Raw genomic sequence first — 55,420 nt, forward strand, 5'->3', positions numbered from 1 at the left:
TCGCGGCGGCGAGCGCGGACGACCGGTCGGTGGCGCTCGGCTGGATGTTCTATCGGCTGCGTGCCGAGGGGGCGGAGAGCGGGCCGACGGAGCGCATCGTGGAGGCGGCGCGGGCCTGGGTCGGCGGCTTCATCCTACGCGGGCAGGCCCTCGGGGTGGTGCGCACCGATCTGCCGGACGGGCTGCTCGTCGACTGCATGATGGGGATCGTCGAGGCGATCGACCGCTGGGTGGTGACGAACTGGAGCGAGATCGGAGAGGCGGCGCGGCGGCGGATGGCGTCGGAGCACGTCGATCTCGTGCGGCGTGTGCTGTCGCCCTGACGGGGTCGCGGAGCCGGTCAGCTGTCCGGGTCGCGCTCCACGAAGTGCTTGAGGCGGCCGAGGGCGTCGGCCCATTGGCGGGAGATGGCGGCGAGGCCGGCGCTGGCGTCGTCGAGGCGTTCGGGGCGGAAGGTGTAGAGCGTCTCGCGGCCGAGACGGCGGCTCGAGACGAGGCCGACGCCTTCGAGCACCTTGAGGTGCTTGGTGACGGCCTGCCGGCTGAGGTCGGAGGCGTCGGCGAGGGCGCTGATCGAGCGGGGCTCGCCGCTCGACAGCGTCGCCACGATACCGAGCCTCGTGCGGTCGCCGAGCGCCGCGAAGACCGGGGCATGATCGCCGAGACGGGCCCTGTCAGCCGCTCGTGACATGGCGGGCGATGTTGCCGAGCTGGATGGGCCAGCCCTTCGTGTTCATCCGGAAGGCCGTCGGGCGGCGCGCCTCGGGGAGGGCGTCGAAGCCGCTCTCGCGCACCGTCAGACGGGTGCCGGTGTCGCGTGGCTCGAGGGTGAATTCGATCAGCGTCTGCGGCTCCTTGGTATAGTCGTGGTCCGGCTCGACGGCGTACGGATGCCAGCTGAACACGAAGCGGCGCGGCGCATCCATCTCCCGCACGGTGATTTCGAGCGGGAGGCCGGCGAAATCGGCAATGGTGAGGCTCCCGTGCACCGTTTCGCCGGGGCGGAAGGGGGTGGCGAAGACGACGCCGAACCATTCGCCGAACTCGCGATGGTCCGTGAGGGCACGCCAGACGCGGGCGACGGGGGCGGCGATGTCGACGCTTTCGACGACGATGTCGGTGGAGCTCTGAGCGGTGTTCATGGCAACCTCTATGCGCAACTGAATGGTTGCATAATGGGGCGCCATGTCGAGAAAGGCAACCAAAAAGTTGCGAGTTGATTCGCACGAGCCTCGGCGCGACGGCGAGCCGAGAACGAAAAAAGCCCGCCGGGATGGCCGGCGGGCTTTCGGAACGGGTCTCGCGGTGGCGTCAGTCGATGACGCCGCGCTCGCGCAGGAGGGTGACGATCCTCTCGGCGTTCTCCTCGGGCTCGCCGACGGTGGTGTCGATGACGATCTCCGCTTCGACCGGTGCCTCGTAGGGCGAATCGACACCGGTGAAGTTCTTGAGCTGACCGGCGTCGGCCTTCTTGTAGAGGCCCTTCGGATCGCGCTGGCGGCAGACCTCGATGGGCGTGTCGATGAACACCTCGAGGAACTCGCCGTCCTCCACCATGTCGCGCGCCATCCGCCGCTCGGAGCGGAACGGCGAGATGAAGGAGACGAGCACGATCATGCCGGCGTCGACGAAGAGCTTCGACGTCTCGGCCACGCGGCGGATGTTCTCGACGCGGTCGGCGTCGGTGAAGCCGAGGTCGCGGTTGAGGCCGTGGCGGACGTTGTCGCCGTCGAGGATGTAGGTGTGACGGCCCTGCGCGTTGAGCTTCTTCTCGACGAGGTTGGCGATCGTCGACTTGCCCGAGCCGGAGAGGCCGGTGAACCACAGCACCGCCGGCTTCTGACCCTTGAGGGCGGCGCGGGTGTTCTTGTCGACGTCGAGCGCCTGCCAGTGGATGTTGGTGGCGCGGCGCAGCGCGAACCACACCATGCCGGCGCCCACCGTCTGGTTGGTGAGGCGGTCGACCAGGATGAAGGCGCCGGTGTCGCGGTTCGCCTCGTAGGGATCGAAGGCGATCTCTTCCGACAGCGAGATGTTGCAGAAGCCGACCTCGTTGAGGCTGAGCTCCTTGGCGGCGAGGTGGTCGAAGGTGTTGACGTCGATCCGGTGCTTGATCTCGGTGACCTGCGCCGTGACGCTGCGGGTGCCGATCTTCAGAAGGTAGGGACGCCCCGGATAGAGGTGCTGCTCGGCCATCCACACGATGTGGGCGGCGAACTGGTCGGCGACCTCCGGCCGGTGCGACGGCGGCACCAGGATGTCGCCGCGCGAGACGTCGATCTCGCGGTCGAGCACGATCGTCACCGCCTCGGAAGCGGCGGCCTCTTCGAGGTCGCCGTCCATGGTCACGATGCGGGCGATTTTGGCCTCGCGCCCGGAGCCGGCCACCACGACGGGATCGCCGGGGCGGACGCGGCCGGTGGCGATGGTGCCGGAGAAGCCGCGGAAGTCGAGATTGGGGCGGTTCACCCACTGCACCGGCATGCGGAAGGGGCGATCCTCGAGGTCGGACTGGACCTCGATGGTCTCGAGGTGCTCGAGCAGCGTCGGCCCGTCATACCAGGGGCTGCGCTCGGAGCGGGCCACCACGTTGTCGCCGTAGCGGGCGGAGATCGGGACGGCCACCATGGTGTCGAAGTCGAAGCCGTGGGCGAAGGACGCGAAGTCCTTCTTGATCGCCTCGTAGCGGTTCTGGTCGAAGTTCACGAGGTCGATCTTGTTGATCGCCAGCACCACGTGGCGGATGCCGAGGAGCGACACCAGGAAGGCGTGCCGCTTGGTCTGCACCTGGATGCCGTTGCGGGCGTCGACGAGGAGCACGGCGAGATCGGCGGTGGAGGCGCCGGTCGCCATGTTGCGCGTGTACTGCTCGTGGCCGGGCGTGTCGGCGACGATGAACTTGCGCTTGTCGGTGGTGAAGAAGCGGTAGGCGACGTCGATGGTGATGCCCTGCTGACGCTCGGCCTCAAGGCCGTCGACGAGGAGGGCGAGATCGATGTCGTCGCCGGTGGTGCCGTGCTTCTTGGAGTCCCGTTCGACGGCGGCGAGCTGATCCTCGAAGATCAGCTTGGTCTCGAACAGGAGGCGGCCGATGAGGGTGGACTTACCATCGTCCACCGAGCCGCAGGTGATGAAGCGCAGGAAGGACTTCTTCTCCTGGCTCTCCAGATATTCGGCGAAGGCTTCGGGCGAAAGGTCGACGGCAACGGTCGACGCCGGGGCAGCGGACTGGGACATCAGAAGTAACCTTCGCGCTTCTTCTTTTCCATCGAGGCGTTCTCGTCCTGATCGATCACGCGACCTTGACGTTCGGACGTGCGGGCGATCAGCATCTCGGCCACGATATCGGGAAGAGTGGCGGCCGACGATTCGATGGCGCCGGTGAGCGGGTAGCACCCGAGGGTCCGGAAGCGGACGAGCTTCTGCTCAGGCTCCTCACCGTCGGCGAGCGGCATCCGATCGTCGTCGACCATGATGAGGGTGCCGTCGCGCTCCACCACCGGCCGCATGGCGGCGTAGTAGAGGGGCACGATCTCGATGTTCTCCATCATGATGTACTGCCAGATGTCGAGCTCGGTCCAGTTCGACAGCGGGAAGACGCGGATCGATTCGCCCTTCGCCACGCGGCAGTTGTAGAGGTGCCAGAGCTCGGGACGCTGGTTCTTCGGATCCCAGCCGTGGTTGGCGGTGCGGAAGGAGAAGACGCGCTCCTTGGCGCGGCTCTTCTCCTCGTCGCGGCGGGCGCCGCCGAAGGCCGCGTCGAAGCCGTACTTCGTCAGCGCCTGCTTGAGCGAATCGGTCTTCATCACCTGGGTGTGGTAGGCCGAGCCGTGGGTGAACGGGCCGACGCCGTCGCGCACGCCTTCCTCGTTGATGTGCACGATGAGATCGAGCCCGAGCTCGCGCGCCTTGCGGTCGCGGAACTCGACCATCTCGCGGAACTTCCAGGTGGTGTCCACGTGCATGAGCGGGAAGGGGGGCTTCGACGGGTAGAACGCCTTCATCGCGAGATGAAGCATCACCGCCGAGTCCTTGCCGATGGAGTAGAGCATCACCGGGTTGCGGAACTCGGCCGCCACCTCGCGGATGATGTGGATAGACTCGTCTTCTAGCCGTTTCAGGTGCGAGCCGCGATCAACGGCCATAACGCTCTCCTCTTGATGATCGCCGGGGCGGGTCGCGGCGGCAGCCTGGTCCGATGACGACGCCGTGCGCCGATGTGGCAAAGTACACAGCCGATTGCAAATTCTGCGCCTGACAACCGGCGAGCGCAATTTTGTCGGGTCGGACGGGGTCGGGATGTGAGACCAGCCGTGGTGGCGGGTTGAACGACATCCGTCTTCCGAAATGATCCTGACGCAAATGAAATCCTTATGTGGCGGGCGTTGCCGCGCGGAAAGGGGCGTCCTTCGCAAACGGGTCGAAGGCGCCGGCTGCGATGAAATAGGGGTTGGCGAAGGTGCCGGACGGGTGGTCCGACTTGCCGTAGGTGAGGGCGGCGCCGTCCTCGGTGAGGACGTGCCCGCCGGCGGCGAGGAGCACGGCGTGGCCAGCGGCCGTGTCCCACTCCATGGTGCGGCCGTGGCGCGGATAGAGGTCGGCGGCGCCTTCGGCCACCTTGCAGAACTTCAGCGACGAGCCCGACGAGAGGAAGCTCGCCACGTTGTAGGCCTCGATGAAGGTCTTCGTCTCGTCGCTGAGGTGCGACTTGGAGGCGATCACCTTGAGCGCGTCGCCGGGGACGGCGGCCTTGATCGGGGTCTTCTCGGTGACCTTGCCGTCGACCACCTTGCCGCGCCAGGCGCCGGTTTCGTCACCGGCGTAGACGGTGTCGATGGCGGGGGCGAGAACGACGCCGGCGATGGGCTTGCCGTTCTTCACGCGGGCGATGTTGACGGTGAACTCGCCACTGCCGGTCATGAATTCCTTGGTGCCGTCGAGCGGGTCGACGAGGTAGAAGTCGTCGGCCACGTCCGGGATCCGGCCGGCGGCGACGGATTCCTCGGCGATGACGGCGGTGACGCCCTGCTCGGCGAGCCGCTTCAGGATGATCGCTTCGGCCGCCTCGTCGGCGACGGTGACGGGGGAGCCGTCATCCTTGGAGCGTGCGGCGGTCCCGTCCGGGCTGTAGTGGGGCAGGATCGCTGCTCCGGCCTCGATCGCGACCTCGACGAGAAAGTCCAGCGAGGGGTGCTTCATCAACACAACGCTCCAACGAATTTACGCGACCGGCCCGCCGACCGGCCTTGAGGGCTCATCGCCACGACCTTGGGTGCGGCAATCTGTGCTTCGCTCTAATCCATGCTGTATTGCAGCGCAACAGAACGCAAGGCCTCGCCGAATATCTCTTTCTCGGATGCGCCGCTGAGCCGAGCCGCGAGCCCCGTCGATCAGCGTGCGGCGCGGCGCGTGCGGAGCGGGCGAATCCAGAAATCGTAGACCGCGAGCGCCACGGAGATGGCGATGACGATGGCGAGATCGGGCTCCATCACGAAGGCGCTGATGATGCCGACGAAGACGATGAAGCCCGCAAGGGCGATGAACGACAGGACCCAATCCAATTTGGTCAAGACAGTCGACCTCCATCAGCCCGTTGGTATGCCGTTCGCTTCGATCAGGCGTGAAAAATACGGCCCGACCGCAGAACTCGGTCGAGTTTCGCGACCCAAGTCCAACATGCTACGGATACAGCGGCTGTCGTGAGAGCGCAAGGTTGGCCGTTCGGCTTGCCGCCCGGCGGTTCGCACGACCAGGGAGAGCGGCACGTGACCGAAGCGACTGATTGCGAAGACGAACTCAAGCAGCTCAAGACCCGTGTCGGGCGGCTGTGGCGGCAGCTCGAGCTGGAGCGGAAGAAGAACTTCGCCCTCACGGAAGCGCTCATCCGACATCTCGATATCGGCGTCTGCCCGGCAAACTCGCCTTATGCGAGCCTTGCTCCCATCGAGCGCGACGCCGGCGACGACGAGTATCCGATCATTGCGTTCGGCGGCATGGCGACGGCGCTCAGCATGCCGTTCGCCGAATTCAAACGTTTCCTCTCGTCGGGCAACCAGACATCCTACTTCGTGAAGGACCTCCATCAGGCCTGGTATCAGTTTGGACTGCTCGGGTTGACCGAGGGCGTCACCGACACCGCCGAATATCTCCGGGCGATGCTGCCGCCGACGGTTCGTGAGGTGTCCTGCGTCGGGACGAGCGCCGGGGGGTTCGGTGCGATTCTGATGGGAGTGCTCATGGGCGCGGCTCGTGTCGTCGCCTTCGGGCCGCAGACCGCACTGACGCCGGCCGTGGTCCGAGCGTTTCGCTCACAAGATACCCGTGCCGAAGATATTAGACAGCACGGCACGCACCTCGATCTGGTGCCGGTGCTCCAGAGGAATACGACCACTGAGATCGTGGTGCATGTCTCGAACGACCACATGCGCGACCGCGTCGCCGCCGACCGCATCGAGGGGCTGCCGGGGGTGAGCGTGCATCGGTACGAGGTCAGCAATCACCGCATCGCGGCATGGCTGAAGGAGCACGGTCGCCTCGGCGAAGCACTCGCGCCGGTGCTGCGGTCGGAACACGGCGCGTCGACCGCAGCGGCGCGGGCGGTGGTCAGCTGAAGAGGCCGCGGCGGACGAGGTTGAGGCCGGCGATCACCAGGACCGCGAGAGTGGCGCGGCGAAACTTGTCCTGGTCGAGCCGGTCGTGCAGCCGGACGCCGATGACGAGGCCGGCGAGCGCCGGGATCAGCAGCAGCACGGACAAGGGGGCGGTGGTCGCGTTGAACGCCCCCGAGTTAGTGTGCGCGATGGTGAGGGCGACGGCGGCGAGGCCGTAGACGATGCCCTGCACCCGGATCTGCTCGGTCTTCGGCGTGTCGAGAGCGGTGAGGTACATCACCGTCGTCGGCCCCCAGACGCCGGACATGCCGCCGAAGAAGCCGGAAAGGGCGGCGAAGAACACCTCCGCGAGGGTGCGGCGCTCTGGCGGAATGTGGATGCGCAGGCCGGCGAGCTGGATGCAGGCGAACGTCACCACCGCCGTGCCGAGCACCAGGAAGAGCACCCAGGAGGGCAGGATCGCCACGAGCTGGGCGCTGAAGGCGAGCACCACCACGACCACCGCCACATAGCGGCGATGGGCCCGCACCGATGCGATCGCCGCATGCCAGCCTTGGCGCAGCGCCTGCAATAGGTTGGTGGCGAGCGTCGGCACGATGAGGGCGCCGAGGGCGACGTCCGGCGGCAGCACCGAGCTGAGGCCGGAGATCATGATCATCGGCATGGCGAACCCGACGAGGCCCTTCACCAGGCCGGCCGTCAGGGTGATCGCGATGATCGCGATCCAGAGGAGGGGCGAGAAATGCGGCATCATGAGGCGGGCGTCGGGTTCAAGCCTCCGCGAGGCGGCGTTGCAGCCAGCGGGCGGTGCGCAGGAGGCGCCCGTCCTCGCCGGGCCGGCCGACGAGCTGGAGGCCGATGGGCAGGCCGGTGGAACCGGTGGCGAGCGGCAGGGTGATCGCCGGCGTGCCGACGAAGGTCCACAGCGCGTTGAAGACGGGGCTGCCGGTCGCCTCGATGCCGGCCGGAGCCTCACCGGGGGCGGCGGGGGTGAGGATCGCGTCGTAGCGGTCGAACACCCGGTCGAGGCCGACGGCGAGCGCCGTCTGCATGTCGCGGGCGGCGAGATAGTCGACCGCCGTGACCGCCGCGCCTTCCGCGATGGCGGCGCGCATGAGCTCCGACACGGCATCGGCGCCGCGCTCCAGGTAGCGCGTGAGGTGGCGGGCGAAGCCGACCTTCATGAGGCGCTGCTGCAGGGCGAAGGCGTCGTCGTAGGGGGCGGGGAGGTCGACGGCGTCGGCCTCGTCGCCGAGCGCCTCGGCGATCTCGTCGATCAGGCCGACGAGGTCGGGCTCGGCGGCGTCCCAGGTGGGGCCGCGCACGATGGCGAGGCGGGGTGCGGCCGGCGGCTCGGAGCGGGCCGCGGCGAGGAGGTCGGCGCGGGCGACCGGGCGGGTGCGCGGGTCGGCGGCGTCGTAGCCGGCGAGGACGGTGCCGACGAGGGCGGCGTCCTCCACCGTGGTGGCGAACACGCCGGCGGTGTCGAGCGGCTCGCAGATCGACAGGACGCCGGCGAGGGACACCATGCCGTAGGTGGGCTTGTAGCCCACCACGCCGCAGAAGGAGGCCGGTCGGATCACCGACCCCGCGGTCTGCGAGCCGATGGCGAGCGGCACCATGCCGTCGCCGACGGCGGCGGCCGAGCCCTGCGAGGAGCCGCCCGGCGTGTGGGCGAGGTTGTGCGGGTTCCGCGTCGGGCCGGGGCGGTAGTAGGCGAACTCGGTGGTGACGGTCTTGCCGATGACGAGGGCGCCGGCGGCCCGCAACCGCGCGACGAGGGTCGCGTCCTGCCGGGGCCGTCGGCCGGCGTCGAGCGGCGAGCCGTTCTCCGTCGGGTAGGTGGCGGTGTCGATGATGTCCTTGACGGCGACGGGCACGCCGTGCAGCGGGCCGATCGGACGGCCCGCCTTGCGGTGACGGTCGAGAGCGTCGGCCTCGGCGCGCACCTGGGCGGGGTCGAGGTGGGCGAAGGCGCGCACCTCGCCGTCGCGGGCGCCGATGCGCTCGAGACAGCTGTCGGCCACCTCGCGGGCGGAGAGAGCGCCCGCCGCCAGGCGCTCCGCGATTTCAACGGCGGAAGGAATGCTCACTTTCCGTAGACCAACCCCGGCAGCCAGAAGACGATGTTCGGGAAGACGTAGAGGATAAACATCGTGATGAAAACCATCGCCAGGAACGGCATGCAGCCCGCGAAGATCTCGGCGAGCCGCACGTGCGGTGGCGCGATGCCCTTCAGATAGTAGGCGCTCATCGCCATCGGCGGGGTGAGGAAGGAGGTTTGCAGGTTGAGCGCCACGAGGATGCCGAAGAACAGCGGATCGATGTCGAACACGCCGAGCAGCGGCAGGAAGATCGGCACGAAGATGATGATGATCTCCGACCACTCCAGCGGCCAGCCCAGCAGGAAGATGATGATCTGGGCGAGGATGAGGAACTGGAGCGGAGTGAGGTCGAGGCCGGTGACGAACTCCGACACGAGCTGCTCGCCGCCGAGATAGGAGAACACCGAGGCGAACGTCCAGGAGCCGACGAAGAGCCAGCAGACCATCGCCGAGGTGCGCACCGAGAGGTAGACGCTCTCGCGCAGCCGGTCCCAGGTGAGGGCGCGGTAGGCGACGGCGAGGACGAGGCCGCCGAGGGCGCCGACCGCCGCCGCCTCCGACGGGGTGGCGAGGCCGAAGAGGATCGCACCGAGAACCGAGAAGATCAGCACGGCGAGCGGCAGGAAGGAGGTGATGATCATCCACACCACCTGGCCGACGCTGACGTCCTGGGTGAGGTCCTTGGGCGGCTTGGGGGCGACCTGCGGGTTGAGGATGGCGCGGCCGACCACGTAGACCACGTAGAGGCCGGCGAGCAGCATGCCCGGCAGCAGTGCCCCGGCGTAGAGGCGGACGATCGAGACGTTGGAGGTCGCCGCGTAGACGATCAGCATGATCGACGGCGGAATGAGGATGCCGAGCGTGCCGCCGGCGCAGATGACGCCCGAGGCGAAGCTGATGCGGTAGCGGGCGTTGAGCATCGCCGGGTAGGCGAGCAGACCCATCAGCGTGACGACGGCGCCGACGATGCCGGTGGCGGTGGCGAACAGGGCGCAGGTGATCAGCGCGGCGACGGCCATCGAGCCCGGGATGCGGCGCGCCGCGATCTGCAGCGTTCCGAAGAGGCGGTCGACGATGTTCGCCCGCTCCACGATGTAGCCCATGAAGAGGAACAGCGGCACCGCGGTCAGAACGTCGTTCGACATCACCCCGTAGGTCTGGTTCACGAGGAGGTCGAAGATGCGGTTGTTGAAGAAGCCCTGGAACCACTCGCGGACGAGGTCGAAGGTGCTCGCGTCGACGTTCTCGAGAAGGCGGTCGTAGAGGCGCCATTGGCGGGCGGCGTCGAAGTAGGCGTAATAGCCGAAGCCCACGGCCATCGCCATCAGCGTGAAGGCGATGGGAAAGCCCAGCATGATGATGATGATGAACGAGCCGAGCATGAAGACGGCCACTTGAGGGTCGGTCACCGGTCGTTCTCCTCGCGCGGGGTGGACGCGGGGACGACGATGTCGGCCGCCTCCGAGCCGTGATGGATGATGTCGAGCGCCTCGCCTTTCATGAGCTGCGTCTCGAGCTCCTCCACGTCGCTCTCGCGCTCCAGCCAGCTGCCGCGGCGGATGCACAGGATGCAGCGGAACACCTGGGCGATCCCCTGGATGAGCAGCAGCACGCCGGCGGCGACGATGAGCACCTTGAACTGGAAGATCGGCACGCCCGCCGGGCTCATCACGCTGACCTCCTGGTAGCGGATCGAGCGCGAGGCGTACTTCCACCCGGCGAAGATGAGGGCGAGGACGCCGGGGAAGAAGAAGATGAAGTAGAGGATCAGCTCCACCGTGGCCTGCACCCGGACCGGCCAGAGGCGGTAGAACACGTCGGCGCGCACGTGCCCGTCGCGCGACAGCGTGTAGGCGCCGGCCATCATGAACAGTGCCCCGTACATCATGTAGGAGATATCGAAGGCCCATGTGGTGGGCGCACGCAGGAAGTAGCGAACGAAGACCTCATAGGCGACGCCGAAGGTCATGAGAATGATGCACCACGCAAAGGCGCGGCCAACCCAAGCGGATACCTTGTCGGCGAAGCGGATATAGGCTTCCATCGCGAGCCTTTCCTAATGATGTCGGGCGTATCGTGCGGCGCGGCGGTAAAAACGCCGGCCACGAGGCCGGCGTTTCAGTTGTCGCGACGAGCATTCGGCGGAATGCCCCCCTCCCAAGCCTCCGAGCGCTTCTTCTGCGGCGCGACCGTGGCCGGTCGCGCGCGGGGCGCCCTAGAAGTTGAGCCTCTCCGGGAAGTAGTGGTCGTAGGCCAGCTTGTAGTCGGCCTGGTTGAGGAGGATGTAGTAGCCCACACGCTCCGACCAGTCCTTCTGGGACTGCACCACCCGGTTGAAATATTCGTCGCCCGTCAGGTCCTCGAGCACCTTGTCCCAGCTGTCGAGCTGCGCGGCCATGATGGGGGCCGGGGTGCGCGAGATCTTGACGCCCGAGTCGTCCCGCAGGGAGACGAGGTCGTTGGAGTAGCGGTCCATGGCGAGGCCGTAGTTGGCCGTGGAGGCGGCCTCCGCGGCATACTCCAGGATCGCCTGCTGTTCGGCGGACAGGCTGTCGAACAGGCTCTTGTTGAAGATGATCTCGAAGAATTCGGCCGCCTGGTGGTAGGAGCCGAGCATGTAGTTCTTCGAGACGTCCTGCGCGCCGAACTGCTTGTCGGCGGTGGGGTTGTTGAACTCGAACGCCTCGATGACGCCGCGCTCCAGCGCCGGCACGATTTCGCCGCCGGGAAGCTGCGTCACCGACATGCCGATGCCGTTCATGATGTCGGTGGCGAGACCCACGGTGCGGTACTTGAGGCCCTTCACGTCGTCGAGCGAGGTGATTTCCTTCTTGAACCAGCCGAGGGGTTGCGTCGGCATGGGCATCGCGAAGAAGCCCACCACGTCGAGGCCGAGAATGTCCTCGATGAGCTCGCGGTAGAGCTCCTTGCCGCCGCCGAAGTGGATCCAGGCGAGCATCTGGGTGGCGTCGGTGCCGAACACGGGGCCGGTGCCGAACAGCGAGGCGGCCTTGTTCTTGCCGTACCAGTAGGCCGTCACGTGGTGGCCGCCGTCGAGCACGCCGTCGGCCACGGCGTCCTGCAGCTGGAAGGCCTGCACGACCGCACCGGCGGGCAGCAGGTCGATCCGCAGCCGTCCGCCGGACATCGCCTCCACGCGATCGGCGTATTGCTGGGCCATCTCCTGGAAGATGTTGGAGGCGGTCCAGGCGGACTGTACCTTGAGCACGGTGGCGTCCTGCGCACGCACGATGGTGGGCGCAGCAAGTGCGGACGCGCCGGCCACAGCGGCGCCGCCCGTTTGAAGGAAGCGGCGTCGGGTCGGGTTGGTCATGGCGTTCCTCCCTATGCGATTCTTGTTGATCGCTGGCGACAGGAGACACGAAGCCGACCGTGAGGGCAAGTCCTGCGTAAGAAAGAAGCGAAGAAAAATCAGGATAGCCCTGATTCTGCAATGTAGTGAAAGGAGTTGTGCCTGCAGCGTAAGCAACTTAATCGGTCCGGGCGACTGTTTTTAGGGGGTTTTTTCGAGTGTCGGCTATGTCCGTACCATTGGTCTGGTCGACGCCGCCGACAATCTCGGGCTTTATGGGAGACCTTCGCGCGGCCCGGACGGGTGGCGCGATCCTCATGCCCGCGAGGCGATGAGGCTGTGCCGACAAGGGAGACCGCCGGATGACTGCTCGAGACCTCGCCTGCTTCGTCGCCGCCCTGCTCGTCGCGGCGGCGGTGACGGTGATGCCGGCGGCCGCCCAGCAGATGCCGACGTGCAGCGTGCGCAACCTGCCGAACCCGCCGCGGGTGATGGTGGACTGCGGCGGCATCCTCCTGGAACGCGAGGCTGCGGCGCAGCTCGGTTTCGTCGTGTCCGAGCGGGGCGGCACGCAGCGCACCGAGATGGTGCTCGAGAGCGGGCGCTTTCTGATCCGCGAGCACCCCGCCGGCGACGCGCAGATCCTCACCCCCCATGCGATCGCGTCGGTGCGCGGCACGCTGTTCGCGGTGGAGGTGGCGGTGGGGTCCACCGCCGTCTTCGTGGTGGAAGGATCGGTGGGCGTTACCCACCGCGGGGGTGGCGGCGGCGTCACGCTGGGGCCGGGCGAGGGCGTCGACGTGGCGCCGGGCGAGCCGCTGGTGGTGCGCACCTGGGGCGCGGCGCGGGCGCGGGCGCTACTCGAACGCTTCGGCCTGTGAGGCTCACCGCGCCGGCGGTCGTCGCGATCGTCGGCGTCGTCGCCGCGCTCGCCCTGACGGCGGTCGCGGGCGCACCGCATCTCCTCGGCCGCCGCAGCCCGTTGGACGGCATCGAGGCGAGCCTCGTCGATCTCCGTCTCCTCCTCTTCGGCGAGACGCCGCACGACACCGCGGTGAGGGTGGTGGCGATCGACGACGCGACGGTGGACGCGGCCGGGCTGGGCTTCCCGCTTCCGCGCGCGCGCCTCGCGCAGATCGTCGAGGCGATCGCCGACGCGGGCGCGCGGACGCTCGCCGTCGACGTGCTCCTCGTCGGCAGGAAGGATGCCGCGGGCGACGCCGCGCTCGCCGGGGCGCTGCAGCGCATCCCGACGGTGATCGGTGCCGCCGCCCGCTTCCCCGCCGATGCGGTGGCGACGACGGTGCCGCGGCCGCAGGAGGTGGTGTGGCCCGACGCGCAGTTCCAGGAGAGCGCGGAGGTGGGGATGGTGAACGTCGTCACCGCGTCGACGGGAACGCCGCGCCACGTGCCCCTCGTGATGCTGAGCGGAACGGGTCTCCTGTCGCACATGGCGCTGCGGGCGGCGGCGTTGTTTGCCGGTGCCGAGCCGCGGCTGAGCGCCGAGAGCGTGGCGATCGGCGAGCGCGTCGTGCCGCTCGACCTCGGCTTTCACGAGCCGCTGCGGATCATGGGGCCCGGCGGGACGGTGCCGCGCGTCTCCGTCGCCGAGCTCCTCGCCGGACGCGCCGGGGACCGGCTGCGTGGGCGCCTCGTGCTGCTCGGCTACACGGCGTCGGGCGTCGGCGACACCTTCGTGACGCCCTATGACGCGGTGACGCCGGGGGTGGAGATCCTCGCCACCGCCACCGCCCAGCTCGTCGACACGCCGGGGCTCGTGCGCAACGTGGCGGTTCGGCGGGTCGATGTCGCCGCGACCGGCGCGATCGCGGTGGCTGGAAGCCTCGCGATCGCGCTGGCGCCGCTGACGGCGGGGCTCGCGATCGCGATGGGCCTGCTCGCGGCGTGGCTCGCCGCGGTGTGCGTGATGTTCGCCGAGGGCGTGTGGCTCAGCCTGGCGTTGCCGACGGCGGTGGCGGTGCCGGTGTTCGCCGTCGTCGCGGCGGCCCGCTATCTGGTGGAGCGGCGACGGGCGGCGCGCGATCGGCAGGGGGTGACGAGGCTCGGCCGCTTCCAGTCGCCCGCCCTTGCCCGGCGGCTCGCCGACGACCCCACCTATCTCGCCCGTCCGGTGACGGCCACGGTCGCCGTGCTGTTCGTCGATCTCAAGGGCTTCACCGGCCACAGCGAGCGGCTGGGGCTCGACGGCACTCAGCGCCTCCTGAAGGACTTCCACGCCAACACCGCGGACGTGGTGCACGCCGGCGGTGGCGTGGTGCTGAACTATATGGGCGACGGGGCGCTCGCCGTGTTCGGCATGCCGGACACCCGGCCCGACGACGCCGACCGCGCGCTTCTCGCCGCCCGGGCGCTGATTGCGGCGGTGCGGGCGACGGCGCCGCCCGACGGGGCGGTGGGCGATCTCGACGCCCGCGTCGGGCTCCACTTCGACGACGTCGTGATGTCGCGTCTCGGCCACGACGAGCACCAGCAGGTGACGGTCACCGGCGACGCGGTGAACGTCGCGAGCCGGCTGATGGACGTCGCCAAGGGGGCGGGCGCCAACATCGCCGCCTCCGCCGCGCTGATGGCGGCGCTGACGCGGCCGGCGCAGCCACCGGCCGAAGCGATGATCACCGCGCCCATCCGCGGACGGGCGGCGACCATCGAGGTGGCGCTGTGGAGCCTGCGATAGGCGCTGCCCGGTACAGCGCGCGGGGATGGAACTCATCGCCGCCTCTCGGACTCCTCGGGTGGTGCCGGCAGCGCGCCGCGACCGTCCATGAGACCCGATGGAGGTGCTTGTGAAACCGTGCATCCGCAACGTCGACGACGTCGATTGGAAGGACTGGGAGGATCCGCTTCACGGTACGCTGAGGGGCGTGCGCTGGGCGGAGGTGATGTCGGCCGGGGGAAGGCTGGCGCTCGGGGCGATGGAGATCGGGCCGGGCGAGGCGCTGCCGTGGCACCATCACGCCGCGGAGGAGATCTATCACGTCATCACCGGCACCGGGCGACTGACGGTCGACGGCGAGGTGCATCAGCTGAAGCCCGGGACGACGGCGTTCATTCCCGCCGACGCGTGGCATCTCACCGAGGCGCATCGCCGCGGACGGCTCAGGGTGCTGTTCTTCTTCCCCGACCGCCCGCTCCGCGAGGTCGACTACCATTTCGACCCGACCGATCGTCTCGCGGCCTGATCATGGTGTCCGGCGACGGGACGACGTCACCGGAGACGACATGGCCGGACAAGCGGTGGCGCGGGGAGGTGCCCCGGTCTATCAAGGCGCTCAAGCCGCGGTGAGGGGGATGGCGATGAACGACGAGCGCACGCAAGCGGCCGCCGGCAGCCACGACGCCCACGGCCATGATCATGACGGCCATGATCATGACGGGCACGATCACGGCGGGCATGGGCACGGCGGGCACGGCCATGCCCACCATCACCACGTCGACCCGGCGGCCGGCGACCTCAAGGTGGGCTTCGCGGTCCTCGTCAATCTCCTGCTCACGGTGGTGCAGGTGGTGGGCGGCGTACTCGCCGGCAGCCTGGCGCTGATCGCCGACGCCCTGCACAATCTCTCCGACGCGCTGTCGCTGGTGATCGCCTACGGGGCGCGCAAGATCGCCCGCCGCGGCTCCGACGAGCGGATGACGTTCGGCTACGGCCGCATCGAGATCGTCGCGGCGCTGATCAACTACACCACGCTGATCGTCGTCGGCCTCTACCTCGTGAGCGAGGCGGTGATGCGCTTCTTCGAGCCCGAGGGGGTGGAGGGCTGGGTGGTCGTCTGGATCGCGGGCGTCGCGCTGGTGATCGATGTCGTCACCGCGCTCCTCACCTTCTCGATGTCGAAGACGAGCATGAACATCCGCGCCGCGTTCCTGCACAATGTCGCCGACGCGCTCGGCTCCGTGGCGGTGATCTTCGCCGGCACGCTGATCATCCTGTTCGGCTGGCACATCGTCGATCCGCTGGTGACGCTGCTGATCTCGGGCTACATTCTGTGGATGTCGTTCAAGGAGATCGGCGGAGTGATCCGGATCCTGATGCTGGGCAGCCCGCCGGGGATCGAGACCGCCGACGTGATCGCCGCGGTGAAGGAGATCGACGGCGTTTCCGATGTCCACCGCGTGCGCTTCTGGCAGATGCAGGAGAACGCCACCGCCTTCGACGCCCACGTGGTGATCGACCGGGGCGAATGGACCCATGCCGACGCCATCAAGGCGGCGATCAAGGCGAAGCTCAAGGCGCGCTTCGGTATTGCCCAGTCGACGCTCGAGCTCGAGTGCATGAACCACGCATGCCTCGAAGCGCCGTCCATCGGCACCGACTTATAGAAAATAATCCTATCAGTTTTCTTCTGGAGATTGTGGCTCTGCCAATTTCTCCCAGGATTCCCGAGGGAAAGAGCGGCGCCGAGCGCTTCTGCGCAATTTAGAATGGTTTGATTTTCGCGATCGTGCCTTCTATCAACCGGGTCGGCGCACTCCACGGCACCGCCGCCGAGCGACGCCCTGTCCGGAGGACGCCGATCGTGACTTTCTCACACAATGCGAGCGCGCAGAGCCGGGTGGCCGCGATCACGGCCTACGGTATTCTCGACACGCCGCGCGAGCGGGCTTTCGACGAGATCGCCGAGCTCGTCGCGGCGATCTGCGAGACGCCGATGGCCGCGGTCAGCCTGATCGACCAGGAGCGGCAGTGGTTCAAGGCGGAAGTGGGGCTCGGGGTTCGCGAGACGCCGCTCAGCCAGTCGATCTGCGTCACCGCTCTCGACAGCGACGATGTGATCGAGATCGAGGACACGCTGGAGGACCCACGCTCCTGCGCCAACACGCTGTGCAGCGGCCCGGCCGCCCTGCGCTTTTATGCCGGCGCGGTGCTGCGCACGCCCTCGGGCGTGCCGTTCGGCACCCTGTGCGTGCTCGACACCAAGCCACGCAAATTGACCGATCTGCAGCGCACCACCATCCGCGTGCTCGCGCGCCAGGTGACCAAGGAGCTCGACTTGCGCCAAGCGCTCAAGCGCCAAGAGGTGATGCAGCACGAGGTGGACCATCGGGTGAAGAACTCGCTGCAATCTGTCGCCTCTTTCATCCGCCTTCAGAGCGGGCGGGCGCAGGAGGAGGCGACGCGCGAGGTGCTCGAGACGGTCGGGCGGCGGATCTCGTCGGTGGCGCTGCTCCATCAGGAACTCTACGCGGCGAGCGTGGGCGAGGAAGTCGCCCTCAACAGCTACATGGAAAAGCTCGGCCGCCTGTTCGCCGCCTCGGCGCCGGAAGGGGTGAGGCTCGAGACACGCTGCGAGACGGCCCTGGTGAGCGCCGAGCAGGCGACCGCCCTCGCCGCCATCTGCAACGAGTTCGTGGCGAACTCGTTCAAGCACGCCTTTCCCGACGGGCGGGAGGGCATCGTGTCGATCATCGGCGCGCGCGGCGCTGACGGCGTCTTCGAGGTGCACCTCGAAGACGACGGGGTGGGGGTCGATCCTGCCGCGGCGGGGCGCGGGCTCGGCATGCGGATCATCGACGCGTCGGCGCAGCAGATGGGGGCGCAGCTCGCCTTTCCCGGCCGCGCGGCGGGCCACGGGCTGACGCTGGTGTTTCCGACCATCGACGTGCCGCCGAGCGTGCCCGTCACCCCGGCGATGGCCGCGCTGGAAGCGGACGCTCCGCGCGCCAACCACGGCGGCGCCGTGCCACGCTACCACGCGCCGTCGCGCTGAACCGGGTCAAGCGCCGAGCCGTCGCCGCCCCGCCTTCTTGGGGGGAGGGGCGAGGGCGAGGACGGTCGGCTGAGCCGGCGCGGCGGTCTTGCGCAGCTGCTTCAACTCCCGACGATCGGCCCGCGCGGCGCGGCGCGCGTCCTTGCGGCCGAGCCAGCCGGCAAGCCCGCCGATCACCACGCCGAGGGCGATCAGCGCGAAGATCAGCATGTAGAGCGGCACCGCGACAGTGAGGCCGTGCGCGTCGAACGGGTCGACGCGGATCGTCACCGGATGGCGGTTCGCCACCGCGAGCACCATGACCGCGGCCGCGAGCAGGACGAGCAGCGCGGTTCCGGCAAAGCGCGCCACGGGTCTACTCGGCGGCGCGACTCATGCCGTCGTCGTCGGCGTTGTTGATGCGCTCGCGCATCTCCTTGCCCGTGCGGAAGAAGGGAGCGGCCTTCTCCTCCACCGGGACGGATTCGCCGGTGCGGGGATTGCGGCCGATGCGAGGGCCGCGCAGGCGCACGGAGAACGCCCCGAAGCCACGCAACTCGACCCGATTGCGGTCGCGCAAGGCGTCCGAAATCTCGTCCAGCACCGCATTGAGGACGCCTTCAACCTCCCGCTGATAAAGGTGCGGGTTCTGCAGGGCGAGGCGTGTCACCAGCTCGGACTTAATCATTGTATGTCACCTTTAGGTCCGATGTGATGGAAGCCTGCCAAAGCGACCACAAACCGTCAACCGAAGCTGTCGGCCGAGTGGACGGAAGGGGCAGTCCGAGCGCCGCGAAAACGCCGTCCACCACGCGTTCCGCCATGTGCGCGGTGAAGGAAAAGTCGCCGTCATCCTTGGTTGTATAGGTCTTGACCGGCAGGTCCTTGGCGATGCCGCGCTCGCTTTCCATCCAGGCGATCGCCGTGTCCTCGCCGCCGATTTCGTCGATGAGCTTTTCCTCGAGCGCCTGATGGCCGGTGAAGATGCGGCCGTCGGCGAGGCGCCGGGCGTCGGCTTCGGTCAGGCCGCGGCGCTCCACGACCATGCCGAGGAACCAGGCGTAGCTGTCGTCGACGATCGACTGGAGCGCGGCGACGGCGTCGGGGTCGGTGGGCTCGAACGGGTTCGGCTCGGCCTTGAGCGGGCCGGAATCGACCTTCGACACCTGAATGCCGAGGTGATCGAGCATCTCGCTGATCTGGCCGTATTGGATGAGGACGCCGATCGAGCCCGTCAGGCTGGAGCGGTGGGCGACGATGTGATCGGTCGCAAGGGCGGTCATGTAGGCGGCGGAGGCACCGAGGGTGTCGATCTGGGCGACGACCGGCTTCACCGCCGCGACGTCGCGCAGCGCGTTGTAGAGGCGCTCGCCGCCGACGGTGGTGCCGCCCGGCGAGTTGATGGTGACGACGACCCCGGCGACGCTGTCGTCCTCGCCGAGATCCTCGATGAGATCGATGAGGTCGCTGTCCGACACGATGGCGCCCCGGATCGGCAGGCGCGCGATGTGGCTCGACCCGCCGGCGCTGACCGTCCAGTAGACGGCCGCGCCCACGGCCGCGATCACGATGAGGATCGCGAGGGCGCGCCACACGGCAAGCCGCCGGGTCAGGCGGCGACGGTCCAGGAGGGTGTCGACTTCGAGCGCCATGGTTCAATCCGCACGATGGAACGGGTCGTGTAGCACGGAAACTAAAGCGGCGGAGTCCCGTTCTGCGCCAGCACGTCTCCGACGAGGTAGAGCGAGCCGCCGATGAGGATGCGCGGCGCCGGCTCGAAGCGCCAGTTCTGCTCCAGGAGCCGCAGCGCGGTGCGCACCGAGGTGACGGGTTCGGCGGAGATGTCGGCCTCCTCCGCCGCCGCGGCGAGGGCGGCCGGCTCGATGGACGCGTCGGAGGGCACGCGCACGGTGAAGACGTGCCGCACGAGGCCAGCGAAGGCGCGGAAATAGCCCGCCGGATCCTTGGTGTTGAGCATGCCGACGATGAGGAAGAGCGGGCGCGGCACGCGGTCCTCGAGGTCGGCGAGGGCGGCGGCGATGGCTTCACCGGCATCGGGGTTGTGCCCGCCGTCGAGCCAGATCTCGGCCTCGCGGGGGGCGAAGTCGATGAGCCGGCCGCGGGTGAGGCGCTGGAGCCGGCCCGGCCAGTCGACGCGGGCGAGCCCGGCTTCGAGGCTCGCCGGATCGTCGATGAGGTGGGTGGCGCGGGCCGTCGCGACGGCGACGCCGGCGTTGACGAACTGATGGCGCCCGGTCAGGCGCGGCACCGGCAGGTCGACGAGCCCGTCATTGTCCTGGAAGACGAGGCGGCCGTGCTCCTGCAGCACCGACCAGTCGGCACCGCCGAGATGGAGCGGCGCCGCCATCCGGGCCGCCTGCCGCTCGATGACGGTCGAGGCCTCCGCCTTCTGGGGGGCGGACACGACCGGCACGCCCTGCTTGATGATCCCGGCCTTCTCGGCGGCGATGTCGGCGAGGGTGGGACCGAGGAAGCCCACATGGTCGATGCCGATGGTGGTGATGACGGAGGCGAGCGGGCGCTCCACCACGTTGGTGGCGTCGAGCCGGCCGCCGAGGCCGGTCTCGAGAAGGAGATAGTCCGCGGGGTTCTCCGCGAAGAGGAGGAAGGCGGCGGCCGTGGTGATCTCGAAGAAGGTGATGGGCTCGCCGCCGTTCGCCTCCTCCGCTCGGGTCAGCGCGTCCGTCAGCGCCGCGTCGTCGACGAGAGTGCCGCCCGACGCGTCGGCGATGCGGATGCGCTCGTTGAAGGCGACGAGGTGGGGCGAGGTGTAGACGTGGGCGGTCTTGCCGTCGGCCGTGAGCATGGCGCGCAGCATCGCCACCACGCTGCCCTTGCCGTTGGTGCCGGCGACGTGGATGACGGGCGGCAGCCGGCGTTCCGGGTTGCCGAGGGCGGCGAGCAGACGTTCGAGGCGCCCGAGCGAGAGGTCGATCCGCTTGGGGTGCAGCGCCGCGATCCGCTCCAGGATCGGTGACGTGGCGTCCATGGTCAGGTCGCGGCGGTCGCCGGCTCCTCGTCGGCGGGCGCCTCGGTCTGGGTCTGGGCGTCGGCCGCGGACGTCGCCACGGGCTCGGCCGGCACCTCCACCTCCGCCTTCGGAGCGGGGAGGGCGGGCGTCTCGACGGGAGGCGGCGCCTGATGGGTGAGAATGCGCAGCAGGCGGGCGAGCGTCGCCTTCATCTCGTGGCGGTGGACGACCATGTCGACCATGCCGTGCTCATGGAGATATTCGGCGCGCTGGAAGCCCTCGGGCAGCTTCTCGCGAATGGTCTGCTCGATGACGCGCGGGCCGGCGAAGCCGATGAGGGCGCCGGGCTCGGCGATGTGGACGTCGCCGAGCATCGCGTAGGAGGCGGTGACGCCGCCGGTCGTCGGATTGGTGAGGACGACGACGTAGGGAAGCCCCGCCTCGCGCAGCGCGATGAGCGCCGCCGTGGTCCGCGGCATCTGCATGAGGGAGAGAATGCCCTCCTGCATCCGCGCGCCGCCGGAGGCCGCGAAGAGGATGTAGGGCGTTCCGTCGGCCACCGCCGTCTCCGCCCCCTTCACGATGGCTTCGCCCGCGGCCATGCCGAGCGAGCCGCCCATGAAGGCGAAGTCCTGAATGGCGACGGTGACGGGCAGCGTCTCGAGGAGGCCCTTGGCGAGGGTCACCGCATCCTCGCGACCGGTCTTCGCCTTGGCGTCGCGCAGGCGGTCCTGATAGCGCCGCTCGTCGCGGAAGCGCAGCGGATCGACGGGCACCTGCGGCAGCGGCAGGAGCTCATATTGGCCGTCGTCGAACAGGCTGTCGAGGCGGGCGGGGACGGGCATGCGCATGTGGAAGCCCGAGCCGGGCACCACCCAGCCGTTCTGCTCCAGATCGCGATGGAACACCATCTCGCCCGTTTCCGGGCACTTGATCCAGAGGTTCTTCGGAGTGTCGCGCTTAGTCCAGAAGGAGGAGATCTTCGGACGGACGACGGACGAAATCCAGTTCATGCGGCGACCTCGGTGCGGGCGCGGCGAACGCCGTCGGACAGGGCCTTGACGAACGCGAGGGTCGGGGCCGGATCGCCGCCGGACGCCTCGATGGTGGAGACGATGGCCGACCCCACCACCACCGCGTCGGCGACGCGGGCGATCTCGGCGGCCTGCTCCGGCGTCTTCACGCCGAAGCCGACGCCGACGGGGAGCGCCGTCTTCGCCTTGAGTCGGGCGACGGCGCGGCCGATGTCGGCCGCCGCGGCGCTGGCGGTGCCGGTGATGCCGGCGATCGCCACGTAGTAGACGAAGCCGGAGGTGTTGGCGAGGACGGCGGGCAGGCGCTTGTCGTCGGTGGTCGGGGTGGCGAGGCGGATGAAGTCGAGCCCGACGGCGCGGGCGGGCAGGCAGAGCTCGTCGTCCTCCTCCGGCGGCAGGTCGACGATGATGAGCCCGTCGACGCCGGCCTCCGTCGCCTCCGCGAGGAAGGTGTCGACGCCGCGATGGTAGATCGGGTTGTAGTAGCCCATCAGCACGATCGGGGTGGTGTCGTCGTGCTGGCGGAAGTCGCGCACGAGCCGAAGCGTCGTCGACACCGAGCCGCCGGCGGCCAGCGCGCGGCGGCCAGCGGCCTGGATCGCGGGGCCGTCGGCCATCGGATCGGTGAACGGCATGCCGAGCTCGATGACGTCGGCCCCGGCGGCGGGCAGGCCCTTCAGGATCTCCGCACAGGTCTCGATCGACGGGTCGGCGGCGGTGATGAAGGTGACGAGGGCGGCGCGATTGTCGCGGCCGAGGGCCTCGAAGCGGGCGGCGATGCGGCTCATGGGCGGGTTCCGGACAGGGGCTGGCAAGCGGGGGGCGTACCGCCCGGCAAGAGGCTGATCGAGGGCATGCCGTCGCGCGCCGAGGACGGCATGGCGGCGGCAGCCGTCGGCCGAGAGGCGGCGGACGCGGCCGGATGGCGGAGCGTCGTCACATGCCCCCCGCGCGTCGGCTGACGATGCCGGTGAGATCGGCTTCGTCGGTGAGGCGGAAGGCGTGCACGTCCTCGATGGACTCGGCGATCCAGTCGATCCGCGACATTCGGTCGATCGCCGACATCACGGCCGCCATCCCCTGCTCGCCGCGATAGACGTAGAGCTCGCCATACTCCCAGGTGAAGCCGAGATCGCGCATGACGTTGGACAGCATCACGATTTCCTCGTCGAATGCGGCGTCGGACTGCTCGAGGCGCAATGCTTCGGCAGCCCGCTCCAGCGAGATGCGGACGGCGAGGGCATAGGCCATCAATGCGCGCTCACCGCGCCGGCCTCGAGGGCCGCGGCCACGGTGTGCACGTCCTTGTCGCCGCGGCCGCACAGGTTCATGAGGATGATCTGGTCCTTCGCCATCGTCGGTGCAACCTTGGCGACATAGGCGAGGGCGTGGGCGGGTTCCAGCGCCGGCAGGATGCCTTCGGTGCGGGCGAGGAGCTGGAAGGCGGCGAGCGCCTCCTTGTCGTCGATCGGCATGTAGGAGGCGCGGCCGATCTCCTTGAGCCAGGAGTGCTCGGGGCCGATGCCCGGATAGTCGAGGCCGGCCGAGATCGAGTGGCCTTCGAGTATCTGGCCGTCGTCGTCCTGCAGGAGATAGGTGCGGTTGCCGTGGAGGACGCCGGGCGCGCCGGCGGTGAGGGAGGCGCAGTGCTTGTCGCCCTCGAGCCCTTCGCCGGCCGCCTCCACGCCGGTGATCGCCACCGACGGATCGTCGAGGAAGGGGTGGAACAGGCCGATGGCGTTGGAGCCGCCGCCCACCGCCGCGACGAGGAGATCGGGCAGGCGCCCTTCCGCGGCGAGCATCTGCTCGCGCGCCTCGGTGCCGATGATGGACTGGAAGTCACGCACCATGCGCGGATAGGGGTGCGGCCCGGCGGCGGTGCCGATGATGTAGAAGGTGTCCTCGACGTTGGTGACCCAGTCGCGCAACGCCTCGTTCATGGAATCCTTGAGCGTGCCGGCGCCGGCCGTGACCGGCACCACCTCGGCACCGAGGAGCTTCATGCGGAAGACGTTGGGCGCCTGACGCTCCACGTCCTTGGCGCCCATGTAGACGACGCAGGGCAGGCCGAAACGGGCGCACACCGTGGCCGTCGCGACGCCGTGCTGGCCGGCGCCGGTCTCGGCGATGATGCGCGTCTTGCCCATCCGCTTGGCGAGCAGGATCTGACCGATGCAGTTGTTGATCTTGTGCGAGCCGGTGTGGTTGAGCTCGTCGCGCTTGAAGTAGACCTTGGCGCCGCCGAGCTCCTCGGTGAGGCGCTCGGCGAAATAGAGCGGGGAGGGGCGGCCCACATAGTCGCGCGCGAGGGCGGCGATCTCGGCGGCGAAGGCGGGGTCGGCGCGGGCGGCGTCGTAGGCGGCTTCGAGCTCCAGGATGAGCGGCATGAGCGTCTCGGCCACGAAGCGGCCGCCGAAGATGCCGAAGCGGCCGCGGTCGTCGGGGCCGGTGCGATAGGAATTGGGCCGTTCGCTCACGATAGGATCCTCGAAGGTGACCGGCTCGGCGGCCGCCGATGCCTCCGCCGGGACTCCGGCGCGGCGGCCTCGCCGCGGGGCATCGTCGTCGCCGTCATCCGGGTTGAGCACCGGTGAAAGCATGAAGGCCGGAAGGGGGTCAAGCGCGGCGATCGCCGGCCCGCCCGCCGGGGTCGAGGCCCCCCGCCTCCGAGGCGCCGCGCGCCCGGCGACGCGACACGATGCCCTCCGCGCGACGCGGTGCGTCGCCGCTGGCCGTCACGCCCGAACCGCTCCGCCCTGGCGGCATAGAGACGGTCATGCTGTGTCTATTTTGCCTCAAGAGAGCGAAATGTGTCACGGAAATGCCTTTTTCCTCAAAAATCGCAATAACGTCGGTGCATGTCGTGTTTATCTTTGTGCATCGATCAAAGTGATATTTCTCAACGCTGTATAGACACCCTCATTTGAAAAAGGGTTGCTGCAATGCGCATTGTGATAAGAATATTTGTCGCTCTCTTGCTTGGGGTCGTTGCGGGATGCGGGTTTCGAGTGCCGAGCTATACGGTCACCGGCGGACCCGCTGACACCGAAGCACTGGTTCTCGGCATCCTGCAGAAGATCGACTGTGATATTCGCGACTCTGTCGCCTTTGTGTTCGAGCAAGATCGACGACAGGCTCAGTTGAATCACAGCGCTGAGATTGCCGGATACCTCAGGAAGTGGGGTATTCTCGGCAATCTGACGATGACCGTGCGGGAGAAGTCGTCCGTCGGTGCGTCCGCTGTCGGCATCTTTCCGAACGCCGGTCCGTTCACGCTCGGGGGCGGCGCGAACATGTCGGCCGAAGCGAACCGCACCAACTCGATCAACTTCTACGAACTCATTGAAACAGTCGAGCAAGAGGGGCGATGTGAGGAGGCTGTCATCGCCCCTTTGAGCAAGGGATCGCTGCTGATCGAAAGTGACCTGAAGCTCAAGGAGTGGCTGTTTGCTCAGATCATCGTGGCCGGGACACGAACCATCGGCGTGCCGACGTCCGACAAGACGGCGCTCAAGAAGTCGGCGCTGACGCACAACATCAAATTCAAGATCGATACCAGCGCCAGTGTGTCGCCGAAGGTGGTGATCAACACGATCACGCTCAACGCCGCGGGGCCGATCGCCTCCGCCGAGCGCGGGAGCGTCCACGAAATCCTCCTGACCATCGGGCCGGCCGGGCCGGACGACAGCCTCACTCCCCAAGCGGCGGGCGCGTTCCAAGCCGCTCAGATCGGCATGGCGGTCTCCCGCAACCTCGACGGTCGATAGGCGGCGCCAACGGCGACGCTTGGGTGAACAAGACACCGGCGTGAGCCGTCACAGCGTAGGAAATGTATGAGTTTAACAAGCTGTATTGAAAGGAAATATCATGACGCATACGCCGAAAGTCTACTATTTTCCGACCTCCGATCCCGATGTCTGGATCGTCTGCGACTACAACCCGGCGGACGGTGCCTACAACGCGAACTGCCGCAAGGTGAAGACGCAGCAGCTGCCGCAGCGCCTGGTGATCGAGGCGCGGCGTTTCCACAACGCCATCATCAAGTACGCCTGAGTCTGCGCCGACCGTGGTGAGGGCATTCCCCGCTCAAATGACACTATTTGAGCGGGGAAACTGATGAATATTCAATTGGATAGAGTTCGATTCGCCTCAAGCCGCACGGACGGCGGCGACGAAGGCCGACATCTTGGCGATGTCCTTGATGCGGTTCGTCTCGACGCCGGAGGAGACGTCGACGGCGTAGGGGCGGACCGTGGCGACCGCCTCGGCGACGCTTTCCGGGTCGAGGCCGCCCGACAGCATGAAGGGGCGGGCCGGGTCGAGGGCGTCGAGCACGCGCCAGTCGAACCGCTGGCCGTGGCCGCCCGGGCGATCGGCGTCCTTCGGCGGCTTGGCGTCGAGCACCAGGAGGGCGTCGTAGCGCGCCGCGGCCGCGAGGTCGGCGGCGGTCGCGACGCCGAGCGCCTTCGCCACCGGCAGTCCGTGGCGGGCGGCGAGGTGCGCCACGCGCTCAGGCGTCTCCTTGCCGTGGAGCTGGAGGGCGTCGGGGCGGGCCCGGGCGACGAGCGCGTCGAGGGTGGCGTCGTCGGCGTCGACCACCAGCGCGACGACGGTCGCCGTGCCGCGCACGGCGTCGGCGACGGCGGCCGCGGCGTCGAGATCGAGGTGGCGCGGGCTCGGCGGGAAGTGGACGATGCCGACGAGGTCGGCGCCCGCGGCGACGGCGGCGCGGGCGAGGTCGGGCCGCGTCAGGCCGCAGATCTTCACGAGCGGCCCCGCGTCCGTCGGCCGGGCCGGCCAGCCGCGGGGCGCGGGTGCGAGGCTCACGAGCCTTCGGCGAGGATGTCGGGCTTCACCTCGCCGACCTTCTCCTCGATGATCTCGCGACGCTCTTCGGCGCGGAGCTCGTCGAGCTTGGGCATCGACATGATGTTGTAGCCGGAATCCACGTAGTGGATCTCGCCGGTGACGCCCGACGAATAGTCGGACAGGAGGTAGGCGGCGGAGCGGCCGATCTCCTCGATGTCGACGGTGCGCTGCAGCGGCGAATGCTTGCGCTGATAGTTGAACATCAGCCGTGCGTCGGTGACGCCGGCGCCCGCGAGGGTGCGCACCGGGCCCGCCGAGATGGCGTTGACGCGCACGCCGTTGGTGCCGAAGTCGGCGGCGAGATAGCGCACGGAGGATTCCAGAGCCGCCTTGGCGACGCCCATCACGTTGTAGTTGGGCATCACCTTCACCGAGCCGCTGTAGGTGAGGGTGAGCATGGCGCCGCCGTTCGTCATCAGCGGCGCGGCGCGGCTCGCCGCCTCGGTGAAGGAGAAGCAGGAGATCACCATGGTGCGGGAAAAGTTCTCCCGCGTGGTGTCGGCGTAGCGGCCCTTGAGCTCGTTCTTGTCGGAAAACGCGACGGCGTGGACGAAGAAGTCGATCGACCCCCAGGTCTTGGCGGCGGTGTCGAACAGGGTGTCGACGGTCGCCAGATCCTCCACGTCGCAGCGCTCCAGGAACGCCGCCTCGACCTGATCGGCCAGCGGGCGGACGCGGCGGCCGAACTGGTCGTTCTGATAGGTGAGACCGAGCTCGGCGCCCTCGGCGCGCAGCTGCCGGGCGATGCCCCAGGCGATCGAGTGGTTGTTGGCGACGCCCATCACGACGCCACGCTTGCCGGCCATCAGGCCGCTTGCCTTCACCATCGCCTCACCCATCGTAACGTGCCAGAACCAGGCAGGCGTTGGTGCCGCCGAAACCGAACCCGTTGGACAGGATCGTTTCGAGCGCCACGTCATCCTGCCGCTCGCGGACGATGGGCACATCGTCGAACGCCGGATCGAGCTCCTCGATGTGCGCCGAGGCGGAGATGAAGCCGTTGCGCATCATCAGGAGAGAGTAGATCGCCTCGTGCACGCCCGCCGCGCCCTGGGCATGGCCCGAGAGCGATTTGGTGCCCGAAATCGGCGGGATGTCGCTGCCGAAAACCGCACGGATCGCCTCGATCTCCTTGAGATCCCCGATGGGCGTGGAGGTGGCGTGCGGGTTGATGTAGTCGATCGTCCGATTGCCCGCCTGGGCGAGGGCGGCGCGCATGCAGCGCACCGCGCCCTCGCCGGAGGGGGCGACCATGTCGACGCCGTCCGACGTCGCCGCGTAGCCCACGATCTCGCCGATGATGTTGGCGCCGCGGGCCTTGGCGTGCTCCAGCTCCTCGAGCACCAGGACGCCGGCGCCGCCGGCGATGACGAAGCCGTCGCGGTTCTTGTCGAACGGACGGGAGGCGGCGGCGGGGGTGTCGTTATAATGGGTCGACATCGCGCCCATCGCGTCGAACAGGACGGACAGCGTCCAGTCGAGCTCCTCGCAGCCGCCGGCGAAGATGATGTCCTGCTTGCCCAGCATGATCTGCTCGGCGGCGTGGCCGATGCAGATGTTGGTGGTGGAGCAGGCGGCGGAGATCGAGTAGCTCGCGCCCTTGATCTTGAAATGGGTGGAGAGCGTGGCCGAGGCGGTGGAGCTCATCGCCTTCGGAACGGCGAAGGGGCCGATGCGCTTGGGCCCCTTGGTGCGGGCGATGTCGGCCGCCTCCACGATGGTGCGCGTCGACGGGCCGCCCGAGCCCATGATGAGGCCGGTGCGCTCGTTGGAGATCTCGTCCGGCTCGAGGCCCGCATCGCGGATGGCCTGGTCCATCGCGACGTGGTTCCAGGCGGTGCCACCGCCGTGGAAGCGCATGGCGCGCCGGTCGACGCTCTCCGACGCGTCGAGCGTCGGGGCACCGTGCACCTGGCAGCGGAAGCCGTGTTCGGCATAGGATTCGGCCCGGACGATGCCCGAGCGCCCTTCCTGCAGCGATGCGGTCACCTCTTGCGTCGACCCGCCGAGCGGCGAGACGATGCCCATTCCGGTGACAACCACCCGTCTCATGTATACTCCAATCCCGACTGGCGCGCGCTCAAGAGGGCTGCGCCGCGTCCTTGAAAAGGCCGACCCGAAGATCTTCGGCTTTGTAGATGGCTTCGCCGTCGGCCTTCAACCAGCCGTCGGCGATGCCGAGGGTGAGCTTGGAGCGCATGACGCGCTTCAGGTCGAGACCGTACTCGACGAGCTTCACCTTGGGCAGCACCTGGCCGGAGAACTTCACCGCGCCGACGGCGAGCGCCCGGCCGCGGCCCTCCCCGCCGAGCCAGCCGAGGAAGAAGCCGAGCAGCTGCCACATGGCGTCGAGGCCGAGGCAGCCGGGCATCACCGGATCGCCCTTGAAGTGGCAGGCGAAGAACCAGAGGTCCTCGCGCACTTCGAGCTCCGCGCGGATCTGCCCCTTGCCGTGCGCCCCGCCGTCCTCCGAGATGTGGCTGATGCGGTCAAACATCAGCATCGGCGGCAGCGGCAGCTGGGCGTTGCCGGGGCCGAACAGTTCGCCGCGCCCGCAGGCCAGCAAATCCTCGTACTCGAACTGCGACCGCTTCGTGATGTTCGTGATTGCCATCGGTTACGTCTGTCTGCTCGTTGGGGCCTCGCCCCCCATGTTGGTTCGTGGGCGGGGCGGCGCAAACGGGGGCGACCCGATTTGCTGAAATGATTCCCCCCGCTGTTAGGGCCGAAGGTGGCCCCATGGCAAGCACCTCACGCAAGCTCGGACACGAGATGCGTTGATCTGGACTCGTAGAGTCGTTATATCCATGAATGTATGCGGCATCAGGGCCGCGCGCAGAGGTTGGAAACAGGATAGGTCATGGCGGTCTTTTTCTCGCGTGAGACGACAGACGGCGCGAAGGACGTGCAGCCTGTAGGCATTCACGTGCGGGATATGCTGAAAATGGCAGGCCTCCGGCCCACGCGCCAGCGTGTGGCCTTGGGCAATATCCTGTTTGGGCGTGGTCACCGCCACGTGTCGGCCGAAGGGCTGCACGAGGAGGCGGTCACCGCGCGCGTCCCTGTGTCGCTGGCGACTGTGTACAATACGCTGCACCAGTTCACCGAAGCGGGTCTGCTGCGCGAGATCGCGGTGGACGGCACCAAGACCTATTTCGACACCAACACCGACGATCACCATCATTTCTTCGACGAGAGCAACGGCATGGTGACCGACATTCCGGGCCACTCGCTGGCGCTGAACCGCATCCCCGAGGCGCCGGACGGCATGGAGATCTCCCGGGTCGACGTGGTGGTGCGCATCCGCCCGAAATAACGCCGGGGCCGTCCGGACGGCCGATCCGCACGAAACGAGACGAGAGCGCCGTACGGGGTCGTGCGGCGCTTTTTTTTTCGCTCCGTTTTCGAAAATTACTTTGCGGCCGAAGCCTTCGTCCCGCGCGACTTCACGCTTGGCGAGGATCTCATCGGCCTCACTGACGGCGTCCGGATCGACGATCTCGAGTTCCGCGGTGAGAAGATCCTTCTCGACGGCGACATGGTCGCCCGGCTCAACGGTGTCGACACGCCCGACCTCACCACGGCGGATTTCGCCATTCTCTGAGGCGTCGAAGGGTGTGAGCCCTCGCCGACGGGCGCTTCCAAGGGGCCGCCGCAGGCTCTACGACTGATGTCTCGAAGCTCGACGCCGTGGGGCTCGGGCGGGCGGCCGGCGCCGCGATGGGGGACGCGATGGCCACATTCATCGTCGACAGCCTGGGTGACGAGCGCGTGGGCGAGAGCCCCGGCACCACGTTGCGCGAGGCGGTGGCCCTCGCGAACGCCTCGCCCGGTGTCGATACCATCGTGTTCGATCCCTCGCTCGCCGGCGGCACCATCGCGCTGTCGGTGACGAGCTCGGGAACGGACCGGCTCGAGCCGATCCGCATTCTCGACGACGTCGTCATCGATGCGAGCGCCGCCGCCGACGGGACGGACTACATCACCGTGACGGTGGCCGACGGCGTCGACGCGGCGCCGATGTTCGTCGTCAACACGGACGAGGCGTCCTTCGCCACGATCGCCTTCTCCGGCGGCACCGGCGACGGGGCGGGCGGGGCGATCTACCACGTGTCGGGCGCCCTCACGCTCACCGACACGGTGTTCGACGGCAACACCGCGGTGACGGGCGGGGCCGTCTACTCCAACGGCAGCGCGCTCACCATCGAGGCTTCCTCCTTCACCGGCAACACGGCGGGCTCGGGCGGGGCCATCGCGCTCGGGGCGTCGGCGGGGGAGTTGACGGTCACCCAGTCCTCCTTCTCCGACAATCTCGCGACCTCGACCGGGCTCGCCTATGGCGGTGCGATCTCCGCCGCGGAGGCCGACACGACGGTGACGGTGAGCGACAGCGCGTTCGCCGACAACACCGCCGAGGGCTTCGGCGGCGCCATCTGGTCGGTGGGCACGCTCGAGGTGTCGAGCTCCAGCTTTTCCGGGAACGCGGCGACGACCGTGGACGGGCGCGGGGGCGGCTCCGCCATCGCCACGCGCTCGGCCACCGCGACGGTGACGACGACGCTGTTCGACGACAACGACACGAGCCTCGACGGCGCCGCCGCGCTCGACTTCAAGAACACCGACGCCACCCTTGGCGACGTGACGGTGACGGGCACCCTCGGCGGAGCGATCACCGTGTCGGGCGGCACGCTTCGCGTCACCGACACCGAGATCGCCGACAACGCGGCCACAGAGGGAGCGGCGATCCGCACCGTCGCCGGCGGCACCGGCGTCACCACCATCGTGATCACCGACACCAGCATCTCCGGCAACGTCGCGGACGGGGACGGCGGCGCGCTGCAGATCACGCGGCCGACGAACCTCACGCTGACGCGCACCTCGCTGAGCAGCAACGTCGCCGAGGGGGACGGCAGCGCCATCTATCGCAGCGCCGGCGGCAACACCCTCGTAGAGGGCTCGAGCTTCGCCTCGAACACGGCGGAGAACGGGGAGGCGCTGTTCCTCGAGGCGGGCGTAGCCGGCCGCGTGGTGATGACCGGCACCGATGTGGGCAGCCAGTCGGTGGTGACGGGAGCGGGCGCCGACAACGTCGCGGCGACGGGCTCGGGCAACCGTCTGTGGGGCGGCGGCGGCGCCGACACGCTCGCCGGCGCCGGCGGCGACGACGTGATCCGCGGCGAAGCGGGCAACGACAGCATCACCGGCGGCAACGGCAACGACGAGCTCTTCGGTGGCGACGGCGCGGATGTCGTCGACGGCGGCGCCGGCGCCGACACGCTGAGCGGCGGGGACGGTGGCGACACGCTGACGGGCGGCGAGGGCAGCGACACCTTGCTCGGCGAGGCGGGCGACGACCGGGTCACCGGCGACGTCGGCGAGGATCGCCTCGTGGGCGGCGACGGCGCCGACACCCTCGCCGGCGGTGACGGCAACGATACGCTCGACGGCGGCTCGGGCCTCGACGTGATCTTCGGCGGCGACGGCGACGACGTGGTGATCGGCGGCAGTGACGCCGATCTGGTGCGCGGCGCGGCGGACAACGACCGGATCGACGGCGGCGCGGGCGACGACACGCTCACCGGCGGTCCGGGCGAGGACACCATCTCCGGCAGCGGCGGCGACGACGTCGTCGGCGGCGGCACCCAGTCCGACACGCTCGATGGCGGGGCGGGTGACGACTATGTGGACGGCGGCGGCGCGGCGGATCTCGTGCGCGGCGGCGCCGGCGACGACACGGTGCGTGGCGGCAACGGCGGCGACACGGTGGAGGCCGGCGCGGGCGACGACGCCGTCATCGGCGACAGCGGCGACGACCTCCTCTATGGCGCGGCCGGCAACGACACGCTGATCGGCGGCGACGGCGACGACACGCTGTTCGGCGAGGCGGGCCGCAATGTCGCGACCGGCGACGACGGCGACGACGTGTTCGTGATCGACGAGGGGGCCGTCGTCACGGTGCGCGATTTCGTGGACGGGGAGGACCTCATGGGCCTCACCGACGGGATGCGCTTCCAGGACCTGTCCTTCCAGGGGAGCCGCATCCTCTTCGAGGGCGACGTGGTGGCGACGCTCGTGGGTGTCGCGACGGGATCGCTGACGGCGGACGATTTCATCCTGATCTGAGGCGACCGGATCGGGCCGGCTCAGGCCCGCAGGTCCCGCACGATGTCGCGGGAGAGGGTGGCCCCGGCCGGCAGCAGCGCGAGGAGCAGGGTGAGGCTGACGAAGCCCGCCACCAGATGCAGCTCTGGCCAGTCGAGGCGCGCGGTCACGAGGATGTCGGTGCGCTCGGTGATGATCGCGGAGAGGGCGATGGTGGCCCCGTAGCCGACGCCGACGCCGAGGATCGCGCCGGCGACGATGAGGCTCGCCGCATAGCCCCACACCACCGCGAAGGCGAAGCGGGCCGGCGCGCCGAGCGCGCGCAAGAGAGCGAGACGCTGGGCGGTGAGGCGGGCGAGCACCAGCAGCCCGGCGAGCACGCCGGCGGTGACGAGCACCTGGGTCGCCACCGCGAGGAGGCTCATCGCCTGGCGCACGTCGCCGAGGATGTTGTGCAGGCCCGCGAGCACGGCGCCGGGGAAGAAGGCCATCACGTCGGCACGGTTGAACTCCGAGCGCAGCGCATAGTTGGCCCAGAGCTCGTCGGCGCGCACCAGGATGGCCGGGGTGCCGGGAAAGCGCGCCATGTCGAAGGGCGGGCCCACCTCGCCCGACCAGCCGTCGGCGTGACCGTCGGCGAGGCCGTGGACCTCCCACACCGCCTCCACCGGCACGAGGATGGCGCGATCCCATGGGCTGCCCGTCATCGGCATGCGCCCGACGACGGTGAAGTGGGCGTGCTCGTGAGCCTCCTCGTCGGCGCTCGCGCCGACGCCGTGGGCGGGGGTGAACTCGTCGCCGATCGCGAGCGGCACACGGGCGCCGGCGACCGCCTCTCGCTCGGTGGCGAACATGCGCCCTGCGGCGAGCGGACCGGCGAGGTGGCCGGCGAAGTCCGGGGTGGTGCCGATCACCGGAGCCCCGTCGTAGCTGTCGCCGAAGGCGATGGGGGCGGCGATCGAGACGTGCGGGTTCTCCGTCACCTCGGCGTAGACGTCGCCGCCGAGGAGGGGGACGTCCGAGGGTTGGAGGTAGACGGCGGCGAGGAGCATGGTGATTTCGCTGCCGGGGGCGGCGAGCACGAGGTCGAACTTCTCCGCCGCGCGGGCGGTGCCGATGCGAAGGCCGCGCTCCTGCGCGATGAGGCCGACGCCGAGCCCCACCGACGCCGCGATCAGCAGGACGAAGAGGGCGTTGGTGAACGGGAAGCGGCGCAGCATGGCGCCGACGAGGGCGAGCGGCCGGTGGCCCGCCATCACCGCGACGCCGACGAGGAGGGCGGGCAAGAGCAGGGCGAGGAAGGTGAGCCCGTCCTGGGCGAGGGCGGGGAGACGATCCCAGAGGTCGAGCGAGTTCATTCGGTGATCTCGCCGTTCCGGAGGGTCAGGACGCGGTCCATCCGGGCGATCAGCGCGGGGTCGTGGCTCACCACCACGAGCGTGCGGCCCGCCGCACGGGCGGCGCCGAGGAGCGCGTCGGCGAGGGTGTCGGCGGTGGCGCGGTCGAGGCTCGCGGTGGGCTCGTCGGCAAGCAGGATCGGCGGGTCGGTGGCGAGCGCGCGGGCGAGCGCGATGCGCTGGCGCTCGCCGCCGGAGTGGGTGGCCGCGGGCCGGGCCGGGCGCGTCGGAACGCCGAGGGTGGTAAGCGCCTCGCCCGCCGCGAGGGTCACCGCGGCGCGGCGCCTGCGGGGAGCGAAGGCGGCGGCGACGCCGGCATTGGCGAGGGCGGAGATCTCCTCAAAGAGGAGCGGGTCCTGGAAGACGAAGCCCATGTGGTCGCGCCGGAAGCGCGCTCGGGCGCCCTGGCGCAGCGCGAGGATGTCGCAGCCGTCCCACAGGACGTGGCCCGAGGTGCGGCGGGCAAGGCCTGCGAGGGCGTGCAGGAAGGTGGACTTGCCCGCCCCCGACGGACCGGAGATGCCGAGATGGCAGCCGGCGGGCACGTCGAGCTGCGGCACCGACAGAAGGTGACGGCCGCCGCTCGCCTCGACGACGAGATCGGTGATGGTCAGGGCAAGACCCATGGGCGTGTGGCTCAGGCGCGATCGTAGCTGGCGTCGGCGAGGCGAACGCGGCTCAGGAAGCCGGTCTCCGGATCGCGGAAGGTCCCGAGCTCCAGCATGCCGCGGGTGACGATGCGCACGTTGAAGGGCACCACGACGATCGCCCGCTTGGTGTAGATGGCGAGAATGTCGTCGGGCCACTCGGCCTCGCTCTCGCAGAAGGGGCAGACGGCGAGGGGGCGCTTGGTGAGCACGAAGAAGGTGGCTTCGGCCTTGAGCGGCGGCGCCATGAAGCCAGCGACGGCGATCCGCTCCCCGGCGTGGGCCTCGGCGTAGTCGGAGAAGCTGAGGTCCTTGTTGTAGAGGTCGCGCATGCGCACGGTGTCGGCGGCCGCGGCGGGGCCAGCGAGCGACAGAGCCGGCATCGCCAGCGCACCGAAGGTGAATTGCCTGCGATCCATCGAAACCCTCACTTGGACTGGACGGGCCGGGCGGCCGGGGCCGCCCGGGGTGGCGCGGCAAGCCGCGCCGGTCTGATCAATCCGCGCTCACCGCGTGGTTCATCACGTGGAAGATGTAGTTCTGCTCGACGGTGCCGTCGAAGAGGTGCGCCATCGGGCCCTTGGCGTAGAGGGCGACGTCCTCGCCGGAGTGCGATTCGGAGGACATCGGGATCAGGGCTTCCTGGAGATATTCCGGATCCGTCACCTCCTCCTGGGTCAGCTCGGCACGCTCGCCCGAGTAGGTGCCGTCCTCCTGCTGCTTGAGCACGGCGCCCGGGCCGTTGAGGTAGCCGATCACGGTGTAGGGCTTGCCGTCGGCGGCGAGCACCAGCTCGTCGGAGTGCTTCAGCTGGCCCTTGGCGACGTCGTAGCAGAGGCCGAGGATCGGGCTGCCGCGGCCGCAGTAGCCGTTGAGCGCGATGGCGTGCTCGTGGTCGGCGGTGACGATGATGAGGGTGTCCTCGTCGGCGGTCAGCTCGTCGCCGGCGGCGACGGCCTCGGCGAACTCCACGCCGTCGGTCACGGTGCGATAGGCGTTGCCGTCGTGGTTGGCGTGATCGACGCGGCCGGCCTCGATCTCGAGGTAGAAGCCGCCCTCGTTGTTGGCGAGGTAGCTGATCGCCGCGCGCGTCATGTCCTCGAGCGAGGGCTCCTCGGCCGGATCGCGATCGGCCTCGTACTTCATGTGGCTGTCTTCGAAGAGGCCGAGCACCGGGGTCGAGCCGTCGAGGTTGAGCGCCTTGAAGGTCTCGGTGTTCCAGGCGTACTGGCCGCCGGCCTTCGTCATGGCGTCGACGTAGTTCTGGCCGTCCTTGCGGCGGCCCTTCTTGCCCTCGCCGTCGGTCACGTCGGCGGGCAGGAAGTAGCGGCGGCCACCGCCGAAGGCGAGATCGATCACGCCGGCGTTCATCTGGTCGATGAGCTGGGTGGCGATGTCCTTGGAATCGGTGCAGCCCTCCGGCACGTCGCCTTCCCAGTTGCGGTTGGCGGTCTTGGCGTAGACGGCCGCGGGGGTCGCATGGGTGATGCGGGCGGTGGAGACGATGCCGACCGCCTTGCCGGCTTCGCTGACGATCTCGGCGAAGGTCTTGAGGCGATTGGCGGCCTCGGAGGCGCAGTCGTCGTGGATGGCGCCTTCGGGAGCGAGGTTGATGGTGTTGAAGACCTGCTTCACGCCGGTGTTCATGGCGCCGGCGGTCGGCGCGGAGTCGGGCGTCTGGGCGTTGACGTTGTAGGTCTTCACCAGCGCGAGGTTGGGGAAGGCTTCGTAGGGCAGGACGTGCTCTTCGCCGAGCTTGCCATCGAGCTGCCCGGCATAGAGGCGGGTGGCGTAGTTGGTGGCGATCCCGTTGCCGTCGGCGACGAACAGGATGACGTTCTTGGCGCGCCCGACGATGGGCTGATGCGACAACATCGCCGCTAGAGTCGCCTCGCCATCGGTGTACCACTGGCTGCCGGCTTGGGGCAGTGTGTCCTGGGCGGAGGCGGCGGCGAGCGTCAGCGCCATCGCGGTGGTGGCGAGAACCATCCGTTGCATGAAGAACTCCCGAAGAGGATTGAGCTTGGCGCCAGCCCATACGAGAGGTGCATGACAGTTCGATCACAGCGGGCGGATCGGCCGGAATTGCCACGAGGATGGGCAGATCGCTGGAAATCTGTGCGGCGGTGACCGCAGATTCCGGTGCCGATCGACCGGAGGTAGACCTATTCTTTAAAAGGATTCCAGCTTCGGGAGCGTTTGCGATGCTCGACCGTCAGACCACCCACGCCCTGCGCGCCGAGCCGCAGGAGAGCTACACCGACCCCGCGCTTCTGGAACGCGAGCAGACCCATGTGTTCGACCGGGACTGGGTGATGGTGACGCGGGCCGGCGCGCTGCCCAATCCGGGCGACTACGTCACCGCCAAGCTCGGCCGTCGTCCCATCGTGGTGATCCGCCAGGAGGACGGCTCGATCCGCGCCTTCGCCAACTATTGCCTCCACCGCTACGCCAAGCTGCTCGACGGGTCGGGCAACAAGAAGCGGATCGTCTGCCCCTACCACGCCTGGACCTACACGATGGCCGGCGAGCTGATGGGGGTGGCCGACCGGGAGGGCTTCTGCGCTCTCAAGACGCGCGAGATGGGGCTCGAGGAGCTCGCCTGCGAGGTGGCGCTCGGCTTCGTCTTCGTGTCGCGCCGGTTCGACCTGCCGGCGCCGGGGGCACGGCTCGGCGAGCTTGCCGCGCTCCTCGCCAACCACCGGATCGAGGACTACGAGGACCGCATCGTCGTCGACGAGGAGATCTGGGAGGGCAACTGGAAGGCGCTCTTCGAGAACTTCATCGAGAGCTACCACGTGACCTACTCGCACAAGGGGTCGATCGGGCCGACCAACCCGACGAAGCTCGCCGAGAAGGGGCCGACGGGGCACGACTTCTTCTCGCTGCACCACAACTCCTATCGGCCGGAGGACTACCCGCCGATCCACAACGCGGCGCTGACCGCCGATCAGCGGCGCCAGTTCCACGTCATCGCCCTCTATCCCAACGGGCTCGCGGCGGTGGACCCGAACTTCATGTGGTGGATCGCGCTGGAGCCGATGGCGCCGGGGCGCACCAACGCGCGCTGGGGCCTCTCCTTCTCGCCCCATGCGATGGCGGGGATGGAGGATCCGGAGGCCTACGTGGAGGCGATCCGCCAGACCATCGTGGTGGCGACGGCCGAGGACAAGGAGATGGTCGGCCGCGTGCAGGAGGGAGCGGCGTTCGGCTCGTCCGAGCGCGGCTATCTGCACGACTGGATGGAGGTCTATCTCGCCGAGTTCCGCCAATATATCGACGGCCTTTGCGCCGCCGACTGAGGCGTATCGTGCTCTCTCTCGTCGAACGCGAATATGTCTGTCCCCTCGGGCGCTTCGGCTCGAGGGGACACGCTTGAGGCGACGGGGGCATCGCTCGTCGCCCGCCAAAGAGGCCGCCGCGGGGGCGGCCCCTTCCGCCGTCACTTCTCCATGTAGGCGTTACCGATGCCGTCGTTGACGCCGATGGCGGTCGTCACGAGGTCCTTCACCGTGCAGCGGTAGATGGTGGGGAACTCGAGCTCCAGCAGCCAGGCGACGGGGACGTCTTCGACCAGAATGTCCTGCATCTCGTCGTAGAGCTTCTGGCGCGTGTCGGCGCCGACGGCGACGGCCGCCTCCGCGGCGAGCTCGTCGACGCGCGGGTTGTCGTACCCCTCGACGTTGTTCCAGGGGCTGCCCTTGGCGATGTTGGAGGAGATGTAGTTACGCGTCACGCCGAGCGCCGGATCGCCGTACTGGTAGAGGTAGGTGAAGGCGATGTCGTAGTCCCACTCGGAGATCTTCTGGTTCCAGCCGGCGACGTCGGTGGAATCGAGCGTCACCGCGATGCCGACCTCTTCGAGATTCTGCTTCACCGCCTCGGCCCAGCGCTGCCAGGTCTCGCCGTAGGGGAGCGGCAGGATACGCACCGGAGTGCCGTCGTAGCCCATCTCGTCGAGCAGCTCCTTGGCCTTGTCCGGATCGTGGGGGTAGTCCTTGAGGTTCTCGTTGAAGAAGTTGGTCTTGGAGGACACCGGCCCCTTCGCCACCGTGCCGAAGCCGTTCCAGATCACGTCGCGCATGAACTCGCGGTCCATCGCGTACATGATCGCCTGACGGAAGCGCTTGTCCGCCGTCGGCCCCTCGCGGTTGTTGAGCCACATCCAGGCGTGCGGCGCGAAGTACTCCCAGCCCTTGCCGGTGGAGCAGACGCCGTCCATCGCGGTGAGGCGGGGAATGTCGAAATTCTCCACCGAGCCGCCGGGCAGCACGTCCACCTCGCCGGTCTCGAAGGCGACCGAGCGGGACGCGGCGTCGGGGATCACCTGCCAGTAGACCTCGTCGAAATGAGGCGCGCCCTCGACGTGATAGTCCTCGTTCTTGACGAGGTGGATGTAGGAGCCCTTCACCCACTCGTCGAACTTGAACGGGCCGGTGCCGATGGGCGTCGCGTTGGCGGGGTTGTTGGCGTAGTCGGTGCCGTCGTAGATGTGCTTCGGCAGCATCGGCATGGTGCCCACCTCGAAGATGCCGATGAACGGGCCGAACGGCTCCTTCAGCGTGAACACCACGGTGTGGTCGTCCGGCGCCTCGATGGTGTCCACGTAGGCGAGCGAGACGCGCAGGCGGGGGTGGGTCTCCCGCAGGAACTTGTCGACCGAGAAGATCACGTCGTCGGCGGTGAAGGGCTCGCCGTCGTGCCAGGTCACGCCTTCCTTGAGGTGGAAGGTGTAGGTGAGCTCGTCGTCGGAGATCTCCCAGGATTCGGCGAGGGAGGGGAGCGGCTTCAGCTCCGTGTCGTATTTCAGGAGGCTTTCGTAGATGTTGCCGGCGACCATCTGGGTCGGCCCGTTCTGGATGAGGCCGAGCATCAGGCCCGGCGGCTCCGGCTGGATCACCACGTTGAGGCGGCCGCCCGAGGTTTGCGCGGCCGCCGGGCCGGCCACGGCAAGGCCGAGCGCGGCGGCAAGCAGGATGCGTTTCATCGCGTAAGCTCCTGTTGGGTAAGGGGGTCGTCGTTGGCGGGATCGCCGGCCGGAGGGGCATGCGGCGCGAGCCTCGCGCCGTGCACATCGTCGCGTTCGGTTGGGCGTCGCGATGGTGCGGTCAAGGGCCTCTCCAGACGTCGGCAAGCGCAGTCTGACGATCATGTGGCGCGTGTCAAACTGGCGCACCACGATCACGTTCGGGAGAAGGAAGCATGAGCGTTTGGCGGCCGGCAGGCGGGATCCGCGTGAAGGTGATCGGGCTCGTGATCCATGCGGGCCGGCTGCTCGCGGCCGAGGTGACGGCCGACGACGGCCGCGTGAAGGGAGTGCGTCCGCTCGGCGGCTCGGTGATGTTCGGCGAGACGCGCGAGGCGGCGCTGCGGCGCGAGTTTCGCGAGGAGGTCGGCTGCGAGATCGCGATCGCCGGCGAGTGGCTGGTGTTCGACAACATCTACGAGCACGAGGGGACGGCGGGGCACGAGGTGGTATTCGCCGCGCCGGTGGATCTCCTCGACCGGGGTCTTTACCGACGGCCCGAGATGCACTTGCGCGAGGACGACGGGACGCCCTTCCGCGCCGCCTGGTTCGCGCCGGCCGAGCTCGCCGCCGCCGGCATCGCGCTCTATCCCGAGGGCCTCGAGGCGGTGTTGCCGGAGACGCCGTGCTAGGTCCCCCGGCGGGCGGTCCCATGCGCCCGGCGAGCGGCCCTATGCCACCGGCGGGCGGTCCTATGCGCCCGGCGTATGGCTGCGCTTTGTCTGGGGATTGAGACTAAGGGGTGACATGGCGCCGGCCGGGTGGCATGCGAAAGTGGGTGAGGCGCGGCGCGCGCCGATCTTCGCCCGCCGCGTCCGCCGATCGCGAAGGAGCCTCGATGCGCGTCTTCTATGCCGCCGAAACCGAACGCCACGCGCCCGAGTTCTTCCTGCTGCGCGGCCGCCCCGTCGCCAACGAGGAGCGCGCCGAGCGGGCGGAGCGGCTGCTCGCCGGGGTCGCGGCTGCCGGCCTCACCCCCGAGGCGCCGCCGTCGGCGGGCCGCGCGCCGCTCGCGGCGGTCCATTCGCCCCGCTATCTCGACTTTCTGGAGACCGCCTGGGCGGCGTGGCAGGCACTGCCGGGCGCCTCGCCGGAAGTGGTCGCCAACGTTCAGCCACGGCGGGGCGAGGCGTCCTACCCGGCCGGCGTCGTGGGCCGGGCCGGGTGGCACATGGGCGACCTCGCCTGCCCGGTGGGCGAGTTCACCTTCGCCGCCGCCGTTCGCGCGGCCGACTGCGCTGTCGCCGCGGCCGACGCCGTCGCCGGTGGCGCGGGTGCCGCCTACGCGCTGGCGCGACCCCCGGGCCACCACACGAGCCGCGAGGTGGCCGGCGGGCACTGCTTCCTCAACAACGCCGCCATCGCCGCCGAGCGGCTGGCGAAGGGCGGCGCGCGCCCCGCGGTGCTCGACATCGACGTCCACCACGGCAACGGCACCCAGGCGATCTTCTACGACCGGCCGGACGTGATGATGGTGTCGGTGCACACCGACCCCAACCACTTCTACCCCTGGTTCGTGGGGCACGCCCACGAGACCGGGATCGGCGCCGGCGAGGGGACGAACCGCAACCTGCCGCTCAAGCTCGGGGCCGACGATGCCGCCTGGCACGAGGCGATCGCGGTCGGCCTCGACACGGTGAAGAGCTTCGGCGCCGACGTTCTGGTCCTGTCGCTCGGGCTCGACGTCCACGAGAGCGACCCGCTCGGCGGCATGACGATCACCACCGACGGGATCCGCAGGGCCGGCGCGCTGATCGCGGCGGCGGGGCTGCCGGTCGCGATCATCCAGGAGGGCGGCTATCTCGGCCCGGCCCTCACCGACAACATCGCGGGCTTCCTGGGCGGCTTTCTCGGGGCGCAGAGATGAGCGCCGGAGCGGGCATGGTCCCGGCGGCCGGCGAGGGAGCGGCGGGCAAGGGAAGGGACGGCCGATGAGCGAGGCGCCGATCTTCGATGGCGATCTTAAGGTCCTCGGCGCGGAGGAGGAGGCCGGCGTCGTGATGATGACGCTCGAGAGCCCGCCGCAGTTCGCCGGCGCGCGGCCCGGTCAGTTTCTGCTCGCGAGCGCCAACCGGCCCGGCGCGCCGCTTCTCGGCCGGCCGCTCTCCATCCTGTCGGTGGAGCCGGAGCTGCGCTTCGGTTTCGGCATCGTGGGCGCCGGGACACGGGTGCTCGCCGAGGTCGCTGCGGGTGAGACGGTGCACGTGGTCGGCCCGCTCGGCCACCCCTTTCCCGACCTTGCCGACGATGTCTTGATCGTCACCGACACCTCCCATTTCGGCACGCTTCTGGCGCTGGCGGAGGAGCGCGACATCGCCGGCCAGCGGCTCAACGCGGTGTTCGTGACGCGGCCCGACGACGCGCCGGCCGGGGCGGTGGGCGCGGCCGAGCAGGACAGCTTCGTCCTCTCGCTGTTCGCCGGGGTATGCAACGATCTGATCGCGACGCCGCTCGACGGGCTCGAAGCCGCGCTCGACGAGATCGGCCCCGCGATGATCGCGGCCGGCGCCTCGGACACGGTGATGGCTCGGCTGCAAGCCTACGCCGAGGCGCGTTCGATCCCCGGCCACGCGGCGCTCCAGGCGCCGATGGCGTGCGGCATCGGCGCCTGCCTCGTCTGCATCCGCCGGCTGCGCTCGGGCGAGGTGATCAACGTGTGCGAGGGGCCCGTCGCGCCGCTCGACGCGCCGGTGTTCGCGTGAGCGCCGTCGACCTCTCCGTCGATATCGGCGGCCTCAGGCTGAAGGCCCCGGTGGTGCCGGCGTCCGGCACCTTCTCCTACGCGCACGGGCGGATCTTTCCGCTCGGCCGCCTCGGCGCGCTGGTGCCGAAGACGGTGATGCCGGAACCGCGGCCCGGCCACCCGGCGCCCCGCCTCACCGAGGAGGCGGGCGGCCTCGTCAACGCCATCGGTATTCCCTCGGTGGGCACCGACGCCTTCATCGCCGACGTGCTGCCGCGCTATCGCGACCAGGGCGCGCCGATCGTGGTCTCGGCGTCGGCCGACCGGGTCGATGCCTTCGCCGCCCTCGTCGCGCGCCTGTCCGGCGAAGGGCTCGGCGCGATCGAGCTCAACCTCTCCTGCCCCAACCTCGAGGCGGGCGGGCGCGCCTTCGCCCTCGATCCCGACGAGACGCACCGGGCGGTCGCCGCCTGTCGCGCCGCGACCGGGCTGCCGCTCTGGTGCAAGCTCTCGCCCAATGCGGGGGCACCGGTGGAGGTGGCGAAGGCCGCGGTGGCGGCCGGGGGCGACGCGCTCATCGTGTCGAACACCATGCTCGCCCTCGCCCTCGACGCGGAGGGGCGGCCGCGCCTCGCGAACCGCACCGGCGGCCTCTCCGGCGCCCCGGTGAAGCCCGTCAATCTGCGCATCGTCGACGAGATCGCCTCCGCCCTCGACGTGCCGATCATCGGCTGCGGCGGCGTCGCGAGCCTCAAGGACGTGCTCGACTATTTCGCAGCGGGCGCCTCCGCCGTCGCCGTGGGGACGGCGACCCTTTCGCGCCCTTCCACCATGATCCATCTTATCGACGCCCTCGCCGACTATTGCCTGACCCACGGCGTCGGCGTCCGCGACCTCATCCGGAGAGCCTCTTGAGCGACCAGATCACCCTTCGCCGCCCCGACGACTTCCATCTCCACCTGCGCGACGGGGCGATCCTCGAGGCCGTCGCCGGCGCGTCGACGGACTTTGCCCGCGCCATCGTCATGCCCAACCTCGTGCCTCCGCTGACGACGGCGGCGATGGTGGCCGACTATCGGGCGCGGATCGAGGAGGCGCTGCCCGAAGGGGCGCGCTTCGAGCCTTTGATGACGCTTTATCTCTGCGACGACACGAGCCCGGAGGAGATCGACGCCGCCGCCAATGTCTGCACCGCGGCGAAGCTCTACCCCGCCCACGCCACCACCAACTCCGCCTCCGGCGTCAACGACATCGAGGCACTGACGCCGGTGCTGGAGCGGATGGCCGAGCGCGGCCTTCTCCTCCTCATCCACGGCGAGGTGACGGACCACGCGGTGGACATCTTCGACCGCGAGGCGGTGTTTTTGGAGCGGGTGCTTGATCCGCTGCGCCGCCGGGTGCCGGAGCTGAAGGTGGTGCTCGAGCACGTCAGCTCGCGCACCGGCATCGACTACGTGATGGCGGGCGGCGAGAATCTCGCCGGCACCATCACCGCCCACCACCTGGTGATCGACCGCAACGACCTCCTCGCCGGGGGCATCCGGCCGCACAACTACTGCCTGCCGGTGGTGAAGCGGGCCGAGGATCGCGAGGCGCTGGTGGCGGCCGCGACGTCCGATCATCCGCGCGTCTTCTTCGGCTCCGACTCCGCGCCCCATACCGATCCGAAGAAGCTCGGCCCCTGCGGCGCGGCGGGCTGCTTCACGGCGCCGGTCTCGCTGCCGATCCTCGCCGAGGTGTTCGAGCGCGCCGGAGTGCTCGACAAGCTGGAGGGCTTCGTCGCCGAAAAGGGCGCCGCCTACTATGGGCTCGGCGCCAACGAGGGCACGGTGAGCCTGGTGCGAACCGACCCCTATCAGCTTCCCCCGATCGCGACGCCCGACGGACCCATCGCGATGTTCGATCCCGGCTTCGCCCTCACCTGGCGGGTCGCCTGATGCCGCACGCGAAGAGGAGCCCCACATGCTGACCGTCCCGATCGCGAGCCGCGAGGACGTCGCACGCGTCGCGGCGCGGGCGCTGATCGAGGTGCAGGCAGTGCATCTGCGCCCCGACGAGCCGTTCACCTACACCTCGGGCCTCAAGTCGCCGGTCTATGTCGACTGCCGCAAGCTGATCGGCTTTCCGCGGCTGCGCTCGATGCTGATGCAGCTCGGCGTCGGCACCATGGTGCGCGAGGTGGGGCTCGAGCGCTTCGACGCGGTGGCGGGCGGCGAGACGGCGGGCATCCCCTTCGCCGCCTGGATGGCCGACATCATGGGTCTGCCGATGCAATATATCCGCAAGGCGCCCAAGGGGTTCGGCCGGAACGCCCAGATCGAGGGCCACTTCACCGAAGGCCAGCGGACGCTGCTGGTGGAGGATCTCGCCACCGACGGGGGCTCCAAGATCCGCTTCCTGAAGGCGCTGCGCGACGCCGGGGCGGAGGTGTCGCACTGCTTCGTCGTCTTCCACCACGACATCTTCCCCGACAGCCACGAGCGGATGGCCGCGCACGGGCTGAAGATCCATGCGCTGGCGCGCTGGTCGGACGTTCTGAAGGTGGCGGCGGATGACAAGACCTTCGATCCGGACCTCATCGCCGAGGTCAACGCCTTCCTCGCCGCCCCGCTCGCCTGGAGCGGAGCGCGCGGCGGCATCGACAGGCTCGAGCCGGCCGGCTGAGGCGCCGGCCGGTCGCCTCCGGCCAGAAGATTGTTGACGCAATCTGTAACGGACCTCATACAGCTTCAGAACGTACTCGGGGCCTTGGTGGGGCGACGGTGAGGCTAGCAACCGATCCTTTGAAGACCCAGAAGGTGTATCTCCTGCTGCGCGATCAGATTGCCACGGGCGATCTGCCGGCGGGGTCCCGCCTTCCGGGCGAGCCGAGCCTCGCGGTCGACTTCAACGTCTCGCGCGTCACCATCCGCCGTGCTCTCGCCCGCTTGGCGGAGGAGGGGATGGTGGAGCGCCGCGCCGGCTCCGGCACCTTCGTCAAGGGCGAGAAGCCCAAGGTGCACGCCGTCATCGCGGACGTCGCCAACGTGTTCGGCCATCTCATCGAGATGGGCCGGTCGACCGACGTGCGGCTGTTGTCCTTCGAATATATGCGCCCGCCGGAGGTGGTGCGCGACGCGCTCCACCTCGCGGTGGACGAGCAGGTGCAGCGCTCGACGCGCGTGCGCCTCGTCGACGGCGTCGCCTTCTCCTACCTGACCGCCTACGTGCCGGAGCGGATCGGCCGGGTCTATTCGGAAGCCGATCTCGCTCAGATGCCGCTGTTGGAGCTGATGGAGCGGACCGGGTTGCGCTCGGAGGAGGCGCGGCAGGAAATCAGCGCCGTGCTCGCGGGACCGGACGTCGCCGAGGCGCTCGACGTCGACGTGGGGGCGCCGCTGGTGTCGCTCACCCGCGTGGTCTACGGGCCGCAGGAGCAGGGGATGGAGTATCTCCACGCCCTCTACCGGCCGGATCGCTATACGCTGCAGATGGATTTGGTGCGCACGGGGTCGAAGTCGGCCCGCCACTGGAGCCCGACGGTGCGGGCGCGACCGCGCACGGTGCGCCGTCAGCGGGTCGCCGCGAAGAAGCGCTGATCGCACCGGCGGCGCGCGCTCCCCGTCTCGGGGGATGATGCCCGGCCGCCGCGGCGGTAGGGGGCGACGCCGCCCGGAGGCGACGCCGTTTCGTTGTGTTGCATGGGCCTGCTCGTCGGCACGGATCAGCGGCAGAAGCGGCGGGGCTGAAACACGTAGCTGCCGAAGTAGGGATCCCAGAGCCGGACGCGCTTGACGTAGCAGCGGCGGTGATGCGGGCGGTACCAGCCGTGGCGGTGACCGTGGAAGCGGTGGCCGTGGCGATGGCCGTGATGGCGGTGGCCGTGATGCTTCTTGTGCCCCACCTGTTGGATCCCGGAGTCCACGGTGCCCGACTGGGACAGATTGGCCGTGGCGAGCGGGGCGGCCTGCGCGGCGCCACCGACCGCGAGAGCGCCGAGGCCGATGGCGATCGCGGTACCGAAGGCGATCATACGAGTCTTCATGGTCATTGGTCATCTCCTTGATTTTGTTTCCTGTCTCCGGAACCTCCCGGCGACAGGATGGAGATGGTGAGCCCTCGAAGGGGCTCACGTGACCACGGTCACAGGATGCGCCATTGGCGGGTGGAGGGGTCTCGTCCGCTCCGCCGACGCCTCAGCGATAGATCAGCGTCGGCAGCCAGAGGGTGACCGCCGGGATGAAGGTGATGAGGAGGAGCACCAGCCCGAGCGGGATCAGGAAGGGTGCCGTGGCGGTGACGCAGCGCTCGAACGGCACGCCCGACACCCGCGAGAGCACGTAGAGCACCATCCCGATGGGCGGCGTCAGCAGGCCGATCATCAGGTTGAGCACCATGATGACGCCGAAGTGGACCGGGTCGACGCCGACGCTGACGGCGATCGGCAGGAGCACCGGCACGAGGATGGTGATCGCCGCCACCGTCTCCATGAAGCAGCCGACCACCAGGAGGATCAGGTTGATGAGGATCAGGATGACGATGGGGTTGTCCGACGCGCCGAGGAGGAGCGAGGCGAACTGCTCCGGCAGGCGGTTGGAGGTGAGCACCCAGGCGAAGATCGAGGCCGCGGCGACGATGAAGAGCACCACGGCGGTGGTCTCGATGGTGTCGAAGGAGACGCGCAGGAAGCGCTTCCACGACAGCGTGCGGTAGACCACGAGGCCGAGGATCAGTGCCCAGACGCAGGCCGCGATCGCCGCCTCCGTCGGCGTGAACGCGCCGGTGAGGATGCCGCCCACGATGATGACGGGGGTGAGCAGCGACAGGAAGGCCTGGCGGAAGGTGGTGCCGAGGCGAACGATCGAGAAGCGCTGGTCGCGCGGGTAGCCGCGCACGCGGGAGTAGTAGGCGACCATGATCATCAGCGCCACGGCCATCACGAGGCCCGGGATGAAGCCGGCGGCGAAGAGCTGGCCGATCGAGGCGCCGGCGACGACGCCGTAGATCACCATCGGCAGCGAGGGCGGGATGATCGGGCCGATGGTGGAGGAGGCGGCGGTGATGCCGACGGCAAAGCCGGGGTCGTATTTGGCGTCGCGCATCGCCTTGATCTCGATGGCGCCGAGGCCGCCGGCGTCGGCGACGGCGGCGCCGGACATGCCGGCGAAGATCACCGAGGCGCCGATGTTCACGTGGCCGAGGCCGCCGCGCATCCACCCGATCAGCGCCTTGGCGAACTCGAAGATGCGCTCGGTGATGCCGGCGGTGTTCATGAGGTTGCCGGCGAGGATGAAGAACGGCACGGCGAGGAGGGGGAAGGAATCCACGCCGTTGATCATCCGGTGGGCGACGACCATCTCGGGCACCTGGCCCGTGACGGCGATGAAGATGGCGGACGAGCCGGCGAGCGCGATGGCGACCGGGAAGCCCAGCGCGATGGCTCCGAACAGGAGCCCGAAGAGGATGACGAATTCCATTCAATCCATCGAGGGCGTGGCGGTGTGCCGCTCAGGGTCGATGAGGCGGCTCGTGCCGGTGACGAGGTGGCGGATCGCGACGAGGACGGCGTAGAGCGTCATGGCGGCGAAGCAGACCGCGACGCCCCAGTAGACGTACGCTTTGGGCACGTCGATCGAGACCATCATCTGGAAGGTGCGGCCGGCGAGCTGCACGGTGCACCAGGTGAGGAAGCCGTAGAAGGCGACCGCGGTGAGGTCGACGATGGTCTGAAGCACCCGGCGCAGACCCCGCGGCATCCAGCGATAGAGGATCTCCACCGCGATGTGGCTGCTTTTGCGCACCGCCATGACGGCGCCGATGAAGGTCACCGCGATGAGCAGGAAGCGGGCGATCTCCTCGGTCCAGCCGAGCGAGTTGTTGAGCACGTAGCGGGTGAAGAACTGCAGGAAGACGACGCCCGCGAGCGCCCAGAAGACGACGAGCACGATGCCGTCGTCCCATTGGAGATCGGACAGGTCGATCTCCTCCTCTTCGGCGGGAAGGGCCGGTTCTGTAGTCATCGAGGCCTCGATCGCAGAGGGGGAAGCCGGCCCGCCCGGGCGGCGGGCCGGGTCGTCCTATTGGATCGCCTGGAGGCGGTCGTAGGTGTCCTGGTCCCAGGTGGCCATGTCGCCGTTGTGGAGCTTCATGGTGGCTTCGCGGAACGGGGTGCGGTCGACCTCGTTCACGTTGACGCCCTGGTCGCGGAACCACTGAACGAGGTTCTTCTCGTTCTCGATGATCTGGTTCGTGGCGCACTCGGCGGTCTCGTCGAGCACCTTGTCGAGGGCGGCCTTGTCCTCGTCGGAGAGCTGGTTCCAGCGCGGCCCGCCGACGATGGTGAGGAGGGCGTCGGTGATGTGGCCGGTGAGGTTGATGTCCGACTGGACCTCGTAGAACTTCTTCGCCTGGATGGTGGGCAGCGGGTTTTCCTGCGCGTCCACCGTGCCCTGCTGCAGGGCGAGATAGACCTCGGCGAAAGCGATCGGCGTCGGATTGGCGCCGACGGCGCGGGGGAACATCATGTAGAGCGGGGCGTTCGGCACGCGAATCTTCATGCCCTTCATGTCCTCGGGCTTGAGCACGGGCTTGTTCGAGGTCACGTGGCGGGCGCCGTAGTAGGTCACCGAGGTGATGTGGTTGCCGGTGGCCTTCTCGTAGCCGTCCGCAAGCTCCTGGAAGAGGTCGGAGTTGCGATACTTGTCCCAGTGGTCGAAGTCGCGGAACATGAACGGCGCGCCGCCGATGGCGACGGGGCCGTAGGCGCGGCCGGCGAAGAGCTGGCCGGTGTAGATGACGTCGACGGTGCCGAGGCCGAGGCCCTCGTTGATGTCGACCTCCTTGCCGAGCGAGGAGGCGGGAAACACCTCGAAGCCGTAGCGGCCGTCGGTGGCCTCCATGAGCTTGTCGCTCGCGGCGACGGCGCACGTGTGATAGGGCTCGCTCGCCTCGTAGACGTGCGCGAACTTCAGCATGGTCTGTGCCGAGGCGGCGAGCGGGGTGAGCGCGGTGGCGGCCACCGCCGCGAGCGCGAGAATGGTCCGGTGGGCCATCAAGAATACCTCCCAAGTGATACGGACTTTTGCCGCTTGCTGCGGAGGCTAGTGCAAAGTTCTGTCGTGCTCAACCCGCTTGGGCTATCGTTTTACATTCGGTATTTCTGCGATTTTTCGAGTCCCGATACCGTCTCCGTGCTGAGGGCGCAGGACATCGTTCCGCGAAACGCTGAGTTTGCGGAAAAGCAACTTCACAACCGGCCGGCCGCGCCCCGAAGGGACGGCTGGTTCGTGGCGTCAGCCGCCGAAGGCGAGCTGGACCTTGACGGCGCGCGCCCGGTCGCCGGCGAGGGCGAAGGCCGCCTCGGCGTCGGCGAGGGGCAGCGTGCCGGTGAGGATCGGCGTGACGTCGATGCGGCCGCCGTCGATCATGCCGGCGGCCTCGCCAAACTCCGCGTGGAAGCGGAAGGAGCCCTTGAAGGCGATCTCCTTGGCGACGATGAGGTTGAGCGGCACGGTGATGTCGGCGGCGATACCGACCTGCACCATGGTCCCGGTGGCGGCGACGCACTCCACCATGGAGCGGATCGCGGGCGCGGCGGCGGTGCACTCGAAGCCGACGTCGAAGGTGCCCTTGTCGGCCGCGTAGACGGAGAGGGCGTCGCTCTCGGCGACGTTGACGGTCTCGTCGGCGCCCATCGCCTCGGCGACGGCGAGGGGAGCGGCGGCGAGGTCGGTGGCGACGATCCGCGCCGCACCGGCCGCCCGCGCCACCGCCACCATCAGGGCGCCGATGGGGCCGGCACCGGTGACGAGCACCTTGGCGCCGAGGAGGCTCGGGGCCTGGTGGGCGGCGTGGAGGCACACCGAGAGGGGCTCCACGCATGCCGCGGCCGCGGCGCTTGCGTTGGGCATCGGGACGGCCCGTTCGGCCGGCACCGTCATCAGATCGCGGAAGGCGCCGTTCTCGTGCGGGCGGAACATCGCCGAGCCGAGGAAGCGCATCTCGAGGCACTGGTTCTGCTTGCCGGCGAGGCAGAAGCGGCAGCTCCCGCAGGGGCGCGACGGGTTGACCGCCACGAGATCGCCGACGGCGAGGCCGCCGACGCCCGCGCCCAGCGCGGCGATGCGCCCGGAGGCCTCGTGGCCGAGGATGATCGGGTCGCGCACGATCGCCGAGCCCGCCCGGCCGGCATGGAAATAGTGAAGGTCGGAGCCGCAGATGCCGCCTCGCTCCATGGCGATCAGCACGTCGCCGGGCCCGGGCGCGGCGACGGGCTCTTCCTCGACGCGAATGTCGTGGACGGCGTGGAGGCGAAGGACGCGCGTTGCGGTCATGGCTCAATCCATCAGGAGGCTGGGCAGCCAGGTGGCGGTGGCCGGCACGTAGGAGACGAGCAGGAGCACGGCGATGTTGGCGATGAGGAAGGGGACGATCGCCTTCACCACCGGCGCGAGCGGCAGCCGCGCGATGTTGGCGCAGACGAAGAGGCACACCCCGACCGGCGGCGTGGTGAGGCCGAGCATCAGGTTCAGCACGGCGAAGGTCGCGAAGTGGAGCGGGTCGATGCCCACCGCCGTCGCGAGCTGGAGGAGCGGCACGAAGAGGATGATCAGCGCCGCGATCGTCTCCATGAAGGTGCCGATGAAGAGGAGCAGGATGTTGATGAGGAGGATCACCAGGAACTTGTTTTCGGTGATCGACAGGACGCCCGCCGCGATTGTCTGGGGAATGCGCTCGGAGGCGAGGATCCAGCCGAACACGTTGGCGAAGCCGACGAGGGCGAGGATCGCCGCGGAGGAGACGGCGCTGTCGACGATGATCGACGGGATCTTCTTCAGCGGCAGCTCGCGGTAGACGAAGAGGCCGACGATGGTGGCGTAGATGCAGGCGACGACCGCCGTCTCGGTCGGGGTCGCGAGGCCGGAGAGCAGGCCGCCGATGATGAGGGCGGTCATGGCGATCGCCCAGAAGGCGGAGGCGAAGGCGCGGCCGAGCTCGCCGAGCCCCTGCCACGGCTCGCGCGGGAAGTTGCGCCGCCGGGCGATGAGGTAGCAGGCGATCATCATCGCGATGCCCATCAGGACGCCGGGGATGGCACCGGCGAGGAACATGCGCCCCACCGAGATGCCGGAGAGGGCGCCGACGATGATCATCGGCACCGAGGGCGGGATCATCGGCCCGACGGTGGAGGAGGCGGCGGTGACGGCCGCGGAGAAGGCGCCGGGATAGCCGGCCTTCTTCATGCCGGGGATCATCATGCCGCCGATCGAGGCGGCGTCGGCGACGGCGGTGCCGGAGATGCCGCCGAACAGCATGGAGCCGGCGATGTTGGTGAGGCCGAGGCCGCCGCGCATCCAGCCGACGAGGGCGGTGGCGAAGCGGATGATCCGCTCGGTGATGCCGCCGCTGTTCATCAGGTTGCCGGCGAGGATGAAGCCGGGGATGCACAGGAGGACGAAGACGTCGATGCCCGCGTACATCTTCTGCGGGATGACGGCGAGCGGCAGGCCGGTGAAGAGGATGTAGCCGAACGAGGCGAGCCCCAGCGACACCGCCACCGGCACCCCGGCGGCAAGGGCGACGACGAAGCCGCCGATGAGGACCACGACGTCCATCAGTGCCGCTCCTCGTGGGCGAGGGCCTCGGGGCTGTCGCCCATCGGCAGGCCGTCGTCGTGGCCGCGCAGCATGCCCCAGATCCTGAGCGCGGCGAAGACTCCGAGGAGGGCGAGGAGGACGAGCATCGAGGCGTGGATGTAGGTCATGCGCCAGCCGAGGGCGGGCGAGGTCTGGAACGCGCCGATGGAGGTGAAGCGCCAGGCGGCCGACATGAGGGCGAGCGACAGGACGAGGACGGCGGCCGCCGAGAGGAGGCGCAGGAGCCAGGCGAAGGGGCGCGGCATCGCCTCGGCCACGAGGTCCACGTTGACGAGGTCGCCCGTGCGCAATGCGAGCCCGGTGCCGAAGGCGGCGAGATAGAGGAGGGCGAAGCGGGTCAGCTCCTCCGTCCACACCGGCGAGGAGCCGATGGTGCGCCCGACCACCTGCACGGTGACCGACAGGAGGAGGACGCCGAAGGCGCCGCCGGTGCCGACACGGCAGATCAGGGTGAACCAGCGGGCGACGCGCTGGTCGAAAGGCATGGCGTCCGGCCGTGGGGATCGGTCACTCATCGCAAGTTGCGCTTCTTCCTGCCACGTGAGGGTGGCCGCGCGGGAAGAGTCCGCACGGCCGTCGGATCGTCGTCGAGACGTCGGATCAGTCGTTGAAGAGCTGCTCGACGGTCGGCTTGATCTCGTCCGACACGTTGGCGAGCACGGCGTCCTTGGCCTTGGCGGCGAAGGCGGCGCTGTCGACCTCGACGAACTCCATGCCCTTGTCCTGCAGCTCCTTCTTCAGCGCGTCCTCATCGGCGAGGAAGAGCTCGCGCTCGTAGGCCTGTGCCGCCTTGGCGGCCGCGGCGACCGCCTCCTGATCCTCCGGCGAGAGCTGGTTCCAGGTCATCTCGCTGATGACGAGATAGATCCAGGAGCGCACGTGTTCGGTGAGGTTCACGTAGTCCTGCACTTCGTTGAAGTTGGCGGACTTGATGAGGGCGAGCGGGTTTTCCTGGGCGTCGATCGTGCCGTTCTGGAGCGAGGTGAAGACCTCGGAGAAGGCCATCGGGGTGGGCTGGGCGCCGAGGGCGGCCCATACGTCGACGAAGAGCGGCACGTTGGGCACGCGCAGCTTCAGCCCGTCGAGATCGTCGGGGGTCTTGATCGGGCGGTTGGAGGTGAGGTTGCGCGGACCGCGGGCGAAGTAGGCGAGCGGGCGGACCTGGGCGCGCTCGATGATCTGATCGACGATGGCGTCGCCGATCTCGCCGCCGGCGACCGCGTCCATCTCCTCGAGCGACCCGTAGGCGTAGGGCACGGCGAGGAGGGCGGCCATGGGCGCCCAGTTCTGCAGGCTCTCGCCGGTGATCGTCATGTCGGCGGTGCCGAGCTGCATGCCGTTGATGAGGTCCATCTCCTTGCCGAGAGACTCGTTGGGATAGACCTCGACGACGATGCGGCCGTCGGTGTTCGCCTCGACCTCTTCGGCGAACTTCAGCGCGGCCTTGTGCCAGACATTGTCCTCGTTGGCGAGGTGGCCGAGCTTCAGGGTGCGCTCCTGCGCCAGGGCGGCGCCGGAAAGGGTGGCAAGGGCCGCCGCGAGCGCGGTGGCGCCCAGGATGAGCTTCGTGCGGTTCATGTTGTATCCTCCCGTTGCGTGCGACGCGACCGGCGCAGGGGGCCGGAGCGCGGGTTGCGGTCCCGCTGGAAAAGGGCGGGGTGTCGTTCGGCGATCAGCCGGACCGATCGCAGAATCTCGGTGAGATGCTCGCGCATCACCGCGATGGCGGTGTCGCCGTCACCTCTTGCGAGCGCGTCGGTCACGGCGCGGTGCTGGCCGATCAGGCGGCGGCAGTGGAAGTCTTCCATCGAGAGGTAGCGGACGCGGTCCATCTGGGCCTTCACCGTGTCGATCATGGCGTAGGCGTCGGCGCCGCCGGCGAGTTCGGCGAGGGTGCGGTGGAAGGCCTCGTCGAGGGCGAGGAAGCGGGTGGGGTTCTCGCTCGCCACCTCCTGAGCGGCGATCAGCTTCTGGAGCGGCCGCGCCCGCTGGCCGAGCGGGCCGGTGGCGGCGATGCGGCGCAGGAGCTCCACCTCCACCGCCTCGCGCACCAGGCGGGCGCCGTGGATGATCTCCTCGTCGATCGGGCAGACGAGGGTGCCGCTCTTGGGGCGCACCTCCACGAGGCGGGCCTGGGCGAGGCGGATGAAGGCCTCGCGCACCGGCTGACGGCTCACCCCGTAATGGCGCGACACCTCGGCCTCCGACAACACGTCTCCGGGCGACAATTCGCACCGCACGATCGCCTCGCGCAGCGCGTGCGCGACGCGTTCGGCGCCCGACGGGCTGTCGGTCGTCCCTTCGGCGAGCGGAGTGGCCTCGGTCATCGCGTTCTTGCCCTTGCCAATGGGTCAGGACGCTTGCATTAGTCTTCCATACTAGTCAACCTTCCATACAAGTTTTCGGGAGAGGTGGAATGCTGCACACTTGGCGTTGGTTCGGGCCGCAGGATCGGGCGAGCCTCACGGACGTGCGGCAGGCCGGAGCCGTGGGCGTCGTCACCGCTCTCCATCACATTCCCGAGGGCGTCGTCTGGAGCCCCGAGGAGATCGCCAAGCGCAAGGCGATGATCGAGACGGACGGGGGCGAGCCCACCGGCCTCACCTGGGTGGTGGCGGAGAGCCTGCCGGTCTCGGAGGACATCAAGCGCCAGGTCGGCGACTACAAGGCCCACTTCGCCGCCTATCGCGAGAGCCTCGGGAATCTCGCGGCGGCGGGGGTGACGGTGATCTGCTACAACTTCATGCCGGTGCTCGACTGGACGCGCACCCACCTCAACTGGCGCCTACCCCACGGGGGCACCGCGATGCGTTTCGACCTCGTCGACTTTGCCGTGTTCGACATCCACCTCGCCGCGCGGGCCGGGGCGGCGGAGGCGCACGGCGCCGCGCTCGCGCAAGCCGCCGAAGAGCGCTTCGCGGCGATGAGCGAGGCGCGCAAGAAGGAGCTCGCGGCCGCCATCACCGCCGGCCTGCCGGGGTCGGACCGCACCCTGACGCTCGACGACGTGAAGGCGGCGATCGCCACCTATGACGGTGTCGACGCCGACCGGCTGCGTCGCCACATGGCCGACTTCCTCGCCGAGGTGGTGCCGACCGCCGAGCGGCTCGGCGTGCGCCTCTGCTGCCATCCGGACGACCCGCCCGTGCCGCTCCTGGGCTTGCCCCGCATCGTCTCCACCGAGGCCGACTATCGGGCGATGCTCGATGCCGTCGACAGTCCGGCGAACGGGGTGACGCTCTGCTCCGGCTCGCTCGGCGCGCGCGCCGGCAACGATCTGCCGGGCATGATGGCGCGG

58 protein-coding genes (2 of these 58 only partly in view) are annotated in these 55,420 nt (G+C 69.0%); 21 read left to right on the top strand and 37 right to left on the bottom strand.

Annotation, left to right across the window (positions count from 1 at the left end):
- A protein-coding gene (locus JCR33_RS11015; RefSeq protein WP_198882099.1) for a TetR/AcrR family transcriptional regulator crosses the window boundary here: on the top strand, positions 1–323 show its 3' portion. 247 nt of this gene lie to the left of the window's left edge; the window shows 323 of its 570 coding nt (coding positions 248–570); its start codon lies beyond the left edge, outside the window; its stop codon occupies positions 321–323.
- A 17-nt stretch (positions 324–340) separates the two neighbouring features.
- Here JCR33_RS11015 and JCR33_RS11020 read toward each other — a convergent pair whose 3' ends face one another.
- From JCR33_RS11020 to JCR33_RS11045, 6 genes are all read right to left on the bottom strand, one after another.
- Positions 341–691, bottom strand: coding sequence for an ArsR/SmtB family transcription factor (locus JCR33_RS11020; protein WP_198882100.1), 351 nt, complete (start codon positions 689–691; stop codon positions 341–343).
- Positions 675–1,142: an SRPBCC family protein gene (locus JCR33_RS11025; protein ID WP_198882101.1), complete on the bottom strand. Its 468-nt coding sequence runs from the start codon at positions 1,140–1,142 to the stop codon at positions 675–677. Before JCR33_RS11025 ends, JCR33_RS11020 begins: the two co-directional genes overlap by 17 nt.
- A gap of 169 nt (positions 1,143–1,311) precedes the next feature.
- Complete coding sequence (cysN, locus tag JCR33_RS11030) at positions 1,312–3,237, bottom strand: sulfate adenylyltransferase subunit CysN (protein ID WP_198882102.1); 1,926 nt, start codon at positions 3,235–3,237, stop codon at positions 1,312–1,314.
- Positions 3,237–4,145: a sulfate adenylyltransferase subunit CysD gene (cysD, locus tag JCR33_RS11035; protein WP_198882103.1), complete on the bottom strand. Its 909-nt coding sequence runs from the start codon at positions 4,143–4,145 to the stop codon at positions 3,237–3,239. Before cysD ends, cysN begins: the two co-directional genes overlap by 1 nt.
- 226 nt (positions 4,146–4,371) lie before the next feature.
- On the bottom strand, positions 4,372–5,199 hold the full coding sequence (gene cysQ, locus JCR33_RS11040; RefSeq protein WP_198882222.1) for a 3'(2'),5'-bisphosphate nucleotidase CysQ: 828 nt from the start codon (positions 5,197–5,199) through the stop codon (positions 4,372–4,374).
- Between the two features lie 191 nt (positions 5,200–5,390).
- Positions 5,391–5,570: a hypothetical protein gene (locus JCR33_RS11045; protein ID WP_198882104.1), complete on the bottom strand. Its 180-nt coding sequence runs from the start codon at positions 5,568–5,570 to the stop codon at positions 5,391–5,393.
- Positions 5,571–5,765: 195 nt separating this feature from the next.
- On the opposite strand from JCR33_RS11045, the gene JCR33_RS11050 reads away from it, so the two are divergent.
- Entirely contained in the window at positions 5,766–6,611 is an 846-nt protein-coding gene (locus JCR33_RS11050; protein WP_198882105.1) for a hypothetical protein, read from the top strand.
- Here the strand turns inward: JCR33_RS11050 and JCR33_RS11055 are convergent.
- The 5 genes from JCR33_RS11055 to JCR33_RS11075 form a co-directional block, all read right to left on the bottom strand.
- Entirely contained in the window at positions 6,604–7,365 is a 762-nt protein-coding gene (locus JCR33_RS11055; RefSeq protein ID WP_198882106.1) for a sulfite exporter TauE/SafE family protein, read from the bottom strand. The genes JCR33_RS11050 and JCR33_RS11055 overlap by 8 nt on opposite strands.
- Before the next feature lie 16 nt (positions 7,366–7,381).
- Entirely contained in the window at positions 7,382–8,704 is a 1,323-nt protein-coding gene (locus JCR33_RS11060; RefSeq protein WP_332461163.1) for an amidase, read from the bottom strand.
- Complete coding sequence (locus tag JCR33_RS11065) at positions 8,701–10,125, bottom strand: TRAP transporter large permease (protein WP_198882107.1); 1,425 nt, start codon at positions 10,123–10,125, stop codon at positions 8,701–8,703. The genes JCR33_RS11060 and JCR33_RS11065 overlap by 4 nt, the downstream gene beginning before the upstream one ends.
- Positions 10,122–10,760 carry a TRAP transporter small permease subunit gene (locus JCR33_RS11070; protein WP_198882108.1) on the bottom strand — a complete coding sequence of 213 codons (639 nt, stop codon included), beginning with the start codon at positions 10,758–10,760 and terminating at the stop codon, positions 10,122–10,124. Before JCR33_RS11070 ends, JCR33_RS11065 begins: the two co-directional genes overlap by 4 nt.
- A 171-nt stretch (positions 10,761–10,931) precedes the next feature.
- Positions 10,932–12,050, bottom strand: coding sequence for a TRAP transporter substrate-binding protein (locus tag JCR33_RS11075; RefSeq protein WP_198882109.1), 1,119 nt, complete (start codon positions 12,048–12,050; stop codon positions 10,932–10,934).
- Between the two features lie 341 nt (positions 12,051–12,391).
- On the opposite strand from JCR33_RS11075, the gene JCR33_RS11080 reads away from it, so the two are divergent.
- From JCR33_RS11080 to JCR33_RS11100, 5 genes are all read left to right on the top strand, one after another.
- Positions 12,392–12,910: a FecR domain-containing protein gene (locus tag JCR33_RS11080; protein ID WP_198882110.1), complete on the top strand. Its 519-nt coding sequence runs from the start codon at positions 12,392–12,394 to the stop codon at positions 12,908–12,910.
- Positions 12,907–14,724 (top strand): CHASE2 domain-containing protein, encoded by a 1,818-nt coding sequence (locus tag JCR33_RS11085; protein ID WP_198882111.1) that lies wholly within the window; start codon positions 12,907–12,909, stop codon positions 14,722–14,724. The genes JCR33_RS11080 and JCR33_RS11085 overlap by 4 nt, the downstream gene beginning before the upstream one ends.
- 109 nt (positions 14,725–14,833) lie before the next feature.
- Positions 14,834–15,229, top strand: a complete 396-nt coding sequence (locus tag JCR33_RS11090; protein WP_198882112.1) for a cupin domain-containing protein — start codon at positions 14,834–14,836, stop codon at positions 15,227–15,229.
- Between the two features lie 115 nt (positions 15,230–15,344).
- Positions 15,345–16,370, top strand: a complete 1,026-nt coding sequence (locus JCR33_RS11095; protein ID WP_198882113.1) for a cation diffusion facilitator family transporter — start codon at positions 15,345–15,347, stop codon at positions 16,368–16,370.
- Positions 16,371–16,567: 197 nt separating this feature from the next.
- Positions 16,568–17,758: a histidine kinase dimerization/phosphoacceptor domain -containing protein gene (locus tag JCR33_RS11100; RefSeq protein ID WP_198882114.1), complete on the top strand. Its 1,191-nt coding sequence runs from the start codon at positions 16,568–16,570 to the stop codon at positions 17,756–17,758.
- A 6-nt stretch (positions 17,759–17,764) separates the two neighbouring features.
- Here the strand turns inward: JCR33_RS11100 and JCR33_RS11105 are convergent, their stop codons facing one another.
- The 8 genes from JCR33_RS11105 to trpB all read right to left on the bottom strand — a co-directional run bounded on the left by JCR33_RS11105 (position 17,765) and on the right by trpB (position 24,240).
- On the bottom strand, positions 17,765–18,109 hold the full coding sequence (locus JCR33_RS11105) for a lipopolysaccharide assembly protein LapA domain-containing protein (RefSeq protein WP_198882115.1): 345 nt from the start codon (positions 18,107–18,109) through the stop codon (positions 17,765–17,767).
- 4 nt (positions 18,110–18,113) lie between these two features.
- Entirely contained in the window at positions 18,114–18,425 is a 312-nt protein-coding gene (locus JCR33_RS11110) for an integration host factor subunit beta (protein ID WP_198882116.1), read from the bottom strand.
- On the bottom strand, positions 18,418–19,389 hold the full coding sequence (gene sppA, locus JCR33_RS11115; protein ID WP_198882117.1) for a signal peptide peptidase SppA: 972 nt from the start codon (positions 19,387–19,389) through the stop codon (positions 18,418–18,420). Before sppA ends, JCR33_RS11110 begins: the two co-directional genes overlap by 8 nt.
- A gap of 41 nt (positions 19,390–19,430) precedes the next feature.
- Entirely contained in the window at positions 19,431–20,747 is a 1,317-nt protein-coding gene (locus tag JCR33_RS11120) for a bifunctional folylpolyglutamate synthase/dihydrofolate synthase (protein WP_211110209.1), read from the bottom strand.
- A 2-nt stretch (positions 20,748–20,749) separates the two neighbouring features.
- Complete coding sequence (gene accD / locus JCR33_RS11125) at positions 20,750–21,742, bottom strand: acetyl-CoA carboxylase, carboxyltransferase subunit beta (protein ID WP_198882118.1); 993 nt, start codon at positions 21,740–21,742, stop codon at positions 20,750–20,752.
- Complete coding sequence (trpA, locus tag JCR33_RS11130) at positions 21,739–22,551, bottom strand: tryptophan synthase subunit alpha (protein ID WP_198882119.1); 813 nt, start codon at positions 22,549–22,551, stop codon at positions 21,739–21,741. The genes accD and trpA overlap by 4 nt, the downstream gene beginning before the upstream one ends.
- 148 nt (positions 22,552–22,699) lie before the next feature.
- Positions 22,700–23,014 carry a hypothetical protein gene (locus JCR33_RS11135; RefSeq protein WP_198882120.1) on the bottom strand — a complete coding sequence of 105 codons (315 nt, stop codon included), beginning with the start codon at positions 23,012–23,014 and terminating at the stop codon, positions 22,700–22,702.
- Complete coding sequence (gene trpB, locus JCR33_RS11140; protein WP_198882121.1) at positions 23,014–24,240, bottom strand: tryptophan synthase subunit beta; 1,227 nt, start codon at positions 24,238–24,240, stop codon at positions 23,014–23,016. Before trpB ends, JCR33_RS11135 begins: the two co-directional genes overlap by 1 nt.
- A gap of 531 nt (positions 24,241–24,771) precedes the next feature.
- On the opposite strand from trpB, the gene JCR33_RS11145 reads away from it, so the two are divergent.
- On the top strand, positions 24,772–25,530 hold the full coding sequence (locus JCR33_RS11145) for a hypothetical protein (protein WP_198882122.1): 759 nt from the start codon (positions 24,772–24,774) through the stop codon (positions 25,528–25,530).
- A 100-nt stretch (positions 25,531–25,630) separates the two neighbouring features.
- Complete coding sequence (locus JCR33_RS11150) at positions 25,631–25,816, top strand: hypothetical protein (RefSeq protein WP_198882123.1); 186 nt, start codon at positions 25,631–25,633, stop codon at positions 25,814–25,816.
- Between the two features lie 96 nt (positions 25,817–25,912).
- On the opposite strand, the gene JCR33_RS11155 is transcribed toward JCR33_RS11150, so the two are convergent.
- Genes JCR33_RS11155 through fabA form a run of 4 tightly spaced genes read right to left on the bottom strand, consistent with a single transcriptional unit; the run spans position 25,913 to position 29,246 of the window.
- Positions 25,913–26,590, bottom strand: a complete 678-nt coding sequence (locus JCR33_RS11155) for a phosphoribosylanthranilate isomerase (protein ID WP_198882124.1) — start codon at positions 26,588–26,590, stop codon at positions 25,913–25,915.
- Entirely contained in the window at positions 26,587–27,459 is an 873-nt protein-coding gene (gene fabI / locus JCR33_RS11160; protein ID WP_198882125.1) for an enoyl-ACP reductase FabI, read from the bottom strand. The genes JCR33_RS11155 and fabI overlap by 4 nt, the downstream gene beginning before the upstream one ends.
- Positions 27,460–27,463: 4 nt before the next feature.
- Positions 27,464–28,684: a beta-ketoacyl-ACP synthase I gene (gene fabB / locus JCR33_RS11165; RefSeq protein WP_198882126.1), complete on the bottom strand. Its 1,221-nt coding sequence runs from the start codon at positions 28,682–28,684 to the stop codon at positions 27,464–27,466.
- A gap of 28 nt (positions 28,685–28,712) precedes the next feature.
- Positions 28,713–29,246 (bottom strand): 3-hydroxyacyl-[acyl-carrier-protein] dehydratase FabA, encoded by a 534-nt coding sequence (gene fabA, locus JCR33_RS11170; RefSeq protein ID WP_198882127.1) that lies wholly within the window; start codon positions 29,244–29,246, stop codon positions 28,713–28,715.
- A gap of 321 nt (positions 29,247–29,567) precedes the next feature.
- Here fabA and irrA point away from each other — a divergent pair, with 321 nt between their 5' ends.
- The 3 genes from irrA to JCR33_RS11185 all read left to right on the top strand — a co-directional run bounded on the left by irrA (position 29,568) and on the right by JCR33_RS11185 (position 32,755).
- Entirely contained in the window at positions 29,568–29,948 is a 381-nt protein-coding gene (irrA, locus tag JCR33_RS11175; protein ID WP_198882225.1) for an iron response transcriptional regulator IrrA, read from the top strand.
- 60 nt (positions 29,949–30,008) lie between these two features.
- Positions 30,009–30,236, top strand: coding sequence for a hypothetical protein (locus JCR33_RS11180; RefSeq protein WP_198882128.1), 228 nt, complete (start codon positions 30,009–30,011; stop codon positions 30,234–30,236).
- Positions 30,237–30,364: 128 nt separating this feature from the next.
- Positions 30,365–32,755: a calcium-binding protein gene (locus JCR33_RS11185; protein ID WP_198882129.1), complete on the top strand. Its 2,391-nt coding sequence runs from the start codon at positions 30,365–30,367 to the stop codon at positions 32,753–32,755.
- 20 nt (positions 32,756–32,775) lie between these two features.
- On the opposite strand, the gene JCR33_RS11190 is transcribed toward JCR33_RS11185, so the two are convergent.
- The 4 genes from JCR33_RS11190 to JCR33_RS11205 form a co-directional block, all read right to left on the bottom strand.
- Positions 32,776–34,092, bottom strand: a complete 1,317-nt coding sequence (locus tag JCR33_RS11190; protein ID WP_198882130.1) for an ABC transporter permease family protein — start codon at positions 34,090–34,092, stop codon at positions 32,776–32,778.
- Complete coding sequence (locus JCR33_RS11195) at positions 34,089–34,757, bottom strand: ABC transporter ATP-binding protein (protein WP_198882131.1); 669 nt, start codon at positions 34,755–34,757, stop codon at positions 34,089–34,091. Before JCR33_RS11195 ends, JCR33_RS11190 begins: the two co-directional genes overlap by 4 nt.
- A gap of 11 nt (positions 34,758–34,768) precedes the next feature.
- Positions 34,769–35,197 (bottom strand): hypothetical protein, encoded by a 429-nt coding sequence (locus tag JCR33_RS11200; protein ID WP_198882132.1) that lies wholly within the window; start codon positions 35,195–35,197, stop codon positions 34,769–34,771.
- Positions 35,198–35,273: 76 nt separating this feature from the next.
- Complete coding sequence (locus tag JCR33_RS11205) at positions 35,274–36,776, bottom strand: alkaline phosphatase (protein WP_198882133.1); 1,503 nt, start codon at positions 36,774–36,776, stop codon at positions 35,274–35,276.
- 206 nt (positions 36,777–36,982) lie between these two features.
- On the opposite strand from JCR33_RS11205, the gene JCR33_RS11210 reads away from it, so the two are divergent.
- Positions 36,983–38,080: an aromatic ring-hydroxylating oxygenase subunit alpha gene (locus JCR33_RS11210; RefSeq protein WP_198882134.1), complete on the top strand. Its 1,098-nt coding sequence runs from the start codon at positions 36,983–36,985 to the stop codon at positions 38,078–38,080.
- A 140-nt stretch (positions 38,081–38,220) separates the two neighbouring features.
- Here JCR33_RS11210 and JCR33_RS11215 read toward each other — a convergent pair whose 3' ends face one another.
- Positions 38,221–39,765, bottom strand: coding sequence for an ABC transporter substrate-binding protein (locus tag JCR33_RS11215; protein WP_198882135.1), 1,545 nt, complete (start codon positions 39,763–39,765; stop codon positions 38,221–38,223).
- 215 nt (positions 39,766–39,980) lie between these two features.
- Here JCR33_RS11215 and JCR33_RS11220 point away from each other — a divergent pair, with 215 nt between their 5' ends.
- The 7 genes from JCR33_RS11220 (at position 39,981) to JCR33_RS11250 (ending at position 46,065) form a co-directional block, all read left to right on the top strand.
- The gene (locus JCR33_RS11220) at positions 39,981–40,436 is read left to right on the top strand and encodes an NUDIX hydrolase (protein WP_198882136.1); all 456 of its coding nucleotides are present in this window, start codon (positions 39,981–39,983) and stop codon (positions 40,434–40,436) included.
- Positions 40,437–40,642: 206 nt separating this feature from the next.
- Complete coding sequence (locus JCR33_RS11225) at positions 40,643–41,671, top strand: histone deacetylase family protein (RefSeq protein WP_198882137.1); 1,029 nt, start codon at positions 40,643–40,645, stop codon at positions 41,669–41,671.
- A 64-nt stretch (positions 41,672–41,735) separates the two neighbouring features.
- Positions 41,736–42,506, top strand: coding sequence for an iron-sulfur cluster-binding protein (locus JCR33_RS11230; RefSeq protein ID WP_198882138.1), 771 nt, complete (start codon positions 41,736–41,738; stop codon positions 42,504–42,506).
- Positions 42,503–43,402 carry a dihydroorotate dehydrogenase gene (locus tag JCR33_RS11235; protein WP_198882139.1) on the top strand — a complete coding sequence of 300 codons (900 nt, stop codon included), beginning with the start codon at positions 42,503–42,505 and terminating at the stop codon, positions 43,400–43,402. The genes JCR33_RS11230 and JCR33_RS11235 overlap by 4 nt, the downstream gene beginning before the upstream one ends.
- Entirely contained in the window at positions 43,399–44,424 is a 1,026-nt protein-coding gene (pyrC, locus tag JCR33_RS11240; RefSeq protein WP_198882140.1) for a dihydroorotase, read from the top strand. The genes JCR33_RS11235 and pyrC overlap by 4 nt, the downstream gene beginning before the upstream one ends.
- Positions 44,425–44,449: 25 nt before the next feature.
- Positions 44,450–45,151: an orotate phosphoribosyltransferase gene (locus JCR33_RS11245; RefSeq protein WP_198882141.1), complete on the top strand. Its 702-nt coding sequence runs from the start codon at positions 44,450–44,452 to the stop codon at positions 45,149–45,151.
- 98 nt (positions 45,152–45,249) lie between these two features.
- Positions 45,250–46,065 (top strand): GntR family transcriptional regulator, encoded by an 816-nt coding sequence (locus JCR33_RS11250; protein ID WP_198882142.1) that lies wholly within the window; start codon positions 45,250–45,252, stop codon positions 46,063–46,065.
- A 125-nt stretch (positions 46,066–46,190) separates the two neighbouring features.
- Here the strand turns inward: JCR33_RS11250 and JCR33_RS11255 are convergent, their stop codons facing one another.
- The 9 genes from JCR33_RS11255 to JCR33_RS11295 all read right to left on the bottom strand — a co-directional run bounded on the left by JCR33_RS11255 (position 46,191) and on the right by JCR33_RS11295 (position 54,449).
- The gene (locus JCR33_RS11255; protein ID WP_198882143.1) at positions 46,191–46,517 is read right to left on the bottom strand and encodes a hypothetical protein; all 327 of its coding nucleotides are present in this window, start codon (positions 46,515–46,517) and stop codon (positions 46,191–46,193) included.
- A 145-nt stretch (positions 46,518–46,662) separates the two neighbouring features.
- Positions 46,663–47,943 carry a TRAP transporter large permease gene (locus JCR33_RS11260; RefSeq protein WP_198882144.1) on the bottom strand — a complete coding sequence of 427 codons (1,281 nt, stop codon included), beginning with the start codon at positions 47,941–47,943 and terminating at the stop codon, positions 46,663–46,665.
- Positions 47,944–48,486 carry a TRAP transporter small permease gene (locus JCR33_RS11265; RefSeq protein WP_198882145.1) on the bottom strand — a complete coding sequence of 181 codons (543 nt, stop codon included), beginning with the start codon at positions 48,484–48,486 and terminating at the stop codon, positions 47,944–47,946.
- 57 nt (positions 48,487–48,543) lie between these two features.
- Entirely contained in the window at positions 48,544–49,518 is a 975-nt protein-coding gene (locus tag JCR33_RS11270; protein WP_198882146.1) for a sialic acid TRAP transporter substrate-binding protein SiaP, read from the bottom strand.
- Between the two features lie 240 nt (positions 49,519–49,758).
- The gene (locus JCR33_RS11275; RefSeq protein ID WP_198882147.1) at positions 49,759–50,799 is read right to left on the bottom strand and encodes an L-idonate 5-dehydrogenase; all 1,041 of its coding nucleotides are present in this window, start codon (positions 50,797–50,799) and stop codon (positions 49,759–49,761) included.
- 3 nt (positions 50,800–50,802) lie between these two features.
- Positions 50,803–52,080: a TRAP transporter large permease gene (locus JCR33_RS11280; protein ID WP_198882148.1), complete on the bottom strand. Its 1,278-nt coding sequence runs from the start codon at positions 52,078–52,080 to the stop codon at positions 50,803–50,805.
- Positions 52,080–52,637, bottom strand: a complete 558-nt coding sequence (locus JCR33_RS11285) for a TRAP transporter small permease (protein WP_232372487.1) — start codon at positions 52,635–52,637, stop codon at positions 52,080–52,082. The genes JCR33_RS11280 and JCR33_RS11285 overlap by 1 nt, the downstream gene beginning before the upstream one ends.
- Before the next feature lie 85 nt (positions 52,638–52,722).
- Positions 52,723–53,700: a TRAP transporter substrate-binding protein gene (locus JCR33_RS11290; protein WP_198882149.1), complete on the bottom strand. Its 978-nt coding sequence runs from the start codon at positions 53,698–53,700 to the stop codon at positions 52,723–52,725.
- A complete protein-coding gene (locus tag JCR33_RS11295) occupies positions 53,697–54,449 on the bottom strand; it encodes a GntR family transcriptional regulator (protein ID WP_198882150.1) in 753 nt (250 codons plus the stop codon). Before JCR33_RS11295 ends, JCR33_RS11290 begins: the two co-directional genes overlap by 4 nt.
- Positions 54,450–54,538: 89 nt before the next feature.
- On the opposite strand from JCR33_RS11295, the gene uxuA reads away from it, so the two are divergent.
- Positions 54,539–55,420 carry the 5' portion of a mannonate dehydratase gene (gene uxuA / locus JCR33_RS11300; RefSeq protein WP_198882151.1) on the top strand. The gene runs 330 nt beyond the window's last position, so only the first 882 of its 1,212 coding nucleotides appear in the window; its start codon is at positions 54,539–54,541; the stop codon falls past the right edge of the window.

The sequence above is a fragment of the Acuticoccus mangrovi genome (assembly GCF_016411865.1).
Taxonomy (GTDB): Bacteria; Pseudomonadota; Alphaproteobacteria; order Rhizobiales; family Amorphaceae; genus Acuticoccus; species Acuticoccus mangrovi.

Coding starts and splice junctions, on each gene's coding strand:
- JCR33_RS11210 (WP_198882134.1), top strand. CDS start 36,983: ATGCTCGACCGTCAGACCACCCACGCCCTGCGCGCCGAGCCGCAGGAG.
- JCR33_RS11260 (WP_198882144.1), bottom strand. CDS start 47,943: ATGGAATTCGTCATCCTCTTCGGGCTCCTGTTCGGAGCCATCGCGCTG.
- JCR33_RS11195 (WP_198882131.1), bottom strand. CDS start 34,757: ATGGGTCTTGCCCTGACCATCACCGATCTCGTCGTCGAGGCGAGCGGC.
- JCR33_RS11295 (WP_198882150.1), bottom strand. CDS start 54,449: ATGACCGAGGCCACTCCGCTCGCCGAAGGGACGACCGACAGCCCGTCG.
- irrA (WP_198882225.1), top strand. CDS start 29,568: ATGCTGAAAATGGCAGGCCTCCGGCCCACGCGCCAGCGTGTGGCCTTG.
- JCR33_RS11150 (WP_198882123.1), top strand. CDS start 25,631: ATGACGCATACGCCGAAAGTCTACTATTTTCCGACCTCCGATCCCGAT.
- JCR33_RS11055 (WP_198882106.1), bottom strand. CDS start 7,365: ATGATGCCGCATTTCTCGCCCCTCCTCTGGATCGCGATCATCGCGATC.
- JCR33_RS11020 (WP_198882100.1), bottom strand. CDS start 691: ATGTCACGAGCGGCTGACAGGGCCCGTCTCGGCGATCATGCCCCGGTC.
- JCR33_RS11285 (WP_232372487.1), bottom strand. CDS start 52,637: ATGAGTGACCGATCCCCACGGCCGGACGCCATGCCTTTCGACCAGCGC.
- JCR33_RS11205 (WP_198882133.1), bottom strand. CDS start 36,776: ATGCAACGGATGGTTCTCGCCACCACCGCGATGGCGCTGACGCTCGCC.
- cysD (WP_198882103.1), bottom strand. CDS start 4,145: ATGGCCGTTGATCGCGGCTCGCACCTGAAACGGCTAGAAGACGAGTCT.
- fabI (WP_198882125.1), bottom strand. CDS start 27,459: ATGGTGAAGGCAAGCGGCCTGATGGCCGGCAAGCGTGGCGTCGTGATG.
- JCR33_RS11080 (WP_198882110.1), top strand. CDS start 12,392: ATGACTGCTCGAGACCTCGCCTGCTTCGTCGCCGCCCTGCTCGTCGCG.
- JCR33_RS11280 (WP_198882148.1), bottom strand. CDS start 52,080: ATGGACGTCGTGGTCCTCATCGGCGGCTTCGTCGTCGCCCTTGCCGCC.
- JCR33_RS11215 (WP_198882135.1), bottom strand. CDS start 39,765: ATGAAACGCATCCTGCTTGCCGCCGCGCTCGGCCTTGCCGTGGCCGGC.
- JCR33_RS11245 (WP_198882141.1), top strand. CDS start 44,450: ATGCTGACCGTCCCGATCGCGAGCCGCGAGGACGTCGCACGCGTCGCG.
- JCR33_RS11185 (WP_198882129.1), top strand. CDS start 30,365: ATGGCCACATTCATCGTCGACAGCCTGGGTGACGAGCGCGTGGGCGAG.
- JCR33_RS11110 (WP_198882116.1), bottom strand. CDS start 18,425: ATGATTAAGTCCGAGCTGGTGACACGCCTCGCCCTGCAGAACCCGCAC.
- JCR33_RS11120 (WP_211110209.1), bottom strand. CDS start 20,747: ATGGACGCCACGTCACCGATCCTGGAGCGGATCGCGGCGCTGCACCCC.
- JCR33_RS11025 (WP_198882101.1), bottom strand. CDS start 1,142: ATGAACACCGCTCAGAGCTCCACCGACATCGTCGTCGAAAGCGTCGAC.
- JCR33_RS11265 (WP_198882145.1), bottom strand. CDS start 48,486: ATGACTACAGAACCGGCCCTTCCCGCCGAAGAGGAGGAGATCGACCTG.
- cysQ (WP_198882222.1), bottom strand. CDS start 5,199: ATGAAGCACCCCTCGCTGGACTTTCTCGTCGAGGTCGCGATCGAGGCC.
- JCR33_RS11220 (WP_198882136.1), top strand. CDS start 39,981: ATGAGCGTTTGGCGGCCGGCAGGCGGGATCCGCGTGAAGGTGATCGGG.
- cysN (WP_198882102.1), bottom strand. CDS start 3,237: ATGTCCCAGTCCGCTGCCCCGGCGTCGACCGTTGCCGTCGACCTTTCG.
- JCR33_RS11270 (WP_198882146.1), bottom strand. CDS start 49,518: ATGGCCCACCGGACCATTCTCGCGCTCGCGGCGGTGGCCGCCACCGCG.
- sppA (WP_198882117.1), bottom strand. CDS start 19,389: ATGGCGCTCGAAGTCGACACCCTCCTGGACCGTCGCCGCCTGACCCGG.
- JCR33_RS11200 (WP_198882132.1), bottom strand. CDS start 35,197: ATGGATCGCAGGCAATTCACCTTCGGTGCGCTGGCGATGCCGGCTCTG.
- JCR33_RS11095 (WP_198882113.1), top strand. CDS start 15,345: ATGAACGACGAGCGCACGCAAGCGGCCGCCGGCAGCCACGACGCCCAC.
- JCR33_RS11230 (WP_198882138.1), top strand. CDS start 41,736: ATGAGCGAGGCGCCGATCTTCGATGGCGATCTTAAGGTCCTCGGCGCG.
- JCR33_RS11255 (WP_198882143.1), bottom strand. CDS start 46,517: ATGACCATGAAGACTCGTATGATCGCCTTCGGTACCGCGATCGCCATC.
- JCR33_RS11135 (WP_198882120.1), bottom strand. CDS start 23,014: ATGGCCTATGCCCTCGCCGTCCGCATCTCGCTGGAGCGGGCTGCCGAA.
- fabB (WP_198882126.1), bottom strand. CDS start 28,684: ATGAGACGGGTGGTTGTCACCGGAATGGGCATCGTCTCGCCGCTCGGC.
- JCR33_RS11190 (WP_198882130.1), bottom strand. CDS start 34,092: ATGAACTCGCTCGACCTCTGGGATCGTCTCCCCGCCCTCGCCCAGGAC.
- JCR33_RS11075 (WP_198882109.1), bottom strand. CDS start 12,050: ATGACCAACCCGACCCGACGCCGCTTCCTTCAAACGGGCGGCGCCGCT.
- fabA (WP_198882127.1), bottom strand. CDS start 29,246: ATGGCAATCACGAACATCACGAAGCGGTCGCAGTTCGAGTACGAGGAT.
- JCR33_RS11225 (WP_198882137.1), top strand. CDS start 40,643: ATGCGCGTCTTCTATGCCGCCGAAACCGAACGCCACGCGCCCGAGTTC.
- trpA (WP_198882119.1), bottom strand. CDS start 22,551: ATGAGCCGCATCGCCGCCCGCTTCGAGGCCCTCGGCCGCGACAATCGC.
- accD (WP_198882118.1), bottom strand. CDS start 21,742: ATGAACTGGATTTCGTCCGTCGTCCGTCCGAAGATCTCCTCCTTCTGG.
- JCR33_RS11290 (WP_198882149.1), bottom strand. CDS start 53,700: ATGAACCGCACGAAGCTCATCCTGGGCGCCACCGCGCTCGCGGCGGCC.
- JCR33_RS11275 (WP_198882147.1), bottom strand. CDS start 50,799: ATGACCGCAACGCGCGTCCTTCGCCTCCACGCCGTCCACGACATTCGC.
- JCR33_RS11070 (WP_198882108.1), bottom strand. CDS start 10,760: ATGGAAGCCTATATCCGCTTCGCCGACAAGGTATCCGCTTGGGTTGGC.